Source organism: Phytohabitans rumicis (genome assembly GCF_011764445.1).
GTDB lineage: Bacteria > Actinomycetota > Actinomycetes > Mycobacteriales > Micromonosporaceae > Phytohabitans > Phytohabitans rumicis.
Genome location: NZ_BLPG01000001.1, coordinates 8255657 through 8311336, shown reverse-complemented (window position 1 = coordinate 8311336; position 55680 = coordinate 8255657). Strand labels below are relative to the sequence as shown.

The following is a 55680-nucleotide window of genomic DNA, read 5'->3' as shown; positions in this document are numbered from 1 at the left end:
GCCTCGGTGGACCCGGCCGCCACCGTCACCGGCTCGAACCCCTCGCCGGTCGCCGTGTAGGTCACCTCGGTGCGCGCGTTGATCCCGGCGCCGCTGAACGTCACGGAGGTCTTGCCGGTCGCGGACTTGCCCGCCTCCAACTCGGCGACCGGCGGGATCCGGACGTCGTCACCGGCGGCCTTGACCGTGAAGCCCGGTGCCGAGGCCGCGAACGCCGCCGCGTCGATGCTGAGCCCACCCTCAGGGCCGGTCAGGAACGCCCGCTGGACGGTGACCGCGGTGCCGGACCCGTCGTTGACCTCCTTGACCGTGACGGTCTGCCCGTCCGCGCCGGAGGCCACCTTGGTGACCGTGATGGACATCGTGCCGCTGACCGCGCCGCCGTTGGTGTACGTGAGCGCGGCGCCCTTGACGGGCGGATAGAAGTACAGCTCGGACGGGGTCGGTGACGGCGTTGGCGAGGGGGTGGGCGAGGCGGACGCCGACGGCGCCGCCGAGCCGCCCGGACTGTCGCTGTCGCAGCCCGACACGAGCAGCCCCACCATGGCCAGCGCGGTGACGGCGGCACGCCGTCGGGAATAGCCCAACACGCCGCAAGGCTACCGTGGTCGTGCGGACGGTGGCTGGCCGAGCAGGGTGCGGATCTCCGCGCGGCTGGTGACGCCCAGCTTCGCGTACGCGCGGGCGAGGTGGTTGTTGACCGTCTTCACGCCGAGCCCCAGGCGCTCGGCGATCTGCTTGCTGCTGTGCTGCGCGGCGAGCAGCACGACCTCCCGTTCCCGGGCGGTGAGCAGGTCGGCGACCTCGCCGTCCAGCAGCAGCGGCGTGCGCGCGCCGGAGCACCGGGCCCGCCACTGCGCGGCCCGCGCCGAGAGCAGCTGCGACTGGCCGCGCCGGCCGGCCCGCCGGAACGCCCGGGCCGCCACCGTCGCCGCCTCGGCCGCCAGCAGGTCGTGCCCCAGCAGCTCGAACGTCGCGGCCGCGTCGGCGAGTGCCCGCCCGTCCGAAGTGGCGAGCCCGCGGGCGGCGCCGGCCAGCGCCTCCGCGAACGGGGTGGCCAGCCGTACGGCCAGCGCGGCGAGCCGGTCCCGGTCGACCGTGCCGCCCAGCCGGCCGACCTCGTAGAGCGCGGCCGCCTCCACCGCCGGCATGTCGGCGGAGCGGGCCAGCTCGGCGGCGCCCTGGGCGTACCCGATGGCCTCGCTGGTGGCCCCTCGGACAGCACGGTCCAGGACCGCCACAGCTCGATCCACGGCTCGAAGATCCGGTTCGCGCCCGCGCCGAACGGCTCCACCTCGCCCATCCAGCGCAGCGCCTCGGCGGCCTCGCCGCGCAGCGCGGACACCCCCGCGAGGGCCGCGCCGCAGCACCGCCGGAAGCGGAAGGTGTCGTTTTCCTCGAAGCCGGCGAACGCCTCGCGCAGCATCGCGCCCGCCACGTCGAGGTGCCCCTGGGCGGCCGTGACCAGCCCACTGAAGAGCGCCCAGCCGCTGACCATCATCGGCACGCCGGCCTCGACAGCGAGCCGGTAGCCCTCGTCCGCGAACGCGCGCGCGCCGATCAGGTCGCCGGACGCCAGGTGGGCCAGGCAGGCGGCGATCTCGATCTCGTACACGCCCCACGGCATGACGTCCCGGTGCGCGGCGGCGACCGGCAGCCCGCGGTCGTGGATCGCGTCGGACTCGTCAAGGCGGCCGAGGAAGCCGGCCGCCGCCGTACCGCCCGCCGCGGCCCAGATGACCCCCTGCGGGTCGGCGCCGGGCCGGGCCAGCACCTGGCGGGCCACGTCGAGCGCCGCGCCGCACCGCCCGTCGAACACCAGGATCCAGGAGCGGGTCCCGTCGGCCAGCTCGCCGCGCGGACCGCCGGCCACGGCCATGAGCACCCGCTCCGCCGCGCCGGCCGCGCCGAGTCCCCAGTAGAGGGTCTCGGCCCGGGTCACCGCCCACAGCATCGGGTCGGTGGTCTCCGGGGGCGGCTCGTCGGACAGCAGCGCCACCGCCTCCGCGCTCTTGCCCCGGTACTCCAGGATCTCCGCGAGCAGCACGTCGGCCTCGGCGCCCGGCTCGGCGTTCCGGGCGGCCCGGGCCAGCCGCTCGGCCAGCCGCAGGTCGGACCAGCCGATGGCCTGGCGGGCGCCGACGCGTACCACGTCGGGGTGGGTGATCACGCCGCCGTCCACCTGCCACTGTGCGGCCCGCAGCGCGTCGTCGCGGCGGCGCATCGGGGTGTCCAGGAGCGCCTTGGCCAGCCGCCGGCGCACGATCCGGGCCCGGGTCAGCGGCATGCCGGCGCGCAGCACCTCGCCGTACAGCGGGTGGGCGAGCCGGGCCTCGACGCGGGCGCCGGAGCGCCCGACCGTCACCAGGCCGCTCTCCTCGGCGGCGCGGATCGAGGCGGCGTCGGCGAGCGTCTCCAGGGCGGGCAGGGCGACCGGCTCGCCCTCGGCCACCAGCTCGACCACGTGCCGGGTGCTGGCGTCCAGGCCCACCAGGTGGCGCGCCACCAGCTCGGTAACCCGCCCGCCGGGCTGGTACGCCGGGTCCAGCCGCCACACCCCGTACCGCTCGCGGAGCTTGCCGCCGGACAGTCCACCGTGGACCATCTCGCGCAGGGCGAGGGGGTTGCCCGCCGCCGCCTCGGTGAGCCGGCGCCGGCTCAGCCCGTCGATCGGGCCCTTCAGGTAGTGGCCCAGCAGGTGGTCGACCGCGGCGGCGGGGAGCCCGCCGAGCTCCAGCCGCTCGGCCCGCTCCTCCTTCCACAGCGCCGTGATCGCGTCGGCGACCGGCTCGCCCGTACGCAGGGTCAGCACCCCGAACGCGAGCCGCTCGGTGACCAGGTGCGTCACCACCGCCACGGACGAGTCGTCGAGCAGGTGGGCGTCGTCGACGCCGATCGCCACCCGGCGCCGGCCGCCCCACCTGCCCACCTGGGTGGCCACCGCGCGCAGCACGCCGAGCGGCCCGCCCACCGGCCGCCAGTCCGCCGGTACGAGCGGCGCCACCGCCCCGAACGGGATCGACGCGGCGGCCCGCGTGCCGACCACGCACTCCGCCCGGCTGCCGGCGGCGCGCAACCGGCCGAGCACCCGGCGGGCCAGCGCCGTCTTACCGACGCCCGCCGGGCCGGCGATCACGACAGCGTCCACATCGGACCCGTCGAACGCCGTCTCGATCGCCGCCAGCTCTTCGTCCCGCCCTACAAACGGCCACGCGTCCATCGATGGCACCTCCCCAGACAGAGCACTGATAGTTCGCGCCGCCGGCCGGATTGGATTGGTCGCGATCTCTACACATCGCGTATACACCTAGCGTATACGCGTAGTGTAGAGTACTCACATGTCGATCGCACAGACCTTTCTCGGGCTCCTGGAGTCGAGCCCACGCCACGGATACGACCTCAAGCGGGCGTACGACGAACGCTTCGGCCGGGCCCGTCCGCTGGCGTTCGGCCAGGTCTACGCGACCCTGTCCCGCCTGCTGAAGAACGGCCTCGTCGAGGTCGACGGCGTGGAGCCGGGCGAGGGGCCGGAGCGCAAGCGGTACGCGATCACGTCCGCCGGCGTCACCGACGTCGGCCGCTGGCTGTCCCAGCCGGAAAAGCCCGACCTGTACCTGCAGAGCACGCTCTACACCAAGGTGGTGCTGGCCCTGCTGACCGGCCGGCGGGCCGCCGACCTGCTCGACACCCAGCGCGCCGAGCACCTGCGCCTCATGCGCGAGCTGACCCGCCGCAAGACCGGCGGCGACTTCTCCGAACAGCTGATCTGCGACCACGCGCTCTTCCACCTGGAGGCCGACCTACGCTGGCTGGAGCTGACCGCGGCCCGCCTAGACGACCTGGCAACAGAGGTCCGCCCCTGACCACGCGCCGCGCCCTCCGTGCGCGGCTCTGTGCGTCGATCAAGGGCATATGGTCGTGGTTTGATCTCCAATCCACGGCCGTTTGCCCTTGATCGACGCGGAAATCCTTGATCGGCGAAGGCCGTCAGTCCGCCGCGAGCAGCGCGTCGCGCATGGCCCGCAACCGGCCCGCGAACGGCGGCCGGGCGCGATCGGCGAGGATCCGCACCGCGGCGACCGCCTCCGGCCGGCGCTCCGTCGGCAGCAGGCGGAGCGCCGCGGCGAGGACGCCCGCGACATCCCCACCCAGGTACGGCAGGTCCGGGTCGACCAGGTCCGGCCCGCGTACCCGCCGGGCGGCCGCCAGCACCGCGTCGACCGCCCACGCCCTGTCTCCGGCGCAGAGCGCGGCGACCGCCTCGGCCCAGCCGCCCGGCTCGAGCGTGCCGTCGCCGAGCAGCCCGCGCGCGATCGTGACCGTGGTCGCGGGCCGGCTCGCGCGTACCGCCGGCAGGGTCTGCTCGGCCAGCGCCGGGAACCACGACACCAGCCACGCCGCCGTCGCGGCCGTACGCGGATCAGGGTGAGCGAGCAGCGGGAGCAACGCCGGCACCTCCGCCTCCACCGCCCGGTAGGCCGCGACCGCCTCGGGATACATGGCGCCGTCGGCCTCCGGTGGACGCGGGAAGCAGTACGCGTCGTCGTCGCCGACCGCCAGGAAGCCGAGCAGCATGAGCGGCTCGACCGTGCCCGCGCGTACCGCTATCCCCGCCAGGTAGGGCACGGCCGCCGCGCTCGCGGAGAAGCGGGTGCCCTGATGACACAGCGCCGCGACGAGCTCGCCGACCGCGTCGTCATCGAGCGACCGCAGCAGATCCGGTACGTCGCCGGCGTCCCCGTAGGCGTGTTCGAGCCGCGGCCAGTCGACCCGATCGAGCTCCTCCAACCCGCGCACGCGACGACATTACGCTTGCCGGCATGGGACGGACGCACACGTACGACATCGTGGTCACCTGGACCGGCAACCGCGGCACGGGCACCAGCGGATACCGCGACTACACCCGGGACCACGATGTCGAGTCCGACGGCCTGGAGCCGATCGCGGGCAGCTCGGACCCGGCGTTCCGGGGCGACAAGACGCGCTGGAACCCGGAGCAGCTCCTGGTCGCCGCGCTGTCCCAGTGCCACATGCTGTCGTACCTGCACATGTGCGCCGTGGCGGGCGTCGTGGTGACCGGGTACGTCGACCGCGCGCACGGCGCGATGGAGCAAGCCGGCGACGGCGGCCACTTCACCGAGGTGGTGCTCCGCCCGGAGGTGACCGTGGCCTCGCCGGACATGGTGGACGCGGCCGAGCGCCTGCACACCGACGCACACCGCAACTGCTTCATCGCCAGCTCGGTCAACTTCCCGGTACGCCACGAGCCCACCACCCACCCGGCCTAACCCCCAACCGCCCAGCCCTCGCCGACCCCGCCGGGATCCTCGATCAAGGATTTCCACGCCGATCAAGGGCAAAAGGTCGCGGATCGGAGATCAAACCACGACCGTTCGCCCTTGATCGACGGCAAGAGGCGCCAAAAAGAGCGGCAAAAGAGCCGGCGCAAGAGCGGGCAAGTCAGGGCCAGTGTGGGGGGTGGGACAGGGGTGGGGGGAGGTGGGTTGCTTGGGTGCCGCGGGCGGCGGTGACCTGGGGCTGGGTCAGGAAGAGGCTGGCGGACAGGTCGGCGCCGGCCAGGTTCGCCCCGCGTAGGTCGGCGCCGATCAGGTCGGCCGCCGTCAGGTCGACGCCTCGCAGGTCGGCCCCGATCAGGTAAGCCCCGCGCAGGTTCGCGCCGCGTAGCCTCACCCGCCGCAGGTCCTTGCCGATCAGGTCGGCGCCCCGCCGTTCCGGCCCGCGCAAACCGGCCCGGGCCAGCTCGCTCGCCCGTACCAGCAAGGCGTTGACGTCTCGCCAGAGCGGGTCGGTGTCCACTGTGGCGAGTTCGTCGGGACCGCCGTGGGTGCGGCGCTCGGTCTCGTCGCGCAACCGGCCGAGGTCGGCGTGCAGCGGGCGGGCGGCGGGCAGGGCCAGCCCCTGGGTCAGGTACCAGAGCAGTTCGTGCAGCTGCCGCATCACCCGGTACGCGGCGAACATGGATTCGCCCAGCTCGGGCCGCCCACCGAAGGTGACCTGGGCGACCTTCTGGCCGGCGCCGAAGCAGTCGTACACGGTGCAGCCTGGAAATCCGCGGTCCCGCAGCCGGTCGTGGATGCCGCAGCGGAAGTCCTGCTGGAGGTTGGGGCAGGCGTGCCCGGCGGGTTTGTCGATGGCGAAGTCCGCGGACGCCGAGAAGGCCGGCACCACGCAGCACAGCCCGAAACAGCGTGCGCAGTCGGCGCGCAGGGTGTCCAGTGTCATGACCTCCGCCACGATACCGTCGGCGCCGTGACCGATTTGACTGTGCGTTTGCGTCCCGTCGTCGAGCACGACATCGAGATGTTCCGGCGGTTCAACACCGAGCCGGGCCTGATCGGGTTGGACTGGGCCGGCTACCGGGACGCGGCGGCTCCGGCCCGCCGGTTCGCGGAGGACGGCTATCTCGGCGCGGACAGCGGCCGGCTGATGGTGCATGTCGAGGAGGAGCAGGCGGCGGCCGGGTTCGTGAGCTACCTGGCGGGCAAGTACGGCGGCCTGGCCGGGTTCTGGGAGATCGGGATCGCGCTGTTGCCGGAGTGGCGCGGGCGGGGCGTCGGCTGGCGGGCCCAGGCGATGATCTGCGACTACCTCTTCGCGCACACGCCGGCCCAGCGGATCCAGGCGGGCACCCACGCGGAAAACGTCGCCGAGCAGAAGTCCCTGGTCAAGGCCGGTTTCCAGCTCGAAGGCGTGGTACGCGCGTGCGAGTTCCGGGCCGGCCGGTGGCGGGACGGCTACCTCTACAGCCGGCTGCGCGACGACCCGTCGCCTCTAGCAAACACAGGAATCGTCGCTACCTGACCCGGGACGGCCGGCCGCCCGCAGGTGGTCGAGCACCACCGCTGACATGTCGGCGAGCGCGTCGAGTTGCTCGCGCGTGAGCTTGTCGAGCAGCCATTGCCGGACATGTTCCGCCCGGATGGGCGCGGCGGCGGCGATGGCCGCCCGGCCCGCCTCGGTGATCGCGATCACCGAGCCCCGCGGCGCGCCCACGCACGCCTCCTTGGCCAGCAGGCCACGGTCGATCATGCGGGTCAGATGGTGGTGTAGCCGGCTCTTCTCGAAGTCGGTGACCGTGCTCAGCTCGAACGGCCGCATCCGCCCGCCCGGGGCGTTCACCAGGGCGGTCAGCACGGTGTAGTCGGGCTCGGACAGGCCGGTGTCGCGCTGGAGCTGGTGCCCGATGCGCCGGTAGAAGAGCACCGTCATGTCGTAGAACGCCTGCCAGGTGCGCTGTTCTCGCTCGTCGAGCCACTCCGCGGTGCCGGTCATCACACCATCCTACGAGCGGTTGACGCATCAACCCGATGCGATCTACCGTTCGAGATGACACATCAACTCAGCGCCCGGGAGACAACCATGACCAAGATCGGCATAATCATCGGCAGCACCCGGCCGGGCCGCCGCGCCGAGACCGTCGCCCGCTGGGTGTACGACATCGCGAGCCAGCGCACCGACGCCGAATTCGAGCTGGTGGACCTCCGCGACTTCAACCTGCCGCACCTCGACGAGGAGAACCCGGCCTCCCGCGGGGAGTACGCGCACGAGCACACCATCGCCTGGTCCCGCGCGGTGGACTCCTACGACGGGTACGTCTTCGTCACACCCGAGTACAACCACTCCACCTCCGGCGCCCTCAAGAACGCCATCGACTTCGTCTACAAGGAGTGGACCAACAAGGCCGCCGGCTTCGTCTCCTACGGCGGCGCGGGTGGCGCGCGGGCCGTCGAGCACCTCCGGCTGGTCATGGGCGAGTTGCAGGTCGCCGACGTCCGGGCCCAGGTGGCGCTGAGCCTGTTCACCGACTTCGAGAACTTCACCACGCTCGCCCCGTCGCCGTACCAGGTCGGCCAGCTCAGCACGATGCTCGACCAGGTCGTGGCGTGGAGCCGGGCGCTGCACGGCGTGCGCGAGCCGGTCGCGGCCTGAGCCGTTGGGCGGGGGCGAGGCCCCCGCCCACTACAACCGCCGGGCGGCCTTCGTCGCGATCTCCCGCATCCGGTCCCGATCATCCTGGTACGTCGAGAGCACCTCGACCCGGTCCCCGACCCGCACCACCGCGAGGATCTCGGGGATAACCGCCTGGTCGCCGGGGAGGACCTCGCCGGTGCTGGCGTCCACGCTCCTGGTCACGTGCCGGATCAGCACCGACTCGTCGCCGGCGAAGCGCTCACCCTCGACGCTGTAGGTGTGCACCACCCGGGCCGGTCGCGCCTCGGTGGACGCCTCCCCACCCGCGTAGCTGAACTCGGCACACGCGCCCACCATCGCGCGCACGTCGGACATCACCTGTTTCGCGACGGTCGCCGTCGGATAGCTGTTGAGCTCGGCGTGCACGGCGGGCACTGCGGCGTCATCCCCGCCGGGAGCCACGATGTTGATCCGCATCCAGGTGTACGAGCGGAAGGCCGTGATCCGCAGACCGGCGTACGCGTCGCACTCGTCCGCGTTGAACGACCAGGTCGGGTACTCCCCCGGCGCGAACGCGTTCTCGTTCTCCAGTGTGTAGCCGGCGCCGACGTCCGCGGGCTGCACCAGGTCTTCCGGGCCGAACCAGCCCGCCGGCATGGTGTACGACGCGGCGACGGACGGGGACGCGGACGGACTCGCCGACGGGCCGCTCCCGCCGACCGGGTCGTCGGCTAGGCCGCCGTCCCGGCCGGGCCCGACCAGCAGCCAGACCGACGCCACGACCAGCAGTACGGCGGCCGGCGCCGCCACGGCCTTGCGGATGGTGCGCCGCCGGGCGCGGGCGCGGATCTGGTCCGGCGCCGGCCAGTCCACCTCGGCGAGGTCCTGGGCCAGCAGCTGGGGGAGGTTTCCCGGGTCACGCATCGGCGGCCTCCTCCAGGTCGACGGTGAGCAGGCCGGCGAGCGCGCCCCGGCCGCGGGACAGGCGGGCCTTGACCGTGCCCACCGGCACCCCGGTCTCCCGGGCGACGTCCGCCACGGGCAGGCCGACCAGGTAGTACAGGGCGAGCGCGACGCGCTGCTCCTCGGGCAGGCGGCGCATCGCCGCGACGATCTCCACGGTGTCGGTGCTCGGCTCGGGCACCGCTCCGGCGGCGCCGTGCCGCACGTACGCCCGGGCCCGGCTGCGCAGGCTCCGCCAGCGGCTGACCGCGATGCGCGAGGCGACCACCCGTACCCAGGACTCCGGGTCGTCGTAGCGACCCACCGTCGACCAGCGCTGCCAGGCCCGCACGAACGCCTCCTGCACCGCGTCCTGCGCCTCGGCGAGGTCACCGGTCAGGACGTACACGAAACCGAGCAGCCGTTGCCGGCTGCCGCGATAGAACTCGTCGAACCCGTCGACGTCACTCACCGGCGCCTCCGCGAGAGGGAACGCAGTACATACGCGCCGACCCACCCGTCCGGTTGCGTCAACCGGCGGCCATTATCGCGTCGGCGACCAACTGCGCCGCCGGGCTCGGCTCGTGCCGCCCCCGGCGGTGGACCAGGTCGAGCCGCCGGGCACCCACCGCCGCCCCCGCGACCACCCGTACCCCGGGCAGGTCCGTGGGCAGCGCCAGCGCCGGCACCACCGCCGCCGCCAGGCCCGCGGACACCACCGCCAACGCCGCCGGAAACTCCAGGCACTCGTGCGGCCGGTCCAGGACCGCGTCGTGCTGCGCGGCCAGCCGGTCCAGCACGCGGTGGGTGGCCGAGCCGGGCGGCCCGTCCACCCACGGGCGGGCGAGCAGCGCGGCCACCCCCGCCACCGGCCCCCACCGCGCCGGGACGACGATCCGGTACGGGTCGTCCAGCAGCCGGGTCGCCCGCAGTCCCGGCAGTTCGGGCTCGGGATCGGCCGCGTCGGCCTCGGTGACCAGCAGGTCCAGTTCGCCGGAACGCAGCGCCGACCGGCCCGGTTTCGGCTCGACAAGCCGGATGTGGACGCGTACCCCCGGAGCGGCCTCGGCCACGGCGGCGGCCGCCGGCGCCAGGATGTGCCGCACCGCCGTGGGGAAGCCGCCCACGTTGACCGGACCGGTGACCTGGCCGGTGAGCGCGGCCAGGTCACGCTCGGCGGCGGCCAGCACCTCGGCGAGGCGGCCGGCGTGGCCGGCCAGCAGCCGCCCGGCGGCGGTGAGCCCGGCGGCCCGCCGGCCGCCCAGCCGGGACCGGTCCAGCAGCGTCACGCCGGTCTCCGCCTCCAGCCGGGCGATGTGTTGCGAGACCGCCGACGGGGTCAGGTGCAGCACCGACGCGGCCGCGAGCACGCCGCCGGCGTCGGCCACCGCGCGCAGGACGGCCAGCCGCCGCGGGTCGATCGGCATGCAGAAACACTACATGCACTATGAAGAGATATGCGCTACCACTGAACGCCGAGCGTGCGCGACGATCGACTCGTGAGCACCGAATACCGGGCGTCCTTCGACGCCGACATCACCTTCAGCAACGGCGGCGGGCTACAGGCACAGGGGTTCCGGCTGGACGTACCCGATGCGGATGTCACCGAGGCCGCGCTGGCCGACCTGCTGGTGCGCCACCTGGGCCTGTTGATGGTGGACGAGGTGCGGCTGCGCGGCGTGCGGGTGTTCGCCGAGCCGCACAAGGGCTCGCGCGGCGGGCCCGCGCCGGCGCCCGGGCCGCGGCGGCTGGTCGAGCTCAGCCACGTGATCACGGCCGGCATGACCACGTACCCCGGCCTGCCCGGCCCGGAGATCACGCCGCACCTGACCTTCGCCGACTCGCGCGCCCGCTACGCGCCGGGCACCGAATTCACGATCGGCCGCATCAGCATGGTCGGCAACACCGGCACCTACCTCGACAGCCCCTATCACCGGTACGCCGGCGGCACCGACCTCGCCGGCCTCCCGCTGGACGCGATCGCCGACCTGCCCGCGGTGGTGGTCCGGCTGGCCGGCGGCACCGAGCGCGGGATCGGCCCGAAGGCGCTGGCGCCGTACGATGTGGCCGGCGCCGCCGTCCTCCTGCACACCGGCTGGGACCGGCACTGGGGCACGCCCGAGTACGGGGTGGACGCCCCGTTCCTGACCGAGGAAGGGGCGAACGCACTGGTCGACGCGGGTGCGCGGCTGGTCGGGATCGACGCCGTCAACATCGACAGCACCGACGGTGGCGAACGGCCCGCCCACTCCATCCTGCTCGCCGCCGGCGTACCCGTCCTGGAGCACCTCACCGGCCTGGACCAGGTGCCGGTGACCGGTGCCCGCCTGCACGCCGCTCCCCCGCGGGTGCGCGACTTCGGCACCTTCCCGGTCCGGGCGTACGCGGTGCTTCCTTGACCCTCTTGGTGCTTCCGTGACCCTCTTCGTGGAGGCCGTCGGCTGGGCCGGGGCCGGCTGCCTGCTGCTGGCGTATGCCTTGCTGTCCGCGGGGCGGCTGACCACCGGGCCCGCGTACCAGCTACTCAACCTCGCCGGCTCGGTCGGGCTGGCGGTCAACGCGATCGTCCACAGTGCCTGGCCCTCGTCCAGCCTCAACCTGGTGTGGCTGGCGATCGGCCTCGCCGCGCTCGCGCGGCGGCGGGTTGACACATCGACAGCGGAGCGGAACGATATTGATGGGAGTCGGTCCCCTTCTCGCTTCACGCTGCGCTAGTTCTTCCTGCGCTTGTTCTCCCTAAGGACCGACATGAAAAGACGCGTGCTTGCCGCGCTGAGCGCCGCTGCCCTGCTGGCGCTGTCCCTCGTCCTCGTCAACCGCCCCGCCGGTGCGCTCACCGTCCCGGAGCCCACCACCTCCCCGGCGATTGGCAACTCCACCTACTTCGACGGGCTCGGCTCGCCGTACGGCGGGTGCGGGCTGCCCCAGGCCGAGTTGGAGACGCAGGACTTCGTCGCCCTCAACGTGTACGACACACCGCGCGACTACAACTTCTATCCGCGCCCGGTGACCGACACCACCAAGATCGGCATCTGGAACAACGGGCTCAACTGTGGACGGTGGGTCCAGGTCAAGATCAGCGACTTCTGCACCGGCGTCAACGACGGCGCACCCAACCAGGCGTTCTGCCGCAACGGGTCCTGGGTCGCCGACGCGTACAACGACGCGGTCCTGAACATGCTGGTCGCGGACAGCTGCGGCGACGCGAACGCGTGGTGCCGCGACGACCCGTACCACCTGGACCTGTCCAAGGCGTCGCTGAACCGCTTCGTGAAGAACGGCGCCCCGGTCGGCGACCTGCTGCCCAACCACTACAACAACCGCCACGTCAGCTGGTCGTTCGTGCCCGCGCCGAACTACACCGGCGACATCCAGATCGGCTTCCTGCAGGGCGCCCAGCGGTGGTGGCCGGCCATCTCCGTGTCCCGCCTCGCGAACGGCATCCACGGCGTCGAGTACTTCGCCAACGGCGCCTGGCAGCGGGCCCAGATGAACGGCGACATGGGCCAGTCGTACGTCATCGGCGGCACCGCCTCGGGCGGCACGCAGTTCCAGATCCGGGTGCGGGACATCACCGACACGCTGATCAACGGTGGACGCGTGTACAACTTCACGCTGCCGGACTCGTGCTCATCCCAGTGCAGCGCGGCGTACACGCGGGTCAGCTACACCACCAGCGGCTCGACGCCCACGTCCCCGCCGCCGTCCTCGCCCCCGCCTTCGTCCCCGCCGCCGTCGACGCCCCCGCCCTCCTCCTCGCCGCCGCCTGCCGGTGGTTGCGCGGCGACGTACACGATCACCAGCGCGTGGAACGGCGGCTACCAGGCCGACGTCACGGTGCGCAACAACGGCACCGCGCCGACGACAGGCTGGACGGTGACGCTGACGCTGCCCGGCACCGCCCGGATGGCCCAGGCATGGAGCGCGGTCGCGACCCAGACCGGCCAGCAGGTCACCGCCACCAACCAGACCTGGAACGGGACAATATCGGCCGGCGGCACCACGTCGTTCGGCATGATCGTGAACGGCCCGAACCAGCCGGCGACCAACGTCTCCTGCACCTCGCGATAGCCCTCGCCCGCCACGGGCCCGTCCAAGGACTTTCGCGTCGATCAAGGGCAAACGGCTGCGGTTTGATCTCCAATCCGCGGCCGTTTGCCCTTGATCGACGGGGTTTCCCTTGATCGGCGAGGCGCCGGGCGCGTCGGGCTCGGGCTCACGATGGTTCGGGCTCGTCGGGCGTCAGGTGGACGCGCGCTACGCCCCAGTAGGGCTGCCCTGTTGGGGGCCTACGCGTGAGTAGGGCACCCCTGTTCACGCCGGAGCGGGTACAGGGGCGCCCCACTCACGCCACAACACCCAAGCGAGGCCCCCTTCGGACGGGCCGCTTGTCGGCGCGACCTGCCCCCGCATCAACGCGAAAGGTCTGGGTCGCTGGAGCGACTCGAATCCTTCACGTAAGTCCCGCAGTCGGGGTCCAGCCCGACCGTCCGCCCCCAGCACCTCACCGATCAAGGACTTTCGCGTCGATCAAGGGCAAAGGGTCGCGGTTTGGAGATCAAAGCACGGCCGTATGCCCTTGATCGACGGCGAGGGCCTTGATCGACGAAGGGCGGCGGGAGCGCGCAAGCGCCGCGAGCGGGGCGGCGCCCGCCCAACGAAGCGGGGCGGGCGCCGAGGGTTACTTGGTGGGGCGGAGGGAGATGCCCTTCAGGAACGCCTCGCCGATCTTGGCTGGGTCCTCGGCGACCAGGACGCCGCCACCCGTGGTCTTGGTGATCTGGTCGAGCGCGCTCCGGTTGACCGCGTCGCCCAGCCCCAAGATGATCACCTGGATGGGCCGCTTCTCGTCCTTCAGGTCTTCCAGCTTGTTGAGCAGCGCCGGCAGTGACAGGCCACCTTCGGGGTCGTCGTTGCCGATGCCGTCGGTGAGGATCAGGACCGAGTTGACCCGGCCGGGCTGCCAGCCGTCCTGCACCGTCTCGTACGCCGCGGCGAGCGTGTCGTACAGGCCGGTGTCGCCGTTCTCCTTCGGCTGGATTTGCCCGATCTTGGCGATCAGATCCTGGCGGTTGCTGGACAGCGGCCCGATCGCCGCGAGCTCACGCCAGTCCTTGCCGCCGCCGAGGTTGGTGGAGAAGACCCACACACCCACCGCCCAGTCGTCGCCGAAGAGCGCCAGCCCGCGCCGAGCCGCCTCCTTGGTGACCTCCATGCGGCTGGCCCCGCCCGCGGTGGGCACCTCCCCGCGCATCGTGCCGGAGATGTCGAACACGGCGAGCATCCGCGCCGGTGCGGTCACCGTGGCCCAGGTCGTCAGGGCCTTGTCCACCGCGGCCGGGTCGGGGGCCGCCGCCCCGCGCCCTTCGCGCCGGACGACGCGGCCGTCGCCGGCCCACCCGTGGGTGCGGCGAAGCCCGTCCCGCCGGTGCCGTCGGGGGCACGCAGGCCCAGGGCGCCGAGGCGGTCCCGGAAGCCGGCCCCGTTCAGCGCCTGGTGCAGCGCCTCGGCCGCCGCGGTCCGGTCCGGGTCGGTGCCGGGCATCACCGCGTACGGGTAGTCCAGCGGCACCGGCGCCGGGTCGATGTAGATCGCGGCCAGCGGTACCGGCGGCTTCTTGGCGTTGTAGCGGATGACGTCTTCCTCGGACAGCGCGGCGACGCTCAGCCCGGAGGCGATCGACGCCGCGTCGGCCGCCTGCGGGAACTTGGCGGTCAGGTCGTCGCGTACCGCCGAGCGGCCGACGGCCAGCGCGCGGAGCGCGGCGGTCTGCGCCTGCTGGGCGTTGGCCCCGGCCGCGCTGGCGGCGGCGCCGAGCGACAGCAGCCCGGACATGCCGGCCGCGTCGCGGGTCGGCTCGACGATGCCGGCGCGCAGGTCGGTGCCCGTGGTGATCTGCTGCAGCATGTCGGCCCAGCCGGGCTTCTTCTCCGGCCAGCCGAAGTTCTTCGCGATCGGCTCCGGCATGGCCACCACGACCGGGCTGAGCGCGATCGACCCGCCGTCGGTGGGCGTGAACCCGGGCGCCGCCGCACCCAGCCGTTGCAGCCAGATCGAGGAGTCCGAGATCCACACGTCCGGGATCGCGGTGCTGCCGCTCGCGCCGCCCACGCCGACGAGGGCCACGCCGTGCTTCGCGGCGAGGGCGGCGGCGAGGTCGACCGGATTGGTCTCGCCGACGTCGACCTGCACGCAGACGCCACCCACGGCCGCGCCGTCCGCGACCCACTGGTCAGCGGTGGCTCGGACGTCGGCGGCGACCTCGGGAGCCGCGGCGACAGACAGCTTGACCTGTCCGGAGCACTTGTCCCCGGCTAGCTCCCGATACCCGAACCACGCTCCGCCCACGACGACGATGAGTGCCACCGCCGCAGCGAGGGCACCCGTCGCAGGGAAGCGTTCACGCATGCGATGACGGCCAGACACAGTTCCCCATCCTGCTTAGCCAAACGGCTAGATGCCACGTACGTTCGGCGGAACGTTACAGAGAGAAAAGTATTCAATAAGAATCTCTCACGTTCCGTGATCGACCCCGCGCACGCTGCGACAACTTGCCACAGACATCCACATTCGTGAGTGCGGGGTTACAGGGGAGGGTGACGAAGGTGCGACCCTCCGTGTTTTGGACCTCTACGGCTACCACGTCGGCGGGGTCCACCGCGGCGCTGCCGTCCAGGGTGGTGCCGTCCGTCTCGCCCTTCTCGGAGACGATCCAGCCGGCGGCGATCTCGCGGGTGCCGTCCCGGCTGACCACGAGGAGCCGGCAGTTCTCCCCGGCGGGGATGCCGTTGACCGCGGCGTTCACCCGGACCCAGCCGGCCGCCGGCACCACCTTGGCGGTCATCCGCACGTTGGTGCTGGCGTCGAGCGTGGTGCCCACCCGGGTGCCGGGCACGGGGCCGACGCGGTCACGGTGGGCGCCGGCGTGGGCAGGGCCTCCGTCCCCGGTGCGGTGCCGCGGCCGACCGCCACCCCGGCGCCGAGTGCCCCGGCCAGCAGGACCGCCGCGGCGGCGACCGCGGGCACCCAGCGCCGGCCAGCGCCGGCGGCGGCTTCCACCCGTACCTGGCGCAGCGTCCGCTGGAGCACCAGGTCGGCGTCCGGCGGCCCGTGCAGCAGCGCCTCGGGCGGGATGTCATCGAGCACGTCTTTCACCGCCTCCAGCGCCGCCAGGTCGGCGCGGCAGGTCGCGCAGCCGGCCAGGTGGGCGTCGATATCGCGCCGCTCGCCGGGGTCCAGGGTGCCCAGCACGTACGCGCCGAGCTGCGTGTCGTGCGACTCGGCACTCATCAGGCCACCCCTTTCAGGACGGTGGACCGCCCGACCAGCAGTTCTCGCAGGTTCTTCAGAGCGTTGTGGGACCGCGACTTGACCGTCCCCGCCGGGATGCCGAGGTGCTCCGCCGTCTCCGCCACGCTGCGCCCCTGGAAGTAGATCTCCACCAGGACGCTGCGGTGCTCCTCCGACAGGTGCTCCAGGGCTTCCAGCGCGACCATCGAGTCGACCACCCGGTCCGCGTGGTCCCGCTCCACCGGTACGGTGGCCGGCGACTCCGCGACCTCGGCCGGCCGTACCGCCTTCGCGCGCATCTTGTCCGTCATCACGTTGCGGGCCACCGTGAAGAGCCAGCCCCGGATCGAGCCGGCCGACTCGGTGAGCGTCTCGGCGTGCCGCCAGGCCCGGATGAGGGTCTCCTGCAGCACGTCCTCCGCCAGCGCCCGATCACCGGTGATCCGGGTGACGTACGCGAGGAGCGCCTTGCCGTGCTCCTCGTACAGCGACCGGACCAGCGCCTCGTCGCTGGATGTCCGACGTGGTTGCGGCCGTAGCCTCGCCATCCGCCCACCCTTTCATCCAGAGAGTCACCCGAACTACGGCCAACCGCCGTGATCGGTTCACCCGCACGCGACTCCGGTGTTGAGGCACCGGACGATCTTGGCCATCAGCGGTACGGGCATCAGGTTCACGAAGAAGGCGTGGTCGGTCCGCGGGCTGTTGCCCTGGTTGGGAAACGCGTCGATGGCGAACCGATCACCGTCCGGCCGGGCGTACTCCAGGGTTACCCGCAGCCGGGGCACCGCGAACGTGCCGGCCGGGCAGGCGCCGCCGACCACCGGGAAGACGAGGTGGGCGCGGTGGTTCGGGCTGTCCGTACGCCGGCCGTCCCAGCAGCTCGGGAAGTCGAAGACGCGCACGACCCGGTCGCCGCGGTCGCAGCGCGGGTAGCGCTCACCCCGCCGGTCCGGCGCACCCGTGCAGGTCCACGTCGGACGGGCCAGTCCACTGTCCTGGGTGGCCGCGTTGGCGTCGCCCATGGTGCCCCGCAACAGCGGGGGCATCGCCACCACCGGGCCGGCCGGGTTGCCGTACACGGTCAAGGTGATGGCGGTCGCGACCTGGATGGTGCCGTGCGTGGCCTGCCCGGCGCGGGCGCCGGTGCGCAGTACCGGCCAGTAGTACGTCGACCGGTCGCCGTTGGCGCAGGTGGTGCCGGCCGCGGCGAGGCTCTCGTCGGTGGAGTCGACGCCGGTGGAGACGTTGCCGATGTAGTCGTGGACGTGGTGCGGCGGGCCGGTGATGCCGGGGGCGACCACGACGTTCGCGGTGTTGCGGTGGCCTTCCTCGTTGCGCCCGCACGACCAGGTGTACGCGCCGACCCCCGGCTCGGCGGCGGCACGCGGCATGTCGGCGACGTCGACGTAGCGCGGATCCGGGTCGGCGGCGCTCCACTGTGGAACGAAGATCACGACGATCACGGCCACGAGCAGCAACTCGATGGCGAGCACGAAAACGAGGGAAATTCGCGTGAACCGGTCGGCGCCGCTGGTCGTATTGGGGCCATCCAAGCTTCACCACCACCCCGGCGCTCCTGACGACTATGCCAGCAGCGAACGGGCCTCCGCAATGCCGTACCCGCTGATGCTGAGGAGTCAGTCCAATGAGCACCACGCGATTTTTTGCTGCCCTGGGCGGCGTGATCGCCGCCGCCGGCCTCTCGGCGTGCGCGACCCTGGGGCCGGCGGAGCCCGCCGCCGCCCCGGCCGAGGCACCGGCGCAGGCCGCCGGCGAGGGCGCGATCGGCGCCGCGCCGCCAGCGGCCGGCAAGCCGCAGATCCTGCAAGTCGCCCAGCTCAGGGGCTTCTCCCCGGTCGTCGTTAACGGCAAGGGCCGCACGATCTACCGCTTCGACAAGGACGACAACAAGCCGCCGGCGACGACGTGCGTGGACGCCTGCCTCAAGACCTGGGAGCCGGTGCTCGCCCCGAACGGCGTGGAGATCCGGACCGGCGTCGAGGAGGACTCGGTCGGCACCGTGACCCGCCCCGACGGCGCCGAGCAGCTGACCCTCAACGGCTGGCCGCTGTACTACTTCCACAAGGACCTGTCGCTGGGCCAGACCGCCGGGCACGGCGTGGGCGACGCCTGGTTCGCGATCTCACCGAGGGGTGGCAAGGCGGCGAAAAGCGCCGCCCAGCCGCCGTCCGCCGGGAAGGCGCAGGTGCTGCGGGTCGTGCAGCTCGACGGGTTCTCCCCCGCCGTCGTCGTGAACGGCAAGGGCCGCACGATCTACCGCTTCGAGAATGACGACAACGCCCCGTCGAAGACCACCTGCGTCGGCGCCTGCCTCAACAAGTGGGAGCCCGTCCTCGCCCCGAACGGCGTGCGGGTCGAGGCCGGGATCGACAAGGACCTGGTCGGCACGGTCACCCGGCCCGACGGCACCAAGCAGCTCACCCTGAAGGGCTGGCCGCTGTACTACTTCCACAAGGACCTGAAGCTGGGCCAGACGGCCGGTCACGGGGTGGGCGACGTCTGGTTCGCGATCACCCCCGGCGGCGGCAAGGCGGAGAAGTACTCGTACTGAGTCCGCTACGGCAGGGCCCGCTCCACCGCCTCGACGAGCACCGGCTCGTCGGGCGCGGTGGCCGGCCGGAACCGGCCGACGATCTCGCCCTGCGGCGACACGAGGAACTTCTCGAAGTTCCACCGCACGTCGCCGGCGTCCCCGTCGGCGTCCTGCGCCTCGGTCAGCAGGGTGTAGAGCGGGTGCCGGCCGGCGCCGTTCACGTCCGCCTTCTCCAGCAGCGGGAACGTCACGCCGTACGTCGTCGAGCAGAACTCGGCGATCTCCTCGGCGGTGCCCGGCTCCTGCCCGGCGAACTGGTTGCACGGCACGCCGAGCACGCTGAACCCGCGATCCGCGTACTTCTCGTGCAGCTCTTCCAGCGCGGCGTACTGCGGGGTGAGCCCGCACTTCGAGGCCACGTTCACGATGAGCAACGCCTTTCCGCGGTACGCGTCGAGGGATGCCTCCTGCCCGCCGAGGGTGCGGACCGGGATGTCATAGATCGTCATGGCGCCATCATCCCCGCGAAGGCCGCCACCGGGCTCGTGTCGGTGGTCACACGACCCCTCCACCACCCCGCAAAAGTCCGATGAATACGTATGCCCCTTGGAAATTTCGTTACTCGGACGTGGCGCTCGCGTTTCGCGACTGTGACGTGGGGGCCTTAGTGTCCTCGGCACCCGCACCACGAGCCGCCGGCAGCTCTCAGCAAATGCGTCATCTTCCAGCTCAATAGCGCACGAAATACGCACGCGGAGGGGATTCATGAACGCCGTGCGATTGATCGGACGGGTCGGGGCAGTAGCGATCTGTGTTCTCGCGGCCGGCCTAGTTAACGCTAACAGCAGCAGCGCCTACGCGAGCCCCAGCATCACCAAGGAAGCCTGGGGCAGCACCCCCGAAGGCCAGGTGCACCGCTACACACTCTCGAACGGGCGGATGCGGGTGCGCATCCTCACCTACGGCGGCATCCTGCAGAGCATCGAGGTACCGGATCGCAAGGGCCGCAAGGCCAACGTCACCCTCGGCTTCGACAACCTGCCCGACTACGTGGCCAAGAGCCCGTACTTCGGCTGCATCACCGGCCGCTACGCCAACCGCATCGCCAACGGGCAGTTCACGCTGGACGGACAGGCGTACCAGCTGCCGATCAACAACGCGCCGAACAGCCTGCACGGCGGCACGGTCGGCTTCGACAAGCACATTTGGGCGACCACGCCGTTCAAGCGCAACGGCGAAGTGGGGCTGGTCATGACGTTCACCAGCCCGGACGGCGACCAGGGGTACCCGGGCACGCTGCGCAGCCGGGTCACCTACACGCTGACCAAGACCAACGGCATCCGGATGGACTACAAGGCCACCACCGACAAGCCGACCGTGGTGAACCTGACCAACCACGCCTACTTCAACCTCGCCGGTGAGGGCGCGGGCACGATCGACAACCACCTGCTGTACCTGAAGGCCAAGCGCTACACCCCCGTCGACCCGACACTCATCCCGACCGGCACGCTCGACCCGGTGGCCGGTACGCCCATGGACTTCACCAAGCCCACGGCGATCGGGGCCCGCAACCGGGACGGCGGCTTCGAGCAGTTGGTGATCGGCCGCGGGTACGACCACAACTGGGTGCTGGACCGCCGCGACAACACGTTCACCAAGCTCGAACTCGCGGCGCGCGTGGTCGAGAAGAGCAGCGGCCGGGTGCTGACCATCTACACCACCGAGCCGGGCATCCAGTTCTACGCCGGCAACTTCCTGGACGGCACGCTGATCGGCACGAGCGGCCGGATGTACCGGCAGGGCGACGGGTTCGCGCTGGAGACCCAGCACTACCCCGACTCGCCGAACCACCCGAACTTCCCCACCACCGTGTTGCGGCCTGGGCAGACCTACCAGACCACCACGATCTATCAGTTCAGCACCGGACGGTGACCATGAGAAAGATCCATCCCAAGGTCGAAGAGGCCGTGGAGCGGCTTGATCTGAGCCCCGTCACCCGCCGCCGGCTCCTCGCCGGCACGGGCCTCGCCAGCGCCTCGCTGGCCGCCTCGGCGCTGCTCACTGCCTGCGCCGAAGACGAACCAACCAGTTCGGACGCGTTCGGAAACTTCCCGAAGACTCCAAAGTGGAAGTTCGTGTTCGTCTGCCACGTGACGACGAACCCGTTCTTCACCCCCACCCAGTACGGCGCCGAGGACGCGTGCAAACTCCTCGGAGCCGAGTACCAGTGGACCGGCTCGGTCAACTCGGTCGTCGCCGAGATGGTCGACGCCACCAACACGGCGATCAGCTCGAACGCCGACGGCATCGCCCTGGCCGTGGTCGACAAGGCCGCGTTCCGAGGGCCGGTCGACAAGGCCCTCGATGCCGGCATCCCGGTCGTGTCCTACAACGCCGACGGCGCCCGCGACGACGTGGGCACCAACCGGCTCGCCTACATCGGGCAAGGGCTTTACGAATCCGGGTACGCGCTTGGGCAGCGGGCGCTGACCCAGATCGACTCGGGCGACGTCGCCGGCTTCATCGCGACGCCCGGACAGCTCAACATCCAACCGCGGATCGACGGCGCGCAGCAGGCGTTCAAGGACTCCGGCAAGCCCGTCAACTTCACCGCCGTGGCCACCAACGCCGACGTCACCCAGGGTCTGTCCATCATCGACGCGTACGTGCAGGGCCACCAGAACGTCGCCGGCCTGCTCGCCGTCGACGCCGGCTCGACCCAGAGCGTCGGGCAGACCGTCGGCAAGTACAAGCTGCGCGACAAGGGCCTCAAGGTGGCCGGCGGCTTCGACCTCGTGCCGGAAACCCTGGCCGCGGTCAAGGCGGGCGACCTCGACTACACCATCGACCAGCAGCCGTACCTGCAAGGCTTCCTGCCGGTCTTCGCCCTCTACCTCTACAAGCTCTCCGGTGGGCTGATCTCGCCCACGCAGACCAACACCGGTCTGCTCTTCGTCACCAAGGACAACGTCGACCCGTACCAGAACTCCAAGACCAGGTACGAGGGTTCGGACACCGCGCCGAAGCTGGTCGAACGCTCCGGTCCAATCGCCCACGGCTGAGCCGTTTCCCACCGCCGGGCGCCGCTCCCGCTGGCGGCGCCCGGCGCCCAGACTTTAAGGGGCTCGATGAGCGATACCGTCGTCGCCACACCGACCGGGCGGGCGCGGCTGCTCCGGTCCGCCGCAGACGCCTTCCTGCGCCGCCGCGAAGCCAGCGTGCTGCTCGTGGCGATCGGCCTGGTGGTCTACTTCCAAGCGTCCACCCCGATCTTCCTGTCCACGGACAACCTGCGAAACATCGCCCAGGCCACCGCGCCGACGGCGATCGTGGCGGTGGGCATCGTGCTGCTGCTCGTCTCCGGCGAGATCGACGTATCGGTCGGGATGGTCGCCGCGCTGGCCCCGTACCTGATGCACTACGCGATCGACTTCTACTCCATCCCCGCGATCCCGGCCATCCTGCTCGCCCTCGCGGTCGCCGCCGGGATCGGGTTCGTCAACGGCTTCATCACCATCAAGCTGCGAGTACCGTCGTTCGTCACCACCCTCGGCATGTTCTACCTGCTGTACGGCGTGCTCCTCACCACGTCGCACGCGTACCCGGTGGCGATCCCCGAGCCGACCAAGGGCAACATCCAGACGTGGCTCGGCGCCGGCGACTGGGCCAGCCTGGCCTGGTGTCTGCTCATCGTCGGGATGTTCCACATCGTGCTCACCCAGACCCGATGGGGCCTGCACACCGTCTCCGTCGGCGGCAACCTGCTCGGCGCCACCGAGGCCGGCATCCGCGCCACCCGCATCAAGACCGGCAACTTCATGATCGCCAGCGTGCTCGGGGCGTTCGCCGGAATCATGGAAGCCTTCCGGATCAACTCGATCGACCCGAACATCGGCGGGGGCACCCGCATCACGTTCACCGCGATCGCCGCCGCCGTCATCGGCGGCACTGCCCTGGCCGGCGGCTCCGGCACCGTGATCGGCGCGCTGCTCGGCATGCTGGTGCTGGCGGAGTTGCAAAATGGGTTCAACCTGCTCGGGATCAGCGCCAACTCGTTCTTCCTCATCCAGGGCATCGCGATCCTCGTCTCGATGATCGCCAACCAGTACCTGTCCCGCCTGCGCCGCGCCGGGAGGACCTAGTGAGCGAGGAAGCTGGCGCGGCGGCGCCTGGACCGAGGAGCGAAGGCGGCGCGTTCAGCGCCGCGCGACCGAGCGAGCCAGGAGGCACAGTGGAAGCCTTGCGAGTCGAGGGCATCGCCAAGAGGTTCGGCGCCCTCACCGCCCTCCGGGACGTCAACCTCCGCCTCGACAAGGGCGAGGTGCTCGGCCTCATCGGCGACAACGGCGCCGGAAAGTCCACCCTCATCAAGATCCTCTGCGGCTTCCACCGCCCCGACAGCGGCCAGATATTCGTGAACGGCGAAGAGCTCGTGCTCCGCAGCGTCGAGCACGCCCGGTCGGTCGGCATCGACACCGTCTACCAGGACCTCGCCCTGGTCAACGAGCTGTCCGTCTACCACAACATGTTCCTCAACCGGGAACGCGTACGGTGGCCCCTGCTCAACAACCGGCTCATGCGGCGGCTCGCCAAGCAGCAACTGGACGACATGGGCGTCGACATCCCGGACGTCTCGGTCGAGGTGGCCAAGCTCTCCGGCGGCCAGCGCCAGGCGATCGCGGTGGCCCGCTCCGTCTACTCCGACGCCCGCATCCTGCTACTGGACGAGCCGCTCGCCGCCATGGGCGCCAAAGAGGGCTCGCTCATCCTCGACCTGATCACCGACCTCAAAGCACGCGGCGAGGTGTCGATCATCATCATCGCCCACAACTACGCCCAGGTCCTCCAGGTCTGCGACCGCGTCAACGTCCTGCAACACGGCGCCATCACGTTCGACAAGCCCACCTCGGAAACCTCCCAACAGGAGCTGACCGACCTGATGGTCGCCGAATACCGCGCCGGCCGAGCCGCCCGAGCCGCCAACCACCACCCCACCCCTAGCCCGCTCCCTCGCGCCGCTGCCGCTACCCCTCTGCCCCGCTTCTGCGTCGCTTCTGCGTCGCTTCTGCCCCTCTTCTGCGTCGCTTCTGCCCCTCTTCTGCGTCGATCAAGGGCAAATGGTCGTGCTTTGATCTCCAATCCACGGCCGTTTGCCCTTGATCGACGCGGATTTCCTTGATCGGCGCGCGGTGCGGGGTGGGCGCGAGCCGCGCTCCACGGGAGCCGCGGACGCGACCCCGCGCGGACGGTGCCCCGCGCTCCCGCGCCCCAAAAGGGGTCCCCTGTGGGGCGATCCGACGTGAGTAGGGCTCCCCTATACCCGCCCTGTGCTGCATAGGGGAGCCCTACTCACCCAGGATCGCCCCACAGGGGCGCCCCTCAAGGCCGGGTAGTTAAGAGAACCGGCCCCCGTCAGGCGCAGACAGCGCCAGTAGCCGCGCCTCGCCCCGATCACGCGGACGGCTACCCAAGGCGGTGACCATGGGCCTAGCGGCACGAAGAGCCCCGTTCCCCGCCGCTAAGCCCATGATCACCGCAGGTCGGCGTCGATCTAGGAAGAATCGTGGGTATCGAGTCCGATTTATACCCACGATAGTTCCTAGATCGATTCGGCGGCCCCAACGCCGGCAAGGGATCGGCATCAACGTGAAGGATCCGAGTCGCCCCAACGACCCACATCCTTCACGTTCACGCGGACCCGAGATCGGCCGGCCATGACGAGCGGTCAAACCCAAGGGAGCGACCCTTGACACCTTCGGCGACCTCTTGACTACCCGGCCTTGCGGGCGCCCCCTCACGCGGCAAGGCCCGACCGGGGCCACCCCGCCGCCGAGGCACGTCGATCAAGGGATTCCCTGCCGATCAAGGGCAAACGGCCGCGGATTGGAGATCAAAGCACGACCATTTGCCCTTGATCGACGCAAAGCCCCGCGCAAAAGCGCCGAGGCGAGCAGGTCAGGGGCGGGTGCTGATTTGTTGGACGGCCCAGGCGTTGCCGTCTGGGTCGGCGAAGAAGAGGAAACCGACGTTGTCGAGCGGATCCGGAGTCGGTGTCGGGCTCTCACCGAGCTTCTGGATCTCGCTGACCTCGACGCCGCGCTCGACGAGCTGGGCGCGCGCCTTGTGCAGGTCCGAGACCACCAGCTGCAGGCCGCGCAGCGACCCGGGCGGCATGTCCGGCACGACGCCCTTGCCGATCACGACCGAGCAGCCCGAGCCCGGCGGGGTGAGCTGGACGATGCGGGCGTCGTCGCTGATCACGGTGTCGTGGTCGACGGTGAAGCCGAGTTGGTCGGCGTAGAACGCCTTGGCGCGGTCCACATCGGACACGGGCACGATGACGACTTCCAGGGTCCAGTTCATGGCGCTTCTCCTTCTACATGGGTGAGCGCGAGCACCTCGGCGAGGCGGTCGAAGCTCTCGCCGGCGCCGCGCGCCATCGGATAGGTGAGGACTTTGTCGCGGCCCTCCCGGGTCGCGTACAGGATCGTGCTGGTCAAAAGCGTCCGGCCGTCCCGTTCGGTGAACTCGTGGCTGATCAGCGACTCCCCGGGTACGACTGGTCGTCGAACATCTCGGTGTAGACGAGCCGCTCGGGCGGGTCGACCACGCGGTAGACGCCGCTTTGGCCCATCCGCGCGCCGCCGGGCCCCTGGGAGACGAACCGCCACGCGCCGCCGACGCGCAGGTCGATCTCGCAGTCGACGAGGTGCCAGCCGCGCGCGCCGTACCACCGGGTGAGCAGGTCGGGCGTCGTGAACGCGGCGTACACCAAGGGCCGGGGTGCGTCGAAGTCCCGCCGCAGCACGATCTCCCGGTCGGACGGGGTGGTCACGGTGAGCGAGCCGGTCATGAGTGGTCCTTCAGTTCGCTGAGCAGCGCGTCGAGGCGCTGGTAGGACTCCTCCCAGTAGCCGCGGTAGTCCTCCAGCCAGTCGACGGCCGCCTTGAGCGGGCGCGCCTCCAGCCGGCAGGGGCGGCGCTGCGCGTCCCGGCCGCGGGAGACGAGGCCGGCCCGTTCCAGCACCTTGAGGTGCTTGGAGATCGCCGGCTGGCTCATCTCGAACGGCGCGGCCAATTCCGTCACCGTAGCCGCTCCGGATGCCAGCCGGGCCAGGATCGCCCGCCGCGTCGGGTCGGCGAGCGCGGCGAAGGTGGCGTCGAGCAGGTCTGTCGTCATCTTCGATAACCTCTTAGTTTTATAACCTATTGGTTTTGTACGCCCAGACACCGCCCCATGTCAAGGCCGTCATCCACCACCCGGGGGCGTGCGTACTACGGAAGTGAGTGGGGACTCAGGCTGGTACGTCTATGCCGTCATCGCCGGCGACGACGTACCAGCGGTGGCCGCGCCGTCCGGCATCGACGGCGTACCCGCGCAACTGCTGGTGTCCGCGGACCTGGCGGCGGTCGCCGCCCCCGTGGACCTGGCGGCCTTCCGGGGTGCCCAGGCGGAGGCGGACATGAGCGCGGACGGCTGGCTGGCGCGGGCCGTGCGCGGGCACCACCAGGTGGTGGAGGAGGTGTTCGCGCAGGCGTCGGTGCTGCCGCTGCGCTTCGGCGCGCTGTGTGCCACCCGCGCCGACGTGCTGCTCGTCCTGGAGTCGCTGCGGCCGCGCCTGCGCGCGGGCCTGACCAGGGTCGCCGGCGCCGGCGAATGGACGGTCAGGCTCGTCGGGGCCGAGCCCCGCGGCGATCCGGCCGCCGCCGACCCATCAGCCCCATCGGGTACGGCGTGGATGCTGCGCCGGCGTGCGAGCGTGCGCGCCCGGGAGGTGGCGCGGGAACGGTGGGCCAAGGCGGCGACGGCCGTGTACGGGACGCTGGCCCGGCACGCCCGGGAGACCTGCGTGGCCGAGGCCGGCGTGCGCTACCTGGTGGCGCGGGCGGACGAGACCAGCTTCCGGGAGTCGGCCCGGGAGCTGCGTGAGTCCGAACTGGACAGTGAACTCTGGCTCGATGTGGACGGTCCGCGCCCGGCGTTCCACTTCACCGAGGAGCGGACCCGATGACCGGCGACGAGGAGAGGCACATGGCGGTCTACGTCTTCGGGGTCGTGGCGGCGGAGCACCCGTACCGTCGCCTGACCGACCTGGTCGGCGTCGGCGGGCCGGACGCGCTGGTCCGGCGGGTGCCGGCCGGCGCCACGGCCGCGGTCGTCGCCCCGGCCCCCACGCAGCTGCGCGCCAGGCGCCGCGACCTGCTCGCGCACCAGCTCGTGCTGGACTGCCTGTGGCAGCTCGGGCCGGTGCTGCCGATGCGCTTCGGGGTGGTCGCGCCGGACGAGGAGCAGTTGCGCGCCGAGCTGCGGCGCGCGGCTGGCCGGCACCTCGACGCCCTGGCGCAGGTCACCGGGCGGGCCGAGGTCAACGTGAAGGTCCGCGCCGAGGACCGGATGGCGCGGCAGCACGCGGCGGCCGACGCCCGCCGGGTCATGGACGAGTTGCGGCCCTTCGCGGTACGCGGCGCGGAGGGCCCGCCGGTCGAAGGCTGCGTGTTGAACGCCAGTTTCCTGGTCGACGAGGACCGGATGGAGAGTTTCCTGGACCGGGTGATCGAGGTCGACGGCACGCTCGACGGTCGATGTCGAGTACGCGCGTTCGGCCCGATGCCCCCGTACAACTTCACCGAGCCGATCGGCGCCTAGGCGCCGTTACGGCGCCGCCGACGACGAGCCGCTCGACCGGTTGGCTGAGGCACGGTACCGTCGACTGCGGTGAGCGCAATGGATGTGCATACGGAGATGCTCGACCTGATTGGTGCTTGGGCCCTGGACGCCTGTGAGATCGACGAGGCGGCCGCGGTCGAGGCACATCTCAACACGTGCCCGACCTGTGCCGCGGAGGCGCGCCGGCTGCGTTCGGCGGCGGGCTGGCTCGGCCTCGACGGCGTCCTGCCGGTGCCGGAAGGGCTGCGCCACCGCACGCTGACGGCCGCGCGGGCCAAGCGGCCGCCGGCGCTGATCCGCACGCTCCTCGGGGCGTACGCGGGACAGGCGTCCCTCCTGGATGGACTGCTCGACGGTGTCCGTCCCGACGACTGGCAGCGCGCGGACCCTCGACACGAGACGGTCACCGGCGTCGTCGCGCACCTCGCCGGCAACGACGCGATGCTCGCCGCCGACCTCGGCCTGCGGGTGGTCGACATCCCGGCCGCCGCCGGCCCCGGCGTGCGGGACGCCTGGTGGGAGCAGACCCAGGTGCTCATGGAGGGCCTGGCCGACGAGGCGGTGCTCGACCAGCCGGTACGGATGGCCAGCTCGCAACGCCCGCCGCTGCGCCCGCTGCGCGACGCCCTGGTCCAGCGCGCCTTCGAGACCTGGATCCACCTCGACGACATCCGCGCGGTGATCGGCAAGGGGCAGACCACCCCGCCGCCCGAGCAGGTGCGCCGCATCGTCGAGCTGGCCATCGAGTTGCTCCCCGGCGCGCTCGACGCGCACGGCGCCGCCCGCCCCGGCCACACCGTGCGCCTGGTGCTCGACGGTGCAGGGGGCGGCGAGTGGACGTTCCCGATGGGGGCGGAGCAGCCCGGCGGCGCGGAGGTGACGATCCAGGCGGACGCGGTGGAGTTCACCCGGCTGGTCGCGAACAGGCGCAGTCCCGACACCATCCGGCACAGCGCGACCGGCAACCAGGCCGTCTCCGCCGGGGTGCTGCGCGTGGCCGCGATGCTGGGATGTGACTGAGGGTGCCGCCGGACGAGACCGACGTGCGGCTGCGCGAACGGCTCGTCGCCGGTGACGACGACGCGCTCGCCGAGGCGTACGACCGCTGGGCCAACCTCATCCACGTGCTCGCCGCGCGCATCACCGACGACGCCGCGGCCGCCGAAGACATCACCCAGGACGTGTTCGTCCGCCTCTGGCAGGCTCCCGAGGCGTACGACCCGGAGCGCGGCGCGCTGCGCACCTGGCTGTGCATGCTCGCCCGCAGCCGCGCGCTGGACTGGACCCGCCGGCGCGAGGCGCGGGCCCGCTACCACGCCGTCGCCACCGCGACCGGGGCCGTCGTCCCGGACCAGCCGGACGTCGACGACGCGGTCATCTGGCGCACCGAGACCAAGGTCGTGCGCGAGGCCGTCCAGGCGCTGCCCGACCTGCAACGGGAGGCCGTGCAGCTCGCCTACTACCACGGCCACACGTACCGCCAGGTCGCCCGCGAGCTGAACATCCCCGAGGGCACCGCCAAGTCCCGCCTGCGCCTGGCCCTCAGCAACATCGCCGACCGCCTAGCCGCCGAAGGCATCCTCGAACGCTAGCCCTCCCCGGCTGCCCAGCCCGGCGGCTCCGCCGCCTGTGCGCGTTGATCAGGGAATGGCTCGCGGGTGTTGCGGCGTGTCGTGGGAGCTGATCCCTGATCAACACGGCCACCCTTGTGCGGACATATCCGTAAGTCTAGACTTACGGTTCGTGGGGACTTACGGAGATGCCGGCTTGGGCCTGCTCGGCGACCCGACCCGCCGCGCGATCTTCGAGCTGCTGGCGCGGGGGCCGCGGTCCGTGGGCGAGCTGGCCCGGGAGCTGCCGGTCAGCCGCCCGGCCGTGTCCCAGCACCTGCGCGTCCTCAAGGAGGGCGGCCTGGTCGTCGACCGGGCCGAGGGCACCCGCCGGGTGTACCGGGTCAATCCGGACGGGGTGGCCGCCCTGCGGGCGTACCTCGACCGCGTCTGGGACGACGCCCTCACCGCTTTTCAGAAGGCCGCCGAGGCGGCTCCCATCGATGAGACAGAGGAGCAGACATGAGCAGTACGGCTTCGATGCCGCCGATCCGCGGCACGGTACGCGTCGGCGTGCCCGTCGAACGGGCGTTCCGCGTCTTCACCGACTCGTTCTACAGCTGGTGGCCGCCCGCGTACCACATCGGCAAGACGGATCCGGCGCAGATCCTGCTGGAGCCGCGCGTCGGCGGCCGGTGGTACGAACGCGGCACCGACGGCAGCGAGTGCGACTGGGGCCGGGTGCTGACCTGGGAGCCCCCGCACCGGCTGGTCCTGACCTGGCAGATCAACGGCGAGTGGCAGTACGACCCGGATCCCGACCACGCGAGCGAGGTCGAGGTGCGGTTCACCGCGGACGGCCCCGAGCAGACCCTGGTCGAGCTGGAGCACCGCAACCTGGACCGGCTCGCCGCCGCCCAGTCCCTGCACGACCAGGTCGGCGGTCCCGGCGGCTGGACCTCGCTGCTGGAGGCGTACGCCAAGGTCACTTCGTAAGCTTGCGGCATGGCAACCTCCGAAGCCCGCGTCGCGACCACTCGCGGCACGCGGTACATGTCACAGCTCCTCAAGCACTTCAGCCACAAGACCGAGGCCGAGTGGACCGACGAACGCGGCTCGGTGACGTTCGCCGACCTCGGCACCTGCACGCTCGTGGTCGAGCCGGAGGCGCTGGTGCTGCGCGCCGAGAGCGCGAACGACGAGGGCCTGGGCCGGGTCGAGCAGGTGGTCGGCGGCCACCTGGTCCGCTTCGCCACCCGCGACGAGCTGACCGTCTCCTGGACCCGCACATAGCGCCCCCTTTCGCGGGGCACCCCCGCGCGCGCTCCCCGCGCCGCGCGCGCTCCCCGCGCCGCGTCGATCAAGGACTTCCCCGTCGATCAAGGGCAAATGGTCGTGGATCGGAGATCAAACCACGGCCGTTCGCCCTTGATCGACGGGGAAGTCCTTGATCGACGGCCGCCGCCAGCGGCCCGCGGACACCAGCGGCCCGCGGACACCAGCGGCCCGCGGACACCAGCGGCGCGCGGACGCCAGCGGGGCGCCGACGCCAGCGGCGCGACGGGAACGGTCTAGGGCGCGGCGATGCGGCGGCGGGCCAGGTCGCGGACCGACTCGGGGAGGTCGTCGGCGGTGAGGAGCCGGGGCAGCAGCTCGGGCTCCCGGGTCAGCGCCCGGAACGTCACGCCGACCGTCACGTCGTGGTCGGGGCGGCGTTCGACGGTGACGGCGTCGCCGGCGCGGATCTCCCCCGGCTCGATCACCCGCAGGTACGCGCCGGGCCGGGCCCGGATGGTGAACCGCTTGACCCACTGCTGCTCGGCCATCCAGTTCGCGAACGTCCCGCACGGGATGCGCGGCAGGACGACCTGGAGCACCACCTCGTCGCCGACCCGCCAGCGCTCCCCGATGAGCGCCCCGGTGACGTCGACGCCGACGGTGGTCAGGTTCTCCCCGAAGACGCCGCCGGGCAGCGACCGCCCCAGTTCGGCCGCCCAATCGTCCAGGTCCTCCCGGGCGTACGCGTAGAGGGCCTGGTCGTCGCCGCCGTGGTGGGCGGTGTCGAAGATCTGGTCGCCGACCAGGCCGCTGCCGAGCCCGGTGCCCTTCGGGCCGGGCCCGCGCACCTGCACCGGCCCGTCCGCCGGGCGCTTGTCGATGCCGGTGATGCCGATGTCCTTGGCGGGGTTGTCGCGCGGCACAGCGAGGTTGACCGAAACCAACGCGGAGACCATCCCATCACCGTACGCGGTGCAGGGGGACCAACGCCCAGTCGATGTCCGAGCCGAAGTAGAAGCTCGGGTACGACGGCTGGTTGTACGTGGTCTGCTGCCGCGCCACCTCGACCCGGTACTGCGGATCGTGCATGAGCGTGTAGAGCTTGTGGTTCGTCACCTCGGTGCTCAGGTAGAAGCGGATCGCGGTGCTGTCGGCCGTACGCAGGAGCAGCTCCTCACGCCAGTCGCCGAAGACGTCGGCGACCAGGCTCGGGTTGCCCTTGGTGAAGTTGTTGGTCAGGGTGCCGTCGGCGGTCAGCAGTACGCCGCGGCGCCAGTCCTCGATCTTCGGCAGCTCCACCGGTGTCCCGGCCGCGCCGGTCACGATCTGGGTGGTCATGTCGGCCGCCCACCGGATGCTCTGGTTGGTGCCCGGCGTGGTGGTGGCGAGCAGTGCGCCGCCGGCGGAGAAGGTGCCGATGCCGAGGGCCGCCGCGTTCGGCGGCAGCGCGGGCCAGACCTCCAGCCCGGGTACGGCGGGGTCGATGTCGCCGACCATGCCGCGCCCGGTGTCCCGGCCGGTGTAGTCGCCGAAGATGACCTCTCCGGTGGCGGCGTCGCGCAGCGCGTGGCCGTACGGCGCGAACGTGCCGCCCTCGTGCACCATGTAGACCTCCAGCCCGGGGCGCTGGGGGTCGATGTCGGTGACGTGCATCGCGTCGCCGTGGCCGAGGCGGGCGGACACGCCCGGTGTGGCGCTACCCGGCGGCATCACGGCGAACGAGCTGTTCAGCAGGGTGCCGTCGTGGTCGATGGTGGCCGCGCCGTAGATGATCTCCTGTTTCCCGTCCGCGTCGACGTCGGCCACGCTCAGCGAGTGCGCCCCCTGCGTGGTGATCGTCGCAAACGCCGGATCCAACCCGTCCCGCCCGTGCGGCCCGTCGTTGAACGGGTTCGTCATCGGCACCCAGCCGCTGTCGACGAACCAGTCCTCGACGAGCCGCTTGCCGTTCCAGCGGTACGCGACGAGCGTCGTACGGGTGTAGTAGCCGCGGGCGAAGACGGCCGACGGGTGCTTGCCGTCCAGGTACGCCACGCCGGACAGGAACCGGTCCACGCGGTTGCCCGGCTCGATCCGGGCCATCGCGTAGTCGCCCCACATGAGGCCGTCGTCGTGCCGCCCCGGCTTGTACGGGATGGTCTGCAACTCCCGGCCGGTGGCGCCCTCGAAGACGGTCAGGTACTCCGGACCGTCCACAATGAACCCCTGGAAGTTGCGCAGGACGTTGCGGGCGCTGCGGCTCGGGGCGTACACGTCGATGAAGTGGGTGGCGAGCGCCTCGGCGTCGGCCCGGGACAGCGGGTACGCGTACGTGGGCGCCATGCCGAAGGCCGCTTCCAGGGTTGCCGGCCACCGCCCGGCCAGCACCTCGGGGTGCTCGTGCCAGCCCAGGAACATCTGGACCACGTGCTCGTAGTAGCCGGCCGCGCTGAGCCGGTAGTCGTCGGCGTGCGAGTAGCCGGCCAGCACGTCCTTCTTCGGCATCGTGACGTAGCGCTCGGACGCGACGGTGCCGTCCGCGGCGTACCGGATGACCTTGGTGCCGGGTGCGGTCTTGAGCATCATCTCGGCCCGGCCGTCGCCGTCGAAGTCGTACACCAGGAACTGCGTGTAGTGCGCGCCGGCGCGGACGTTGACGCCGAGGTCGATGCGGTAGAGGAGCCGGCCGTCCGCCTCGTACGCGTCGATGTAGACCGGGCCGGTGTAGCCGACCTGGGAGACGTCCTTGGAGTTCGACGGGTCCCACTTGACCACGTACTCGTACTGCCCGTCGCCGTCCACGTCGCCGACGCTCATGTCGTTGGCCGCATAGGTGTACGCCTCGCCGGTCGGGGTGACGCCGTCGGCCGGCTTGCGCAGCGGCAGGTCGTAGTGGGTGCCGGACCAGGGCGAAACGGCCGCGCTGCGGTTGACCTCGGCGCCACGGACGACGGCCGCGACCTGGTACGTGGCGCCGGGCGCCGCCTCGCGGTCGAGGTAGTTGGTGCTGTCGGTGACCGTGGCGATCCGCTTGCCGTCGCGGTAGACCCGGAAGTCGGCGCCGGTCAGGCCGGTGGCGGAGTGTCCGGTGGCCTCGTGGCCGAGCAGCCGCCAGCTCAGAAACACTCCCTCGCTGGTGGTCGCGGCGACGAGGCCCCGGTCGAGGCGCTCGAGGCGCGGGCCACCGTCCCCGTGGGCGGCGGCGGGTGCCGGTCCGAACAGGAGGAGCGTGCTCGCGGTGAGCGCGGCCAGCCAGCGTTTCATGGTCGTCTCCAATGAGTGAAACGTTCCAATCCATGGGAGACTATGAATGTTTCGAGGCACTGTCAAGGCCGAGCGTCAGAACGCAGAAAAGACAGATGATTCGATCTCCGGCTTTCCCCTCCCGCGCATGGCCAGGTCGCGATCATGACTAGATGAGGACGAACCGTGTCCTTGTCGCCGCCGCCCTGGTCGCCGCCGCACTCAGTGGCTGCTCAGGCCCCGACAACAAGGTGACCCTTAACGCTCTCGCCGGCTCATGCACGGGCCCCGACAGCCTCGCCACGCAGGGCCTGCTTTCGCAGGCCGAAGCCGGGTACAAGGCAGTGCTGGCCACGAAGCCCCCGACCGATCGGCCCAACGAGCCGGTCGAGTGCGTCGCGGCCGGGCAGCGCCAGGTCGCGCAACAGCGGGCCGAGGCCGCCTGGGCGGTCGACCGCGGCGACAACGCGCTGGCCGCCGGCGACTACCAACACGCCCACGAGTGGTACGCGCTCGCCCTGAGCAAGGACGCCGGGAACACCGACGCGGTCGCGGGGTTGCGCCACGCCGTCGCGCTCAGTCCCGGACCCGGCAAGGCACCGTACCAGCGGGTCGTGCCATGGTCCGCGCGCGCCGAGATCTGGGACGCCCGCCGGAACGCCTGGCTTCCATCGCTCGTCCCGCCGGCGCTGGTGTTCGCCGTCGTCTTCCTCGTACTCGTGGTGCTGGCCCGGACCATCACGCGGTGGGTGCCGACAGGTCCCCGGCCCAAGCCACCCGAGGTCGGGCTGCAGGACGTCGTGTTCGTCGTGGCGGCGGCCGCCCTGTGCGCCGCCGCCTCGGTGCTCCATTTGGGCTTCGCGCTGGTCATGCTGGCGCTGGCCGCCCCCTTAGCCGCGTTCGGTGGCTACTGGCTAGCAGACTGGTTCGCGCTGCGGATGCGCATGCGGGTGGAGGTGTTCGACGCCGAGGGCGCCGCGGACGGGCCCGGCACCGCGTACTTCGTCGGCAGGCTCTCCGCCCTCGGCAGCGACCCGCCGCGCGGGTTGGAGATCCCGCTGGGCACCGACATGACCGACCTGCCGATCAAGGACCTCACGACGCTGCCCGGCGGCAAGTGGGTGTCCATGGCGGTCAAGGCGCTCGAACTGCTCGCGCCATCCACCCCCTGGCACGCCAAGGTGTCCATTGTCGACAAAGACACGGCCGCGGTCGAGCTGCGCCGCAACGGGCATCTCGTGGAGGCCATCACCATCGACCGAGCCACGCTGACCACCGCGCCGGCCAAGGACCGGGACCTGCTCACCGCGGCGGCGGCCTTCGTCCTGCTGCACCTCGCCAAGGCGTACACCTCTCTGGAGGTGGGGCTGAACGGCGCGAGCCGCTGGCGGTCACTGGCTCAGCAGGTGCTCGCGAGCGAGGCTGCCGTCAAGGGCCGCGGGCCGCGGGCGGTCGAGCTCTACGCGCGCGCTGTGCGGGAAGATCCCGGCAACCAGGCCGCCCGCCTCGGCTACCTCATCGCGCGATTCGATCTCCTTGCCGGCGACAAGCCCTCCATCTACTCGGAGCTGGGCATCCAACTCGGAACGATGGAGAGCGCAGCCAAACCGTATCCGGCACTACACCTGCGCGTGCTGTACGCACGCACGGCGGCATACCTCAACTGCGCGTCGCTCGCCAATGGCATGCGGCGCGAGGCCGCCTGGGACCGCGCCACGGGACCGGCAGTACGGCTGGTCGACAGCCTCGCGTATCCCCCGAGCTGTCCCGGCGGACGGCCGAATTCTTCGCCGAGATGAGACCGGTTGCCGCGCTCCTGGTGTGGTATCTGGTCCGTCGGCGCAGGATCGAAGAGAGCGAGCTGACAGCCGTTGACGGTTGGATCGACGAGTCGGGCATGACGCCGAAGACCTACTACGACCGCGCCTGCAACGCAGCGGAGTCCGGCTTCACCCTCCTTGCCCTTCAGGACCTGCGGTTGGCGTTGGGACTCGACAGGCTGCGTAAGGCGGCGCCGGGCGACCCGTCGTTCGTCTCGCTGCGGGGCCACCCGGAGTTCATCAGGCTCACCGACGGCCGCCGGATGCTGGAGAACTCGTCGGTCTTCCGGCCATTCGCGAGCCGGCTGGCCGCCATCGGCATCCATCTTCCAGCGCAACTGGCCAACGGAACGCCGCCCGACGACGAGTTGGCCAAAACGTTGGAGGAGTCCGTGGCCAAGGTGGCTTCGCTGCGCGGCCTGGCCCGGCTCGCCACGGCGTGTCCCGAGGCCGACCGGGCGCTGGAGTGGACCGACCTGCTCGCGGCCGAAAACGTCTCCACCCTGGCCCAACTGAACATCCACCTGACCAACGACGGCCGCCACCTCGCACAGCGGCTCCAGTCGCGGGCGATGCCACGCAACGTCGTCGCCCCCACCGAGGACCAGCTACGCGCGTGGGCGAGCACCCCCGTGGGGGTGTAGGCCCAAGATCCCGACATTGCGTGCCGGGGCAGCGGCGCGGTCCCGAGTGCGGGAGTCTGCCGCCATGCACAAGGCACCACGGCGACCGGCCGCGCTCGTTGGGAAGATCTTTCTCGGACGCAATGCGCTGCGGCGCAACCTGCTCACCGACGGAGCTGCGCAGCGGCGCGTGGCGGTCGCTGTTTCGCGGGATCTACGCCGACGCGTCGCTGGCGATCACCCACCGGGACCGCTGCCTGGCCGTGTGCCGGTACCTGCTGCCGGCCGACGGCGCCGTCGCCGGGCGGTCCGCGGCCGCCCTCTACGGCGCGGGCGACGCCGCCAACGCGATCGAGGTCGTCGTACCCCGGCGGTCCCGGTTCGGCCCGGTGCGCGGCCTCGCCATCCACTCGGCCGATCTGGCCGAGGCGGACGTGCGTGACCTGAACGGCGTACGGGTCACGACGCCGGTGCGGACCTGCTGGGATCTGGCCCAGTGGCTCGACGTGGTGGAGACGGTCGTGCTGCTCGATATCCTGGTCCGGCGCCGCCTGGTCACCGTCGCGGACCTGGAGACCTACGCCCGCGGCAAGCGGGGCACGCGAGGCTGGCGCCGCCTGATCACGGCGGCCACCCTCGTGGATCCCGGGGCCGAGTCGCCGCCGGAGAGCCGCCTGCGGGTCCGGCTGGTCCAGGCCGGCCTGCCCCGACCGGTCACCCAGTACGTGATCGAGCGGGACGGCGCGTTCGTGGCCCGGGTCGACCTCGCGTGGCCGGCGTACAAGATCGCGGTCGAGGACGACGGCACGTGGCACGCGGCAAGTGACCAGCTGCACCGCGATCGCCGGCGGCTCAACCGGGTGCTGGGCGCGGACTGGGTCGTCCTGCACGTGACCGCCCAGCGCCTGCGCGACGACTTCGCGGGGTTCGTCGAGGAGGTGCGCGCGGCGCTGCGAAGTCGAGCCCGACGACGGTAACCAGCGCGTCACGCAGGCGAAACTGGGGCGTCCCACGCTCGGTGGATGCAGTCGACTCCGCGTTTTCTCCAGGGCGTATTCCCGTTCGAGGGGAAGGGGCTCGAGTCGCCCTTCCCGCTCGACGCCGCGCTCACGTACACGGTGCCGCCCGGTGCCGTCACCCAGCCGGTGTACTTCCGCGGCGGCAACGGCATCGACGACCTGGTCTACATCGTGCTGATGCGGGACGGCAGGCCGATGCGGTACTTCCCGATCGGGGCCAAGGGCGATGTGCACGTGCCGCTGCGGGTGGTCGAGGACCTCGACGGCGGCACGGTCGTCGAGTTGTACCTCGCCGCGCCGACCGGGTCCGCCGGCTGGATCGTGGTCGACCTCGGGCTGGTGGAGGTCTGATATGGACAGACTCGTCGTCGTCGGCAACGGGATGGCCGGCGCCCGCACGGTCGAGGAGATCCTGGCCCGCAGCGACCGGTTCGCCATCACCATGTTCGGGGCCGAGCCGTACGGCAACTACAACCGGATCCTGCTGTCCAATGTGCTCTCCGGGGCCGAGGACGAGGCGGACATCTTCCTCAACAGCCTGCCCTGGTACGCGGAAAACGGCATCGACCTGCGCGCCGGCGTACAGGTGACGCGGATCGACCGGTTCGCCCGGACGGTGCGGGCGGACGACGGCTCGGTCACGCCGTACGACAAGCTGGTCATCGCCACCGGCAGCCGGCCGTACGTGCCGCCGATCGACGGGATGCACCACCCGCGGCGCGGTTTCCACCAGGGCGTCTTCGCGTTCCGCACGCTCGACGACACCCGCGCGATGATCCGGTACGCGCACGACCACGACCGGGCGGTGGTGATCGGCGGCGGGCTGCTCGGCCTGGAGGCGGCCCGCGGCCTGCAGCAGTACGGCGTCGAGGTGACCCTCGTGCACTCCCCCACTCACCTGATGAACGCGCAACTCGACGAGCAGGGCGGGGCGATCCTACGCCGGTGCGTGCAGAAGCTCGGCATCGCGGTCGAGGTCAACGCGAGGACGGCGGCCATCCTGGGCAGGGACGCCGTCACCGGGGTACGCCTCGCCGACGGCCGGACCCTGCCGTGCGACATGGTGGTGGTCGCGGCCGGCATCCGACCCAACGTGGACCTGGCCGAGGTGAGCGGGCTGCCGGTGGAGCGGGGCCTCGTCGTCGACGACCAGATGCGGGTGCTGGACGAGCCGGACATCTACGCCGTGGGTGAGTGCGTGCAGCACCGCGGTCAGACGTACGGCCTGGTGGCGCCGCTGTGGGAGCAGGCCCGGGTGCTCGCCGACCACGTGAGCGGCGCGAACCCGAAGGCGGCGTACCACGGCTCGCGGACGGCCACGAAGCTCAAGGTGGCCGGGGTCGACGTGGCCGCCATGGGGGTCACCGCGCCGGAGCGCGACGACGACGAGTTCGTCGTGTTCGCCGAGCCGCGGCGCGGCGTCTACAAGAGTGTGGTCATCCGGGACGGCCGGCTGGTCGGCGCGACGCTGCTCGGCGACGTCAGCAAGGTGGCGTTCCTCCTGCAGGCGTTCGACCGCGGTTGGCCGCTGCCGGAGGAGCGGGTCCGGCTGCTCTTCGACCTCGGCGCGCCACCGGCGCAGGAGTCCGCCGCCGAACTCGACGACGCGGCCCAGGTGTGCAACTGCAACGGCGTGTCCAAGGGCGACCTGGTCGCCACCGTCCATGGTGGACTGAAGACGGTCAGCGGGGTGATGGACGCGACCCGCGCCGGCAAGGGCTGCGGCTCCTGCAAGTCGCTGATCGCGCAGATCGTCGAGTGGGCCGCGGACGGCGCCGTCGAGGAGGACGAGTCGGCGAGCTGGTACGTGCCGGGCGTACCCCTGAAGAAGCCGGAGCTGATGGCGGCGATCCGGGCCGGCGGGCTGCGCAGCGTCTCGGCGGTGTTCGACGCGCTGGCCGGCGGCGCGGAGGACGCGAAGAGCAAGATGGGCCTGGTGTCGCTGCTGCGCATGATGTGGGGCGACGAGTACGTCGACGAGCGCGGCGCCCGGTTCATCAACGACCGCGTGCACGCCAACATCCAGAAGGACGGCACGTTCTCCGTCGTACCGCAGATGAAGGGCGGCTGCACCACGCCGGACCAGTTGCGCCGGATCGCCGACGTGGCCGACAAGTACCAGGTGCCGCTGGTCAAGCTCACCGGCGGGCAGCGCATCGACCTGCTCGGCATCCGCAAGGAGGACCTGCCGAAGGTCTGGGCCGACCTCGACATGCCGTCCGGGTACGCCTACGGCAAGAGCTTCCGGACCGTGAAGACCTGCGTCGGCAGCGACTTCTGCCGGTACGGCGTCGGCGACTCGACCGCGCTGGGCATCGCCATCGAGTCGCGCTTCCAAGGGCTGGAGGCGCCGGCGAAGCTGAAGCTCGCGGTCACGGGGTGCCCCCGCAACTGCGCCGAGGCGTACGTGAAGGACCTCGGGGTGGTGGCGATCGACGGCGGCAAGTGGGAGGTCTACGTCGGTGGGGCCGCCGGGGCGCACGTGCGCAAGGGTGACCTGCTGGCCACGGTGGACAGTCCGGCCGACGTGATGGCGCTGACCGGCCGCTTCCTGCAGTACTACCGGGAGAACGCGAACTGGCTGGAGCGCACGTACGCGTTCGTGCCGCGGATCGGGCTCGACCGGCTGCGCGCGGCCCTGGAGGAGGACGCCGACGGGCTCGACGCACGGATGGCGGCGGCCGTCGCGGCGTACCGGGATCCGTGGAAGGAGGGCGCCGAGCCGGCGACGCCCGGGCAGTTCCGCACCGCGCTGCCGCTGCGCGTGCTGCCGCTCGTGCCGGTCCGGGAGGGATCGTGACCACCTACCGGCTCGGCCCGGTCGACGAGCTGCCCGTCGGCGAGGGCCGGGCGTACGCGGTCGGCGACGAGATGGTCGCCGTCTTCCGGCTGCGTACCGGCGAGCTGCGGGCGGTGTCCGCGGTCTGCCCGCACGCCGGCGGCCCGCTCGCCGACGGCCTCATCGACGCCAAGGTGGTGATCTGCCCCTTACACCAACACGTCTTCGCCCTAGAGACCGGCCACTGCCAAACCACCCCCCACCTAGCGCTGCGCACCTACCCGGTCCGCGAAGAATCCGGCCAAATGATCATGAACGTGTCCCCCGTTTCCGGCTCGGACTCGACGACAACTTCATGATCACCCGACGGACGGAGCGCAGGGATGGCCGCGCGGCTCCTTGACGGCGGTCACGGTTGGTAGTGTCATGATCCGGGAATCCCGTTTTTCCGGGTCCGCCGCGAGGGGAGAGGGTGGCCGAAGCGTCCAGACCGTCGATGGCACGCGACCCGGTGCTGGTCGCGCTCGCTGGCACGGCCCTGCTCGCCACCGCCTGGGTCCTGCTGGGGCCCGCCCCGGACACCGTCTCCTGGCTGGTACAGACCGCGCTTGACGTGGTCTTTTTCTGGTTGTCGTGGCAGATCGCCGGGGCGCCCGGGATCGACCGGTCGGTCCGCCGCTTCTGGCGCGGCACCGCCATCGGCGGCATCTTCTTCACCCTCGGTGATCTGGTTCAGACGGTGCTGACGTTCGGTGGCGACGAAGACACAGCCGCCAGCGGGACGGCGCAGACGGTCCTGGTCGCCACCGGCGTGGCCTGCATCGTCTGGGTGATGCTCACCCACCCGATCCACGCCACCGGCCGGGAACGGCTCCGGCTGTGGCTCGACGCCGCCACGGTCATGTGCGCGGCGGCGGTGTTCGCCTGGTACCTGTCGATGAGCGGTGACGGGCCGCAGACCACCACGCAGATCATCGTGGCGCTGGTCGGCTCCGGGCTGATGCTGGTGTCCGTGTTCGCGATGTGCAAGCTGCTGCTGAGCGGCAGCGCGCCGTTCACGATCCAGGCCGGCGTGGCCGGGGTGGTGAGCGCGGGCTCGATGGGCATCGGCATGTCGTTGAACTCGATCGTGGCCGATTCGTCGCACCCAGAGCTGATCATGGTGGCCCGGCTGCTGCCGTGCTTCCTGCTGGCCGCCACCCCGCGCATCCAGCAGCTCCAGATGCGCACCAACCCGAGCGGCCTCACGCTGCGCAAACGCCAGTACAGCCGGCTGCCGTACATCGCGGTGGGCGCCAGCCAACTGCTCCTCATCGCCTCGCTCGCCGGCACCGGCCCGGGCGTACGCGCCTGGGGCGTCGTGCTCGGCGTCATCGGGATCACCGCGCTCGTGGTGATCCGGCAGAGCGTGGCCTTCACCGACAATGCCCAGCAGGAGAAGCGCTTCCGCTCCATCGTCCAGTACGCCTCGGACATCGCGCTGGTGGTCGACCAGTCCGGGCGGGTTACGTACGCCAGCCCGGCGGTGGAGCGCGTCCTCGGCATCACGGCGTCGGCGACCGAGGGTATCGACCTGCGCGACCTGCTCCACCCCGACGACCGGTCCGTCGCCGACCGGCTGGGCGGGCAGCTGTCGGCCCACCCCCGGGCCAGCGCGACCGCCCAGCTCCGCGCCCGGCGCACCGACGGCTCCTGGCGCTGGCTCCAGCTCGTCGCCACCAACCTGCTCGACGACGCCAGCGTCGCCGGGGTCATCGTGAACGCCCGGGACGTGACCGAGGAGCGGCACCTACAGGAGCGGCTGCGCTACGACGCGACGCACGACACCCTGACCAGGCTGGCCAACCGGGCGCTCTTCGACGAGCAGGTGCACCTGGTCGCCGCCCAGGCGCCGCACGCGGACACCACGATGGCGATCCTCGCCATCGACCTCGATGACTTCAAGCCGGTGAACGACCTGCTCGGCCACCACGTCGGCGACGGGCTCCTGGTGGCGGTCGCCGAGCGGCTGCGCCGGTGCGTGCTGCCCACCGACACGGTCGCGCGGCTGGGCGGCGACGAGTTCGCGGTGCTGCTCCCGGCGACGTCGCACGGGGTGGCCTGCTCGGTCGCCGGACAGATCCTGAACGCGTTCACCGAGCCCGTGTACGTCGACGGGCACGAGCTGGCCATCCGGGCGAGCATCGGGATCGCGGTCGGCACCGGCGCGCACGTGGACACCCTGCTGCGCGACGCCGACGCGGCGATGTACACCGTCAAGCACGCCGGCAAGGGCCGCTACCTCTCGGCAAGCTCCTACTGACGCGCCACTCGCGGCAGCAGTTCGCCGGCGCGCAGGGCGGCGCCGAGCGCACGGGTGTCGCCGGTGCGGTCGTACACCTCGGCGGCCGTGTCCGCGAACTTGATGACGTGCTCGTCGCCGTGCGCGGCGGCCCGGTCCACGATGTCGGCGGCGTCCGCGGCGGGCTCCGGCGCAGCCTCCCCTGGAGCCCAGCCCGAGGTGATCGCGGCGCTCGCCGCCCACACCGCGGCCAGGCTCGGCGACCATAGCTGCGTCGGCAGCGCCGGCAGGCAATGGAGTACGGCGTTCGGCGCGGTCGCGGTGTGCACCAGCAGTACGGGGCTGGCGTGCCCGTGCGTGCCGTAGGCCAGCGTCGCCGCGGTCACCAGGTCGGCGAGGATGGCGCGGGTGTCCTCCGGGCCGGCGGGCGCGCGCAGCGCCGCGAGCGACCCGGACCAGCCCGCGGTGGCGGTGAGCTGGCCGAAGCGGGCGGCGACCGGGCCCCGTTGGGCGGCGACGCGTGGCACCCCGGCGAGCGCCTCGGCGGCGTCCAGCGACCCGGCGGGCACGGCGGCGCCGGGGACGGCCGTGGACCGGGCCGCCCAGAACGCCAGCCCGTGCGCCAGCTCGGTGACCGCTTCCGGGCTCTCGTCGCCGGCCAGCAGCGCGCGCACGGCGTGGCTGACCCGGATCACGCCGTGGGTGGCGCCGGCCGCGATGCCCGGCAGCAGGCGCGGCCACCAGGTGACGAGCAGGTCCCGCCACGGCTGGTCGCCGGCCGCACTGGTCAGGTACGCGGTCCAGTCGCCGATCCGCCGGATGTCGCCGAGCGCCTCCGGCCAGTTCTGGCCGGTGACCCGGTCGCCGGGGGCAGGCAGGTCGTCCAGCCGGCGGATGTACGCGTCGAGCCAGCCGTGCACCTCGTCCGCGTGGCCGCGCCGGACGAGGACCTCCACCGCCATCGGCCCGTGGTTGGTGAGCGTGTCCTCGCCCCACTCCGGCCCGGCGTGCCGCAGCCGCTCGTACGCCTCGTTCAGGATGTCGCGGTCCACGGGCCTCCCCCTCGGCCAGCCGGCGGTCAGGGCTGGTACGACCCCGGCTCCCAGGGTCGAGCGGCCACGCCGATCCGGTTCCACGCGTTGATGGTGACGATAACGGAGATGAGCTGAGCCAGCTCGCCCTCCGCGAAGTGCTTGGCCGCGTCGGCGTACACGTCGTCGGGGACGCCAGCGCGGGTCGGCACGGTGACGGCCTCGGTCAGGGCGAGGGCGGCCCGCTCCCGCTCGGTGAAGTAAGGCGTCTCCCGCCAGGCCGGCAGCGCGTAGATCCGCTGCTCGGTCTCGCCGGCGGCCCGCGCGTCCTTGGCGTGCATGTCGATGCAGTACGCGCAGCCGTTGAGCTGCGAGGCGTGGATGCGGACCAGCTCGCGCAGCGACCGTTCCAGGTCGCCGTCGGCGGCAGCGGCGTCGAGCCGGTTCATCGCCCTGCTGAACGCGGGGGCCAGCGCGTCGAAATCCATCCGGGATACATGCGTCATGCGGTTCACGCTAGGCGGTGGATTGGCCCAGCAACTAGGCCAATCCACCGCCACCTGCAATGGGCCAATGACTACCGCGTGAACGCCTGGAACTCGGCCACCCGGACGTACGTCGCGAACGGGCTCGCCGTCGTGCAGTCCGTCGCCGCGGCCGGGTCGGCGTCCTGCTCACCGGCGTACAGCGGGCCGCCGGTGCACTGGCTGGCCAGCACCTCCAGGCGCAGGTGCGTGGCGTGCACCGGGTTGAAGCGGAACGTCCGCAGGTTGAGCGACGGCGCCGTCGGGCGGAACGCACCCGCCGGGAACGCGTTCGACTCGCTGCGGTAGACCCGCCGGTAGCCGGCGTCCGTGGTGCAGTCGGCCCTCGTCGCGTCGCAGGCCCATACCGCGAACGACCGCAGCGCGCTGAACCTGTTCTGCACGATGGGATCGGCGTCGCTGGTGATCTGCGGGCGGAGCAGGGCGCTGACGTTCACGACGCTGACCAGCTGCCGGCCCTCGCCCGCGAGGTCGACGGTCAGCGTGCGGCCGGCGACGCCGTCGGTCGAGACCCAGTTCGTCGCCTCGGTGTCGTCGATGAGCTTGTCGGCGTTCACCCCCGGACCGGAGACCGCGGCGCCGCCGGTGGCGGACGCCAGGTTGCGCGGCAGGTTCAAGCGCAATTCCTGGGTACGCCCCGGCAGGAACAACATCTCGAACTTCCGGTGTCCATAGCCGGGGCCGGCCGCGACCATCTGGAACCGCGTACCCGGGATGATCTGGAAGGTGTCCGGCAGGTCGGTCTCCGGGTCGGTGTCGGCGACCGGCATGGCCCGCGCCTCGTACGCGCCGACGTAGAGCCGGATCGGCGCGCCCTCGGCGTCACCCACCGGGCGGAGCGTGACGGTGGCGTTCTCCGCGTACGGCGAGGCGAAGCTCGGCGTCGGGTCCGCGTCGCCCGGGCCGCTCACCGCGTCCTGCCCCATGCCCGCCTCGGCGAAGGCGTTCCACATCAGTTCCTGGTTTTCCCCGCCGAAGCGGACCAGGTCGGCGGCCAGCATGTTGTCGCGCATGTCCACCATGCTGACCTGGCTGCTCGCCTGGAGCAGGAACGAGTCGAAGAGCAACTGCACCCAGCGCCGGTTGCCCGGGCAGGCGGTGACCTCGACCAGGCCGTCGGCGCAGCGGGCCTGCAACGAGGGCGTGCCGTTCCCGTACTTCTTGACGAACGCGGCGCGCAGCCGGATGTTGGTCGCGCTCCAGATCTCACCGTCCGCGTGCACCTGCTGCCCGACGAGGTCGTAGCCGACGTCGGAGTAGTTCAGCGGGCTCTTGGACGAGTCGTAGTTGCGGATGCCGGTGGTGGTGTTGCCGGTGACGTACGCACCGGTGACGAACGGGCTGTCGCCGGGTGCCCGGAAGCCGTACTCGTACAGGTACTCGGCGGCCAGCATGTCGCTCCACGACTCGCCCATCGCCTGGCCCTGCGCCGACCCGATGCCGCTGTCCGGCCCGGCGATCATCCGGTTGGTGATCGCGTGGCTGTACTCGTGCCCGATCACGGTCATGTCGTAGTCGCCGTCCACGCACGGCGGGTACACGCCGCCGGCGACCGGCTGCCACAGGAACATGTTCGTGGTCGGCGGCAGGCCGTCGCGCCCGGTGCCCTGGTTGGCGTTGTTGCGGCTGCCGCCCAGCGCGTTGGCCTGCGCCCGGCCCTGCTCGGGGTCGCCGCCCAGGCCCTCGCCGGAGAGGTTGACCAGCTGCATGTTCCACGCCGACTCGGTGAAGCCCAGGTTGTACGACCAGTCGTGCATCCGGTTGTGCATCGCGAAGAGGTTGGCGATCGCGGCGTCGGCGTCGTTGCGCTGCGCCGATGTGAAGACCGCCGGGTTGCAGCGGGCCGCCCGCCACTGGTCCGTGAACGGGTAGACGTAGTCCCGGGTCAGGCTCGGCGTCGCGGGCACGGCCGGGTTGCCGGCGCCGAGGTTGAGCACGTTGTCGGCGGAGTTGCCGCGCGAGGTGAACGTCGGCGTGCCGGTCGCGACGTCGACGTCCCACGCCTGGCCGGTAGCCGGGTCGCGGACCGACTTCACGCAGCGCCCCACCTGCTCCAGGCACCACAACACCCGGGTGTCGCGCCCCTGCTGGGTGGGCGTCGCCGGGAAGACCGCCCACTTTGGATTGTCCGAGTCGAAGTCGACGAGGTCCTCGCGGACCAGCACCTTGCCCGTACGACCGTCCACATAGGTGGTCACCGCGATCGGCTCGGCCGCCTCGGTGTTGGTCAGCGTCACCGCGTACGCGGCGCGCGCCCCGTCCAGCGGCGTGGGCACGGCCACCCGCTTGACGCTGGCCGATGCCGTGCCGGAGCCGATGTCCTCGCGCGCGATGCGTACGGCGTCGGCCTCGGTCAGCGTCGCCGCCTCCGGCGCACCGGTGTCGCGCGACAGCGACGAGGTGACCCGGATGGCGTCGCCGCCGCTGACCAGCACCGTCACCAGTCCGTCGGGCCCGGCCGGCAGGTCGCCGAAGCGCTGCCGCAGGGTGACCACCGCACCCTTGCCGACCGGCTGCACCAGGATCGCTTCCAGGCCCGCTACGGCTGCCTCGTCCAGCCCGAACAGGCTTTGATTGCGCACCAGGTAGGCCCGGGCCGCGGCCTCCGGCTCGGTCGGCAGCCCGGTGGCCAACGGATCGCTCGCGGGGCCTAGCGCGCTGGGCGTACCCAATGCGTTGAAGCGGACGGCGTTGCCGGCGAGGCCGCGCTGCAACGCGCTCGGCGCGGCCCGTCCTTCGCGGTTGTCGACGTCGCGCGAAACGTGGGTCTCACCCGCGAGGCCGAGGTCGCGCGGCGCCGGGGCTGCCGCGCTGGCCGTGCCCGCGAGGGCCGGCAGGCCCCCTGCGACGACGGCGATGACGAGCGCTCGGGCTAGCGTACGCACGACGGTCCCCCTCCGTTGATGCAAGTCTTTGCATCTTTAAATACTCTTCGTCGTCGCTCCGCGCCACCCTTTCCCCCGTGCTATGGCCGAACCGATATGCCACCGGCCTCGCCCCCCTCTTTCCGTCGATCAAGGGCGAACGGTCGTGCTTTGATCTCCAATCCACGACCGTTTGCCCTTGATCGCGGCGAAAGTCCTTGATCGGGTCTTGAGGTCTGGTGTGGGATAGCTCGCGATCTCGCATCCGGGCTGTTGTGACGGCGTCACATGGGGTTAGCTGGGGTGGGCGGGGGGTACTTCGCCAGACCTCAGCGTGGAGGTAAGCGGTCATGGACATGGGTGAGGCGCCCGTTGCGGTAGGTGTCAAGGATCTGGCCGAGGACGCGGGCGCGGTGCGCCTGGCGGCTCGCACGGCGGCGCTGACCGGAAGACCGCTGCGCATCGTCCACGCATTCGTGTGGCCGCTGGAACTGCCCCCGGGCAGCACCGGCGAGGAGCGCGAGCACGCCGAACGGACCGTGGAAGAGGCGGCGGCGTGGGCCGAGGCCGAGCACCCTGACCTCGACATCTCCGCCGAGGTGGTCGACGGCGACCCGACCCAGATCTTGCTGCGGACGGCGTCCAAGTCCGCGCTCCTGGTCCTGCGCGCGCACGACCCCGCCCGGTCCGGCGACCAGACGGACGCGGTGTCGTTCCAGGTCGCGGCGCGCGCGGCCGGTCCCGTCCTGTGCGTACGCGGCGACGACCGTACCGGCCCGGTGGTCGTCGGCGTCGACGGCTCGGCGGACGCCGCGGTCGGCTTGGAGACCGCGGTCGAAGAGGCGCGCCGCCGGCAGACCGGCCTCGTCGTCCTGCACGCCCAGGGCGCACCGTGCACCGAGCGGCTCGGCGACCTGGGCAGTCTGCCCGTGGAGCACCGCGAGGTGGACGGCCCCGCCGACCAGGCCCTGATCGAGGCGTCGGCCGACGCGCAGTTGGTGGTCGTGGGGGCTCAAGGCTTGCGGCAGACCCTGCTCGGCCCGGTGACCCAGGCGGTACTCCGGCACGCCGAGTGCCCGGTGCTCGTGTCCCGCACCCGCCACGTCCCCGGCCCCACCAAGATCCGCCTCCCAGCCGGCCCGCGCTACTCCTCCCCCGTCTGACCCGCCCCTTCGCGCGGCGCCGACTGCCCGCGCGGAGCGCGCTGGCCGCGCCCCGGGGGCGCGACCCCCTTTGCCGTCGATCAAGGGCGAACGGTCGTGCTTTGATCTCCAATCCACGGCCATATGCCCTTGATCGACGCAGAAGTCCTTGATCGACGGAGCGGCGCGCGGGCCACCGCCTACGGCGGTGACCATGGGCCTAGCGCCAGGGAGAGCCCTTTCCCACGCCGCTAAGACCATGATCACCGCAGGTCGGCGTCGATCTAGGGATCGAGTTTTGGGCTGCCACGACGGACGTCGCGGCAGCTCACCATCTTTGAGTTTCCTGACCCCCCACCGCGAGACGTCTCTAGCGGGCCCCCAGCACGTCGGCGAGGTCGAAGTTGACTGGCTCCTCGAGCTGCTCGTAGGTGCACGACTTCGGCTCGCGGTCGGGGCGCCAGCGGACGAACTGGGCGGTGTGGCGGAACCGGATGCCCTCCATGTGGTCGTACCGGACCTCCACCACCCGCTCGGGGCGCAGCGGCGTGAACGACAGGTCCTTGCCTGCGGCCCAGCGGCTGCCCTCGGCGTTGCGCGGGGTGCGGGTGCCCTCTTCCTGCTTGGCCCACGCCCACGGGTGGTCGTCGAACGTGGTCACCAGCGGCTGCATCTCCTCGAAGAGCTCGGCGCGCCGGGCCAGCGGGAACGCCCCGATCACGCCGACGCTGGCCAGCTCGCCCGCGGTGTTGTAGAGGCCGAGCAGGAGCGACCCGATCCGGTCCGGGCCGCTCTTGTGCACCCGGTATCCGGCGACCACGCAGTCGGCGGTGCGCTCGTGCTTGACCTTGAACATGACCCTTTTGTCCGGTTCGTACGCACCGTCGAGCGGCTTGGCGACCACGCCGTCCAGCCCGGCGCCCTCGAACTGGTGGAACCAACGCTGGGCGATCTCCCGGTCGATGGTCGCGGGTGTCACGTGTACGGGCGCGGAGGCGCCGGCGAGGGCCTCCTCCAGCGCGGCCCGGCGCTCGGCGAACGGCCGGCCGGTCCAGTCGACGTCGCCGAGCGCGAGCAGGTCGAACGCGACAAACCGGGCGGGCGTCTGCTCGGACAGCATCTTCACCCGGCTCGCCGCGGGGTGGATCCGCTGCTGGAGCAGCTCGAAGTCGAGCCGGTCACCCGAGGGCGCGATCAAGATGATCTCGCCGTCCACGACACACCGGGGCGGCAGGTTGGCCAGGGCCGCCTCGACGACCTCCGGGAAGTACCGGGTCATCGGCTTTTCGTTGCGGCTGCCGATCTCCACCTCGCCGCCGTCACGGAAGATGATCGACCGGAAGCCGTCCCACTTCGGCTCGAAGCTCATCGCTCCGGCCGGCAGGTCCTTGACCGACTTGGCCAGCATCGGTTGGACCGGCGGCATGATCGGAAGCTCCATGAACCCCATTCTGCTGGACGTACCCTGACTTGGGTGGAAGAGGTCCGGACGCCGCGTTTTGGGGCCATGCTGGTGGCGATCGTCGTCCTATATGTCTTGATCATCGCGGCCGGCGAGCGCAGCGTGGTGGGTCCGGTCCGCGCGCTGCTCCTCGGCGGCTTGCTGGTGGCGGCGACCGGACTCGCCGGCCCCCGGCACCGCTGGGTGCGGGCCTCGATCGCCGGCGCGGTCGCCGCCTTCGCGGTCAGCGTGGTCGCCATCCTGCTGGGCAACGAGCGGGTGAGCATCGCGCTGACCAACGCGGCGCTGACCGCGCTGGTGGCCGCGACGATCGCGGCGATCCTCCAGGCGCTCTGGCAGCGCCGGCGGGTCGACGTGTACACCGTGAACGGTGCGCTCGCGACGTACCTGCTGCTGGCGCTGCTCTACTCCAGCCTGCACCAGTTCCTGGCCGCCACGCTGGGCAACCCGTATCTGGACGGGGTGACCGACCCGGCCGACGCCTCCGCGTTCCTCTACTTCAGCGTCATCACCCTGACGACGACCGGGTTCGGCGACATCGTGCCGGTCTCCGGGGTGGCCCGCGCGGTCGTGGTCACCGAGGCCGTCGTCGGACAGCTCTATCTGGTGTCGGTGGTCGCGGCCGTCGTCGGCCGCTGGGCCCCCAAGCGTTAGGGCGTGTCTGATGGATCTCTGTGGGGCTGCGGCGGGCCCAGACGACGACCAGCGGCACCGGTCGAAAGGCCGCATACAACACCGGTATGCGACCTTCCGCCCGGCACCACCGGACGCCGCCTGGACCTCGCCTCGCACCCACAAGATCCATCAGACACGCCCCTAGTACGCGGACGCGCGCACCGCGAAGACCGAACGGCTGCCTGCGTACTCAGTCAGCGACCACAGCTGGTCCTTGTCCCGCCAGTACGACACGTCCTCCGGCCCGATCGGCAGGTTGTCGGTGTGCATGACCACGGACCCGCCGGGCGTGAACGTGGCCAGGTCGCCCTTGTTGGCGTCACCATCGCTTGTGGACAGATAGTACGTGCCGTTGATGGCGGTGGCGCCCTGCATGCTGGTGACCGACACGTCGTACGCCTGGGTGGCGTGCGCGTAGCCGTCGGTGGACTCGGTCAGCATCCGGGTCGTGTAGTCGATGGGGAATCGCACCAGCCGGGTACCGGTGCCGGGGTAGGCGTACTCGCCGACGATGACGCTGTCCGGCGTGCTGGTGCGGTCGAGCGAGGCGAACGAGAACGTGAGGTTGGCGTACCCGCCGGCGGTGGAGCGGGCGTACGTGAAGACCTGCGGCAGCACGTACTTGTAGCCGTACGCCTGGTAGGTGCCGTCCGACTGCCAGCCGATGAGCGCATCGTTCGTGGTGCCGGCCTGCCAGATGTGCCGCATGTCGAAGACCCGGAACCCGAGGCTGGTGGACGCGACGTACAGGTAGTGGCCGTACCAGAACATGCCGCCGGCGTGGACGTTGACGGCCCGGAACGAGGCCCGCCCGTCGGTGCGGGTGTACGGCTCGACCAGCAGCACGTGCCGGTACGTGGGCGCGGACGGCGTGGAGTAGTCCACAAAGGAGACCCGCACGCCGCGGTCGACCCCGTCGGTGCCGTCGTCGTACCAGCTCACCAGGATCGCGGTGGCACCCTCGTACGTGCCGGCGTCGTACGCGTCCGCGGTCGTCGTGATGCCCTGCGGGATCCAGTACGTCACGCCGTTGTCGCCGCTGTTCCAGCAGAACGAGGCGAGCCGGTTGGACGCGCCGGGCGAGCACGAGGTGGCGACGCGGTTGCCGTCGGCCACGACGCCCGGCACGCTCACGTTCGGCAGCGCGGCGTCCAGGTCGTCGATCAGTCCTGAGTAGGCGGTGGCTTGCAGGCGGAAGTTGGCGGCGGTCAGGGCGGTGGCCGCGACGGCCGGCGATGGCACCAGCAGGACGGCGAGGAGTAGGCCGAGGACCAGGGCGGCACGACGCAGCATTGAGGACCTCCAGGTAGAAGGTTTCCTTCATTGATGCTCCGGTATATGACGCCAATTTTCAAGGGTTAGACTGCCGCGATGAGTTACGGTCCCAAGGAGTTCGACGTCGACATCCCCAGCGCCGCCCGGGCGTACGACTACTTTCTGGGCGGGGCGCACAACTTCGCGGTCGACCGGGCGTTCGCCGACCAGGTGCTGACCATCGCACCCTCGGTGCCGCAGGTGACCCGCCTCAACCGATCGTTCCTGCAACGGGCCGTGCGCTTCCAGCTCGACCAGGGCATCCGCCAGTTCCTCGACCTCGGCTCGGGCATCCCCACCGTGGGCAACGTGCACGAGATCGCCCAGCAGCGGGTGCCGGACGCGCGAGTGGTCTATGTGGACTACGAGCCGGTCGCGTACAAGTACGCCAAGACCCTGCTGGAGGGCAATCCACACGCGACGATCATCCAGGCGGACGTGCGCGACGTGGCGGCCGTGCTGGAGCACCCGGAGACCCGCGCGCTGCTCGACTTCAGCCAGCCGATCGGGCTGCTGATCGTGGGGCTGCTGCTCTTCATCGGCCCGCAGGACCGGCCCGAGGAGCTGGTCGCCGCGTACCGGAGCCAGCTCGCACCGGGCAGCTACCTGACCATCTCGCACATCGCCGACGAGCACGCCGACCCCGAGCTGCGCGCCCAGGTCGCCCGCCTGGTCGCCGCGTACGCCCAGGCCAACGAGCACGTCTACGTCCGTACCCGGGACGAGATCGGCGCCTGGTTCCAGGGCCTGGAGCTGGTCGAGCCGGGCGTGGCGTTCCTGCCGGACTGGCGGCCGGACTCGGCGGACGAGGCGGGCGACGTCGCGCGCCCATTGGGCTACGGCGCCGTCGCCCGCGTCCCCGTCCCGTGATCAAGGCGTCCTTCAAGTTGTCCCAACGACTTGAAGGACGCCTTGATCACTCCAAAGAAGCTAGGGGGTTGGGTCCAGGATCACCTGGGCGGTGCCGGTCTGCGGCGGGGTGCCGTTGTCCGTGTACGAGGCGACGAACACGGCGAAGAGGTTCTCCGCTCCCCCGTGGTCGTCGATGGTCGTGTCGATGGTGCCGGTGCACCCGGTCGCGGTGGAGATCGGGTGCCCGTGCTGGTCATGGCCCAGGATGAAGGTCACGGTGACGTTCGCGCAGTCGGTCGGGGTGTCGTCGAGGACGCTGACCTCGTACTCGATCTGCTGGCCGAACTGGAACGGCTGGGTGGCCACCGGCTTGACCAGCGTGACGACCGGGGCCCGCGGGCCGACCATGAACGGCAGCTCGGCCGAGGCCGACCGTCCGGTGCTGTCGGTGACCTTCAGCGTCGGCCGGTACTCGCCGTTCGCGGTGTAGGTGTACGTCGGGTTCGGCGCGGTGGAGTCGACGGTGCCGTTCGCGTCGAAGTCCCAGGCGTACCTCAGCGCGTCCCCGTCGGCGTCGACGGTGCCCGCGCTGGAGAACGTGACCGTCAGCGGGGCGAGGCCGGCCAGCGGGTTGGCGCTGATCTTCGGCTCCGGGGTGCGGTTGCCCCGGACGAAGTCGATCCGGGCCAGCTGCGCGTCCGGGTTCTCGGAGAAGAACCCGTCGCCGTACTCCAGGACGTAGAGCGCGCCGTCCGGGCCGAACTCCAGGTCCATCGGGTTGTCGAACACGACCGACGGCAGCACCGGCCGGATGTCCCGTACCTGGCCGTGCCGGTCGAGCCGGAACTCCTTGACGTAGTCGCGGGTCCACTCGTAGAAGAGCGGGGCGCCGTCGTAATAGGCCGGCCACTTGATCCGGGACCGGCTGCGCGCGTCGTAGTCGTACGCCGGCCCGCCCATCGGGCCGATGCCGCCGACGCCGAGCTGCGGGAACTGCGCCGACGCCCCATAGGAGTACGCCACGTCCGCCTGCGCCACCGGCGGTAGCGCGCGCAGGCCGGTGTTGCGCGGCGAGTCGTTCACCGGGCGCCGGCAGTCGAACGGTGCCCCGGACTGCCCGGTGGCGAAGTCGTAGTCGACGTACGGCTTGTCGGGCGCCGCGCAGTACGGCCAGCCGTAGTTCGCCGGCCGGTCGACGAGCAGCCAGCGGCCCTGCCCCGCCGGGCCGCGGGCCGGATCGGCCTGGCCCGCGTCGGGTGAGTAGTCGCCGAGGTACACGTCGCCGCTGGCCCGGTCCACCGCGAAGCGGAACGGGTTGCGCAGGCCCATCGCGTAGACCTCCGGTCGGGTCTTGGGCGTACCCGGCTTGAAGAGGTTGCCCGCCGGGATGGTGTAGCCGCCGCCCGGCTTGACCCGGATGCGCAGCAGCTTGCCCCGCAGGTCGTTGGTGTTGGCCGAGGTGCGCTGCGCGTCGAACGCGGGGTGCCGGGTCGCGCGCTCGTCGAGCGGCGCGTAGCCGCCCGAGGAGAACGGGTTCGAGTCGTCCCCTGTGGACAGATAGAGGTTGCCCTTGCCGTCGAAGTCGACCTGGCCGCCGACGTGGCAGCAGATGCCCCGGTCCACGGGTACGTCGATGATGCGCTGCTCGGTGCCCAGCCGCAGCGTGTTGCCGTCGAGCTTGAACCGGGACAGCCGCAGTACGCCCCGGTACGGCGCCCAGTCGGCCGCCGTTCCGTCGGTGGGCGCGTCGCCCTCGTTCACGTCCGGCGTGGCCGGGTCGTCGGTCGGCGTGTTGAGCGGCGGCGAGTAGTACAGGTAGACCCACTTGTTCCGGGCGAAGTCCGGGTCGATCGCGATGCCCTGCAGGCCCTCCTCGTCGTGCTGGTACACCGGGACGTCGGCGGCGAGCACGTTCAGGCCGGTGCGCGGGTCGTGGATGCGGACCTCGCCGGTGCGCGCGGTGTGCAGGACCCGGTTGTCCGGCAGGATGGCGAGGCTCATCGGCTCGCCCGGGAAGTCGTTCAGGGTGACCTTCTGGAAGCTGCTGTCCGGCGGCGGCGTGGTGGCGCCCGTGGCGCCGCCGGCCGTGGCGGGGTCGCGGTCAGGGCGCCGGCGACCAGCGCCAGCGCGACCGGGATGGCTAGTCTTCTCATGCCCGCGCCCTTAGTACCGGACGGCCGCGAGGTAGTCGAAGGCGACCTTGGCGGTCTTCAGCGCGTCGGCCGGTGTACGGGGTGCCGTGCCGGCGTCGTCGCGCTCCACGATGAACTCGGCCAGGCCCGCCTCCTTCTCGTGCGCGAAGATCCGCGGGAAGTCGATGAGGCCCTGCCCGGCGTCCTCGAAGCTGCCGTTCGCGTTGAGGTCCTTGACGTGGAACTGCCGGACCCGGCCCTTGTTGGCCTTGATGATGTCGACCGGGTCGTGCGCGCCGCGGGTGGCCCAGAAGAGGTCCACCTCCAGGTGCACGAGGTCCGGGTCGGTCTCCTCGACCAGGACGTCGAAGCCGGTGCGCGAGCCGCCGTCCAGCCGGAAGAACTCGAAGTGGTGGTTGTGGTACCCGAACTGGAGGCCGGACTTCTTCGCCAGCGCCCCGGCGCGGTTGAGGTCGCGGGCGAACGCCCGGTAGGTGGCCGAGGAGCGGACCGGCTGCCCGTTGGAGAAGTCGAGCCCGAAGAACGGGTGCACGATGTACCGGCTGCCGAGCGTGCGGGCGTCGGCGAGCGTGGCCTGCCACGCGGCCGCGTCGAACGGCTGCGGGATGCCGAAGTGCCCGGAGGTGGCGCGCAGGCCGGCCTTGTCGAGCGCGGCCCGGAACTGCGTGGCGGTGCGCCCGACGAATCCCGCGGCCTCGACCTTCCGGTACCCGATCTGGCGCAGCGCCGCGAGCGTGCCGTCGAGGTCGATCGCGAGCTGGTCCCGCAGGGTGTAGAGCTGGACGCTGATCCGGTCGTTCGAGATGCGACGGGAGCCGCCGCCGTGCCCCGATCCGCCGGCCTGGGCGGGGGTCGCGAGCAGGCCGGCCGCGCCGACGGCAGCGGCGCCGACGGTGGCGGCGCGCAGCACGCCGCGGCGGCTCACAGATGGGTGCGATGAAGCGGAGTGGGTGAAGCACATGGTGGGGACGCCTCCTCGGTCGGGCGTACGGGCGAGCGCCCGGTCACGGTGACCAGGCGTTTCGCCGGCTGGTGCCAACGGCCGACGGGGAGAGAGCGCCGCGTCCGCAGGCCCACCCGCGCCGGATCCGGGTGCGCGAGGCCCTTGCCATCGGGCCTCGGATGCCGGTGCGGGAGTAACTTCGGTTGCGAAGCTCTGAACTTTAGGTCAATCAGAGGAAAGATTGGCCGGTGCGGACGTTACTCTGTCCCGGGCCTGATGAAAAGTACTTAGGCCGCGTCTGAGTATTTGGGCACTGTCGCCGGAGCGCCGGATCGAAGAAGATCTCCGGCATGCGTTTACCCACCGCCGTCGCGGGTCTGTCCGGCTGCGCCCTCCTCGCCGTGGCCGCCTCGCCGGGCTACCAGATGTACACCCCGTTCCTGGGGCCGACACTGGCCAGCAACGGGGACCCCGGCTGGTGGAAGCCGCTGCTCGTGTCGACGGTGGCCGCCCTGGCCGGGCTGTGCCTGCTGCGCTTCTGGCCGTACCTGCTGCTCGCCGCCGGGCTGCTGAGCCTGCCCCGGCTGGCCGCCGAGCTGTCCTCCTGGCCCGGCGGCGTGTCGGTCAGCTACCTGCAGCGCGCCGCCGTACCGCTGGCGCTGATCGGTGTGCTGGCCGCCGCCCAGTCACTGGTACGCGGCGGTGACGTCGGGTGGGGCGCGGCCGTCGGGGGTACCGC

Annotated in this window: 55 protein-coding genes and 2 pseudogenes (2 of these 57 only partly in view); 30 read left to right on the top strand and 27 right to left on the bottom strand. The window is 71.4% G+C overall.

Translation table 11 applies throughout. The features are described from left to right. The 3 genes in view from Prum_RS37635 to Prum_RS48905 are tightly spaced (at most 9 nt apart) and all read right to left on the bottom strand, a layout consistent with a single transcriptional unit that may run on beyond the window. Nucleotides 1-590: the 5' portion of a TapB family protein gene (locus tag Prum_RS37635; RefSeq protein ID WP_173081412.1), read on the bottom strand. The gene continues 169 nt to the left of window position 1, outside the view; 590 of the gene's 759 nt are visible here — the first part of the coding sequence; it begins with the start codon at nucleotides 588-590; its stop codon lies beyond the left edge, outside the window. A 9-nt stretch (nucleotides 591-599) separates the two neighbouring features. After that, nucleotides 600-767, bottom strand: a complete 168-nt coding sequence (locus tag Prum_RS48910) for a response regulator transcription factor (protein WP_178132679.1) — start codon at nucleotides 765-767, stop codon at nucleotides 600-602. Further along, nucleotides 707-3220 carry an AAA family ATPase gene (locus tag Prum_RS48905; RefSeq protein WP_178132678.1) on the bottom strand — a complete coding sequence of 838 codons (2514 nt, stop codon included), beginning with the start codon at nucleotides 3218-3220 and terminating at the stop codon, nucleotides 707-709. Before Prum_RS48905 ends, Prum_RS48910 begins: the two co-directional genes overlap by 61 nt. A 118-nt stretch (nucleotides 3221-3338) precedes the next feature. On the opposite strand from Prum_RS48905, the gene Prum_RS37625 reads away from it, so the two are divergent. Continuing rightward, on the top strand, nucleotides 3339-3863 hold the full coding sequence (locus tag Prum_RS37625; protein ID WP_173081408.1) for a PadR family transcriptional regulator: 525 nt from the start codon (nucleotides 3339-3341) through the stop codon (nucleotides 3861-3863). A gap of 124 nt (nucleotides 3864-3987) precedes the next feature. Here the strand turns inward: Prum_RS37625 and Prum_RS37620 are convergent, their stop codons facing one another. Next, on the bottom strand, nucleotides 3988-4797 hold the full coding sequence (locus tag Prum_RS37620; protein ID WP_173081406.1) for a hypothetical protein: 810 nt from the start codon (nucleotides 4795-4797) through the stop codon (nucleotides 3988-3990). Nucleotides 4798-4820: 23 nt separating this feature from the next. On the opposite strand from Prum_RS37620, the gene Prum_RS37615 reads away from it, so the two are divergent. After that, entirely contained in the window at nucleotides 4821-5288 is a 468-nt protein-coding gene (locus tag Prum_RS37615) for an OsmC family protein (protein WP_173081404.1), read from the top strand. A gap of 172 nt (nucleotides 5289-5460) precedes the next feature. Here the strand turns inward: Prum_RS37615 and Prum_RS37610 are convergent, their stop codons facing one another. Beyond that, nucleotides 5461-6255: a pentapeptide repeat-containing protein gene (locus tag Prum_RS37610; protein ID WP_371871319.1), complete on the bottom strand. Its 795-nt coding sequence runs from the start codon at nucleotides 6253-6255 to the stop codon at nucleotides 5461-5463. 15 nt (nucleotides 6256-6270) lie between these two features. Between Prum_RS37610 and Prum_RS37605 the strand changes: the two genes are divergently transcribed. After that, nucleotides 6271-6822: a GNAT family N-acetyltransferase gene (locus Prum_RS37605; protein WP_173081400.1), complete on the top strand. Its 552-nt coding sequence runs from the start codon at nucleotides 6271-6273 to the stop codon at nucleotides 6820-6822. On the opposite strand, the gene Prum_RS37600 is transcribed toward Prum_RS37605, so the two are convergent. Further along, complete coding sequence (locus Prum_RS37600) at nucleotides 6793-7293, bottom strand: MarR family winged helix-turn-helix transcriptional regulator (RefSeq protein ID WP_218577557.1); 501 nt, start codon at nucleotides 7291-7293, stop codon at nucleotides 6793-6795. The two genes, Prum_RS37605 and Prum_RS37600, sit on opposite strands and share 30 nt — an antisense overlap. 87 nt (nucleotides 7294-7380) lie before the next feature. Between Prum_RS37600 and Prum_RS37595 the strand changes: the two genes are divergently transcribed. Beyond that, nucleotides 7381-7950, top strand: a complete 570-nt coding sequence (locus tag Prum_RS37595) for an NADPH-dependent FMN reductase (protein WP_173081398.1) — start codon at nucleotides 7381-7383, stop codon at nucleotides 7948-7950. Between the two features lie 30 nt (nucleotides 7951-7980). Here Prum_RS37595 and Prum_RS37590 read toward each other — a convergent pair whose 3' ends face one another. Genes Prum_RS37590 through Prum_RS37580 form a run of 3 tightly spaced genes read right to left on the bottom strand, consistent with a single transcriptional unit; the run spans nucleotide 7981 to nucleotide 10301 of the window. Further along, nucleotides 7981-8856 (bottom strand): hypothetical protein, encoded by an 876-nt coding sequence (locus Prum_RS37590; protein ID WP_173081396.1) that lies wholly within the window; start codon nucleotides 8854-8856, stop codon nucleotides 7981-7983. Next, the gene (locus Prum_RS37585; protein WP_173081394.1) at nucleotides 8849-9346 is read right to left on the bottom strand and encodes a SigE family RNA polymerase sigma factor; all 498 of its coding nucleotides are present in this window, start codon (nucleotides 9344-9346) and stop codon (nucleotides 8849-8851) included. Before Prum_RS37585 ends, Prum_RS37590 begins: the two co-directional genes overlap by 8 nt. A 58-nt stretch (nucleotides 9347-9404) precedes the next feature. Next, nucleotides 9405-10301, bottom strand: a complete 897-nt coding sequence (locus Prum_RS37580) for a LysR family transcriptional regulator (protein ID WP_173081392.1) — start codon at nucleotides 10299-10301, stop codon at nucleotides 9405-9407. Between the two features lie 72 nt (nucleotides 10302-10373). Between Prum_RS37580 and Prum_RS37575 the strand changes: the two genes are divergently transcribed. From Prum_RS37575 to Prum_RS37565, 3 genes are read left to right on the top strand one after another with little or no spacing between them, the layout of a single operon-like run. Next, the gene (locus Prum_RS37575) at nucleotides 10374-11273 is read left to right on the top strand and encodes a cyclase family protein (RefSeq protein WP_173081390.1); all 900 of its coding nucleotides are present in this window, start codon (nucleotides 10374-10376) and stop codon (nucleotides 11271-11273) included. Between the two features lie 16 nt (nucleotides 11274-11289). Next, nucleotides 11290-11589, top strand: a complete 300-nt coding sequence (locus Prum_RS37570; RefSeq protein ID WP_178132677.1) for a CBU_0592 family membrane protein — start codon at nucleotides 11290-11292, stop codon at nucleotides 11587-11589. Between the two features lie 33 nt (nucleotides 11590-11622). Continuing rightward, entirely contained in the window at nucleotides 11623-12945 is a 1323-nt protein-coding gene (locus Prum_RS37565) for a cellulose binding domain-containing protein (protein WP_173081388.1), read from the top strand. A gap of 610 nt (nucleotides 12946-13555) precedes the next feature. Here the strand turns inward: Prum_RS37565 and Prum_RS37560 are convergent. From Prum_RS37560 to Prum_RS37545, 5 genes and pseudogenes are all read right to left on the bottom strand, one after another. Beyond that, nucleotides 13556-15282: pseudogene (locus Prum_RS37560) on the bottom strand (VWA domain-containing protein). Nucleotides 15283-15373: 91 nt separating this feature from the next. Continuing rightward, nucleotides 15374-15718, bottom strand: coding sequence for a hypothetical protein (locus Prum_RS50105; protein ID WP_218577556.1), 345 nt, complete (start codon nucleotides 15716-15718; stop codon nucleotides 15374-15376). Next, complete coding sequence (locus tag Prum_RS50100) at nucleotides 15715-16164, bottom strand: anti-sigma factor family protein (protein ID WP_218577555.1); 450 nt, start codon at nucleotides 16162-16164, stop codon at nucleotides 15715-15717. Before Prum_RS50100 ends, Prum_RS50105 begins: the two co-directional genes overlap by 4 nt. Further along, entirely contained in the window at nucleotides 16164-16712 is a 549-nt protein-coding gene (locus Prum_RS37550; RefSeq protein ID WP_173081386.1) for a sigma-70 family RNA polymerase sigma factor, read from the bottom strand. The genes Prum_RS50100 and Prum_RS37550 overlap by 1 nt, the downstream gene beginning before the upstream one ends. A gap of 57 nt (nucleotides 16713-16769) precedes the next feature. Next, nucleotides 16770-17660, bottom strand: coding sequence for a DUF1996 domain-containing protein (locus Prum_RS37545; RefSeq protein WP_246278354.1), 891 nt, complete (start codon nucleotides 17658-17660; stop codon nucleotides 16770-16772). A gap of 152 nt (nucleotides 17661-17812) precedes the next feature. On the opposite strand from Prum_RS37545, the gene Prum_RS37540 reads away from it, so the two are divergent. Next, entirely contained in the window at nucleotides 17813-18739 is a 927-nt protein-coding gene (locus tag Prum_RS37540; protein ID WP_173081384.1) for a hypothetical protein, read from the top strand. A gap of 5 nt (nucleotides 18740-18744) precedes the next feature. On the opposite strand, the gene Prum_RS37535 is transcribed toward Prum_RS37540, so the two are convergent. Further along, entirely contained in the window at nucleotides 18745-19230 is a 486-nt protein-coding gene (locus tag Prum_RS37535) for a glutathione peroxidase (RefSeq protein ID WP_173081382.1), read from the bottom strand. A 256-nt stretch (nucleotides 19231-19486) separates the two neighbouring features. On the opposite strand from Prum_RS37535, the gene Prum_RS37530 reads away from it, so the two are divergent. The 4 genes from Prum_RS37530 (at nucleotide 19487) to Prum_RS37515 (ending at nucleotide 23900) form a co-directional block, all read left to right on the top strand. Beyond that, entirely contained in the window at nucleotides 19487-20653 is a 1167-nt protein-coding gene (locus Prum_RS37530; protein WP_173081380.1) for an aldose epimerase family protein, read from the top strand. A 2-nt stretch (nucleotides 20654-20655) separates the two neighbouring features. Next, nucleotides 20656-21783 (top strand): sugar ABC transporter substrate-binding protein, encoded by a 1128-nt coding sequence (locus Prum_RS37525; protein WP_173081379.1) that lies wholly within the window; start codon nucleotides 20656-20658, stop codon nucleotides 21781-21783. 66 nt (nucleotides 21784-21849) lie between these two features. After that, complete coding sequence (locus Prum_RS37520; protein WP_173081377.1) at nucleotides 21850-22863, top strand: ABC transporter permease; 1014 nt, start codon at nucleotides 21850-21852, stop codon at nucleotides 22861-22863. Between the two features lie 89 nt (nucleotides 22864-22952). After that, on the top strand, nucleotides 22953-23900 hold the full coding sequence (locus Prum_RS37515) for an ATP-binding cassette domain-containing protein (RefSeq protein WP_173081375.1): 948 nt from the start codon (nucleotides 22953-22955) through the stop codon (nucleotides 23898-23900). A 776-nt stretch (nucleotides 23901-24676) separates the two neighbouring features. Here Prum_RS37515 and Prum_RS37510 read toward each other — a convergent pair. From Prum_RS37510 to Prum_RS37500, 3 genes and pseudogenes are all read right to left on the bottom strand, one after another. Next, nucleotides 24677-25084: a VOC family protein gene (locus tag Prum_RS37510; protein ID WP_173081373.1), complete on the bottom strand. Its 408-nt coding sequence runs from the start codon at nucleotides 25082-25084 to the stop codon at nucleotides 24677-24679. After that, nucleotides 25081-25574, bottom strand: a pseudogene (locus Prum_RS37505) (SRPBCC family protein). The gene Prum_RS37510 and the pseudogene Prum_RS37505 overlap by 4 nt, the downstream one beginning before the upstream one ends. Further along, nucleotides 25571-25900 (bottom strand): ArsR/SmtB family transcription factor, encoded by a 330-nt coding sequence (locus tag Prum_RS37500; RefSeq protein ID WP_173081371.1) that lies wholly within the window; start codon nucleotides 25898-25900, stop codon nucleotides 25571-25573. The pseudogene Prum_RS37505 and the gene Prum_RS37500 overlap by 4 nt, the downstream one beginning before the upstream one ends. 103 nt (nucleotides 25901-26003) lie before the next feature. On the opposite strand from Prum_RS37500, the gene Prum_RS37495 reads away from it, so the two are divergent. The 7 genes from Prum_RS37495 to Prum_RS37465 all read left to right on the top strand — a co-directional run bounded on the left by Prum_RS37495 (nucleotide 26004) and on the right by Prum_RS37465 (nucleotide 30231). Beyond that, nucleotides 26004-26732: a GvpL/GvpF family gas vesicle protein gene (locus Prum_RS37495; RefSeq protein ID WP_173081369.1), complete on the top strand. Its 729-nt coding sequence runs from the start codon at nucleotides 26004-26006 to the stop codon at nucleotides 26730-26732. Then, entirely contained in the window at nucleotides 26729-27367 is a 639-nt protein-coding gene (locus Prum_RS37490) for a GvpL/GvpF family gas vesicle protein (RefSeq protein WP_173081367.1), read from the top strand. The genes Prum_RS37495 and Prum_RS37490 overlap by 4 nt, the downstream gene beginning before the upstream one ends. 78 nt (nucleotides 27368-27445) lie before the next feature. Beyond that, nucleotides 27446-28408, top strand: a complete 963-nt coding sequence (locus tag Prum_RS37485; protein ID WP_173084607.1) for a maleylpyruvate isomerase family mycothiol-dependent enzyme — start codon at nucleotides 27446-27448, stop codon at nucleotides 28406-28408. Nucleotides 28409-28410: 2 nt separating this feature from the next. Beyond that, nucleotides 28411-28980 (top strand): sigma-70 family RNA polymerase sigma factor, encoded by a 570-nt coding sequence (locus Prum_RS37480; RefSeq protein WP_218577554.1) that lies wholly within the window; start codon nucleotides 28411-28413, stop codon nucleotides 28978-28980. Between the two features lie 151 nt (nucleotides 28981-29131). Next, nucleotides 29132-29464 (top strand): ArsR/SmtB family transcription factor, encoded by a 333-nt coding sequence (locus Prum_RS37475; RefSeq protein ID WP_246278353.1) that lies wholly within the window; start codon nucleotides 29132-29134, stop codon nucleotides 29462-29464. Further along, entirely contained in the window at nucleotides 29461-29934 is a 474-nt protein-coding gene (locus Prum_RS37470) for an SRPBCC family protein (RefSeq protein ID WP_173081363.1), read from the top strand. Before Prum_RS37475 ends, Prum_RS37470 begins: the two co-directional genes overlap by 4 nt. 9 nt (nucleotides 29935-29943) lie before the next feature. Then, nucleotides 29944-30231 (top strand): DUF2218 domain-containing protein, encoded by a 288-nt coding sequence (locus tag Prum_RS37465; RefSeq protein ID WP_173081361.1) that lies wholly within the window; start codon nucleotides 29944-29946, stop codon nucleotides 30229-30231. Nucleotides 30232-30509: 278 nt separating this feature from the next. Here Prum_RS37465 and Prum_RS37460 read toward each other — a convergent pair whose 3' ends face one another. Continuing rightward, nucleotides 30510-31172: an MOSC domain-containing protein gene (locus tag Prum_RS37460; RefSeq protein WP_173081359.1), complete on the bottom strand. Its 663-nt coding sequence runs from the start codon at nucleotides 31170-31172 to the stop codon at nucleotides 30510-30512. Nucleotides 31173-31176: 4 nt separating this feature from the next. Continuing rightward, entirely contained in the window at nucleotides 31177-33459 is a 2283-nt protein-coding gene (locus Prum_RS54090) for a rhamnogalacturonan lyase (protein ID WP_173081357.1), read from the bottom strand. A gap of 152 nt (nucleotides 33460-33611) precedes the next feature. Here Prum_RS54090 and Prum_RS37450 point away from each other — a divergent pair, with 152 nt between their 5' ends. The 7 genes from Prum_RS37450 to Prum_RS37420 all read left to right on the top strand — a co-directional run bounded on the left by Prum_RS37450 (nucleotide 33612) and on the right by Prum_RS37420 (nucleotide 41981). After that, nucleotides 33612-35237 (top strand): hypothetical protein, encoded by a 1626-nt coding sequence (locus Prum_RS37450; protein WP_173081356.1) that lies wholly within the window; start codon nucleotides 33612-33614, stop codon nucleotides 35235-35237. Beyond that, entirely contained in the window at nucleotides 35234-35902 is a 669-nt protein-coding gene (locus tag Prum_RS37445) for a TPR end-of-group domain-containing protein (RefSeq protein ID WP_173081354.1), read from the top strand. Before Prum_RS37450 ends, Prum_RS37445 begins: the two co-directional genes overlap by 4 nt. A gap of 122 nt (nucleotides 35903-36024) precedes the next feature. After that, on the top strand, nucleotides 36025-36858 hold the full coding sequence (locus Prum_RS37440; RefSeq protein WP_173081352.1) for a type IV toxin-antitoxin system AbiEi family antitoxin: 834 nt from the start codon (nucleotides 36025-36027) through the stop codon (nucleotides 36856-36858). A gap of 45 nt (nucleotides 36859-36903) precedes the next feature. After that, nucleotides 36904-37251, top strand: a complete 348-nt coding sequence (locus Prum_RS37435; protein ID WP_173081350.1) for a molybdopterin oxidoreductase — start codon at nucleotides 36904-36906, stop codon at nucleotides 37249-37251. 1 nt (nucleotide 37252) lies between these two features. Next, nucleotides 37253-39700 (top strand): nitrite reductase large subunit NirB, encoded by a 2448-nt coding sequence (nirB, locus tag Prum_RS37430; RefSeq protein ID WP_173081348.1) that lies wholly within the window; start codon nucleotides 37253-37255, stop codon nucleotides 39698-39700. Beyond that, a complete protein-coding gene (nirD, locus tag Prum_RS37425) occupies nucleotides 39697-40038 on the top strand; it encodes a nitrite reductase small subunit NirD (RefSeq protein WP_246278352.1) in 342 nt (113 codons plus the stop codon). The genes nirB and nirD overlap by 4 nt, the downstream gene beginning before the upstream one ends. A 137-nt stretch (nucleotides 40039-40175) precedes the next feature. Continuing rightward, entirely contained in the window at nucleotides 40176-41981 is a 1806-nt protein-coding gene (locus tag Prum_RS37420) for a sensor domain-containing diguanylate cyclase (RefSeq protein WP_173081346.1), read from the top strand. On the opposite strand, the gene Prum_RS37415 is transcribed toward Prum_RS37420, so the two are convergent. The 3 genes from Prum_RS37415 to Prum_RS37405 all read right to left on the bottom strand — a co-directional run bounded on the left by Prum_RS37415 (nucleotide 41975) and on the right by Prum_RS37405 (nucleotide 46421). After that, nucleotides 41975-43012, bottom strand: coding sequence for a hypothetical protein (locus Prum_RS37415; RefSeq protein ID WP_246278351.1), 1038 nt, complete (start codon nucleotides 43010-43012; stop codon nucleotides 41975-41977). The two genes, Prum_RS37420 and Prum_RS37415, sit on opposite strands and share 7 nt — an antisense overlap. 26 nt (nucleotides 43013-43038) lie before the next feature. Beyond that, the gene (locus Prum_RS37410; RefSeq protein WP_173081344.1) at nucleotides 43039-43497 is read right to left on the bottom strand and encodes a carboxymuconolactone decarboxylase family protein; all 459 of its coding nucleotides are present in this window, start codon (nucleotides 43495-43497) and stop codon (nucleotides 43039-43041) included. A 71-nt stretch (nucleotides 43498-43568) separates the two neighbouring features. After that, the gene (locus Prum_RS37405) at nucleotides 43569-46421 is read right to left on the bottom strand and encodes a M36 family metallopeptidase (RefSeq protein ID WP_173081342.1); all 2853 of its coding nucleotides are present in this window, start codon (nucleotides 46419-46421) and stop codon (nucleotides 43569-43571) included. A 329-nt stretch (nucleotides 46422-46750) separates the two neighbouring features. On the opposite strand from Prum_RS37405, the gene Prum_RS37400 reads away from it, so the two are divergent. Then, nucleotides 46751-47563: a universal stress protein gene (locus tag Prum_RS37400; RefSeq protein ID WP_173081340.1), complete on the top strand. Its 813-nt coding sequence runs from the start codon at nucleotides 46751-46753 to the stop codon at nucleotides 47561-47563. Between the two features lie 349 nt (nucleotides 47564-47912). Here the strand turns inward: Prum_RS37400 and Prum_RS37395 are convergent, their stop codons facing one another. Then, nucleotides 47913-48983, bottom strand: coding sequence for an ATP-dependent DNA ligase (locus Prum_RS37395; protein WP_173081338.1), 1071 nt, complete (start codon nucleotides 48981-48983; stop codon nucleotides 47913-47915). A gap of 33 nt (nucleotides 48984-49016) precedes the next feature. On the opposite strand from Prum_RS37395, the gene Prum_RS37390 reads away from it, so the two are divergent. Further along, entirely contained in the window at nucleotides 49017-49658 is a 642-nt protein-coding gene (locus tag Prum_RS37390) for a potassium channel family protein (protein ID WP_173081336.1), read from the top strand. A gap of 162 nt (nucleotides 49659-49820) precedes the next feature. On the opposite strand, the gene Prum_RS37385 is transcribed toward Prum_RS37390, so the two are convergent. After that, entirely contained in the window at nucleotides 49821-50972 is a 1152-nt protein-coding gene (locus tag Prum_RS37385; protein WP_173081334.1) for a hypothetical protein, read from the bottom strand. Nucleotides 50973-51050: 78 nt separating this feature from the next. On the opposite strand from Prum_RS37385, the gene Prum_RS37380 reads away from it, so the two are divergent. Next, nucleotides 51051-51863: an SAM-dependent methyltransferase gene (locus tag Prum_RS37380; protein ID WP_173081332.1), complete on the top strand. Its 813-nt coding sequence runs from the start codon at nucleotides 51051-51053 to the stop codon at nucleotides 51861-51863. A 60-nt stretch (nucleotides 51864-51923) separates the two neighbouring features. Here the strand turns inward: Prum_RS37380 and Prum_RS37375 are convergent, their stop codons facing one another. Both Prum_RS37375 and Prum_RS37370 read right to left on the bottom strand, forming a co-directional pair. Then, nucleotides 51924-53846, bottom strand: a complete 1923-nt coding sequence (locus Prum_RS37375; protein ID WP_173081330.1) for a PQQ-dependent sugar dehydrogenase — start codon at nucleotides 53844-53846, stop codon at nucleotides 51924-51926. Nucleotides 53847-54008: 162 nt separating this feature from the next. Next, nucleotides 54009-54923: a sugar phosphate isomerase/epimerase family protein gene (locus Prum_RS37370; protein WP_246278350.1), complete on the bottom strand. Its 915-nt coding sequence runs from the start codon at nucleotides 54921-54923 to the stop codon at nucleotides 54009-54011. Between the two features lie 368 nt (nucleotides 54924-55291). Here Prum_RS37370 and Prum_RS50095 point away from each other — a divergent pair, with 368 nt between their 5' ends. After that, on the top strand, nucleotides 55292-55680 hold the 5' end (the start) of the coding sequence (locus Prum_RS50095; protein WP_218577552.1) for a sensor histidine kinase. Its footprint extends 1561 nt past the window's final position; 389 of the gene's 1950 nt are visible here — the first part of the coding sequence; its start codon is at nucleotides 55292-55294; its stop codon lies beyond the right edge, outside the window.

What these genes read in the sequence shown, in the direction of transcription:
- Prum_RS48905 (WP_178132678.1), bottom strand. Translation starts at nt 3,220, where the DNA reads ATGGACGCGTGGCCGTTTGTAGGGCGGGACGAAGAGCTGGCGGCGATC.
- Prum_RS37625 (WP_173081408.1), top strand. Translation starts at nt 3,339, where the DNA reads ATGTCGATCGCACAGACCTTTCTCGGGCTCCTGGAGTCGAGCCCACGC.
- Prum_RS37615 (WP_173081404.1), top strand. Translation starts at nt 4,821, where the DNA reads ATGGGACGGACGCACACGTACGACATCGTGGTCACCTGGACCGGCAAC.
- Prum_RS37600 (WP_218577557.1), bottom strand. Translation starts at nt 7,293, where the DNA reads ATGACCGGCACCGCGGAGTGGCTCGACGAGCGAGAACAGCGCACCTGG.
- Prum_RS37595 (WP_173081398.1), top strand. Translation starts at nt 7,381, where the DNA reads ATGACCAAGATCGGCATAATCATCGGCAGCACCCGGCCGGGCCGCCGC.
- Prum_RS37590 (WP_173081396.1), bottom strand. Translation starts at nt 8,856, where the DNA reads ATGCGTGACCCGGGAAACCTCCCCCAGCTGCTGGCCCAGGACCTCGCC.
- Prum_RS37580 (WP_173081392.1), bottom strand. Translation starts at nt 10,301, where the DNA reads ATGCCGATCGACCCGCGGCGGCTGGCCGTCCTGCGCGCGGTGGCCGAC.
- Prum_RS37565 (WP_173081388.1), top strand. Translation starts at nt 11,623, where the DNA reads ATGAAAAGACGCGTGCTTGCCGCGCTGAGCGCCGCTGCCCTGCTGGCG.
- Prum_RS50105 (WP_218577556.1), bottom strand. Translation starts at nt 15,718, where the DNA reads ATGACCGCCAAGGTGGTGCCGGCGGCCGGCTGGGTCCGGGTGAACGCC.
- Prum_RS50100 (WP_218577555.1), bottom strand. Translation starts at nt 16,164, where the DNA reads ATGAGTGCCGAGTCGCACGACACGCAGCTCGGCGCGTACGTGCTGGGC.
- Prum_RS37550 (WP_173081386.1), bottom strand. Translation starts at nt 16,712, where the DNA reads ATGGCGAGGCTACGGCCGCAACCACGTCGGACATCCAGCGACGAGGCG.
- Prum_RS37540 (WP_173081384.1), top strand. Translation starts at nt 17,813, where the DNA reads ATGAGCACCACGCGATTTTTTGCTGCCCTGGGCGGCGTGATCGCCGCC.
- Prum_RS37535 (WP_173081382.1), bottom strand. Translation starts at nt 19,230, where the DNA reads ATGACGATCTATGACATCCCGGTCCGCACCCTCGGCGGGCAGGAGGCA.
- Prum_RS37530 (WP_173081380.1), top strand. Translation starts at nt 19,487, where the DNA reads ATGAACGCCGTGCGATTGATCGGACGGGTCGGGGCAGTAGCGATCTGT.
- Prum_RS37525 (WP_173081379.1), top strand. Translation starts at nt 20,656, where the DNA reads ATGAGAAAGATCCATCCCAAGGTCGAAGAGGCCGTGGAGCGGCTTGAT.
- Prum_RS37520 (WP_173081377.1), top strand. Translation starts at nt 21,850, where the DNA reads ATGAGCGATACCGTCGTCGCCACACCGACCGGGCGGGCGCGGCTGCTC.
- Prum_RS37510 (WP_173081373.1), bottom strand. Translation starts at nt 25,084, where the DNA reads ATGAACTGGACCCTGGAAGTCGTCATCGTGCCCGTGTCCGATGTGGAC.
- Prum_RS37500 (WP_173081371.1), bottom strand. Translation starts at nt 25,900, where the DNA reads ATGACGACAGACCTGCTCGACGCCACCTTCGCCGCGCTCGCCGACCCG.
- Prum_RS37490 (WP_173081367.1), top strand. Translation starts at nt 26,729, where the DNA reads ATGACCGGCGACGAGGAGAGGCACATGGCGGTCTACGTCTTCGGGGTC.
- Prum_RS37485 (WP_173084607.1), top strand. Translation starts at nt 27,446, where the DNA reads ATGGATGTGCATACGGAGATGCTCGACCTGATTGGTGCTTGGGCCCTG.
- Prum_RS37470 (WP_173081363.1), top strand. Translation starts at nt 29,461, where the DNA reads ATGAGCAGTACGGCTTCGATGCCGCCGATCCGCGGCACGGTACGCGTC.
- Prum_RS37465 (WP_173081361.1), top strand. Translation starts at nt 29,944, where the DNA reads ATGGCAACCTCCGAAGCCCGCGTCGCGACCACTCGCGGCACGCGGTAC.
- Prum_RS37460 (WP_173081359.1), bottom strand. Translation starts at nt 31,172, where the DNA reads ATGGTCTCCGCGTTGGTTTCGGTCAACCTCGCTGTGCCGCGCGACAAC.
- Prum_RS54090 (WP_173081357.1), bottom strand. Translation starts at nt 33,459, where the DNA reads ATGAAACGCTGGCTGGCCGCGCTCACCGCGAGCACGCTCCTCCTGTTC.
- Prum_RS37450 (WP_173081356.1), top strand. Translation starts at nt 33,612, where the DNA reads ATGAGGACGAACCGTGTCCTTGTCGCCGCCGCCCTGGTCGCCGCCGCA.
- Prum_RS37445 (WP_173081354.1), top strand. Translation starts at nt 35,234, where the DNA reads ATGAGACCGGTTGCCGCGCTCCTGGTGTGGTATCTGGTCCGTCGGCGC.
- Prum_RS37440 (WP_173081352.1), top strand. Translation starts at nt 36,025, where the DNA reads ATGCGCTGCGGCGCAACCTGCTCACCGACGGAGCTGCGCAGCGGCGCG.
- Prum_RS37435 (WP_173081350.1), top strand. Translation starts at nt 36,904, where the DNA reads ATGCAGTCGACTCCGCGTTTTCTCCAGGGCGTATTCCCGTTCGAGGGG.
- nirB (WP_173081348.1), top strand. Translation starts at nt 37,253, where the DNA reads ATGGACAGACTCGTCGTCGTCGGCAACGGGATGGCCGGCGCCCGCACG.
- Prum_RS37420 (WP_173081346.1), top strand. Translation starts at nt 40,176, where the DNA reads ATGGCACGCGACCCGGTGCTGGTCGCGCTCGCTGGCACGGCCCTGCTC.
- Prum_RS37410 (WP_173081344.1), bottom strand. Translation starts at nt 43,497, where the DNA reads ATGACGCATGTATCCCGGATGGATTTCGACGCGCTGGCCCCCGCGTTC.
- Prum_RS37400 (WP_173081340.1), top strand. Translation starts at nt 46,751, where the DNA reads ATGGACATGGGTGAGGCGCCCGTTGCGGTAGGTGTCAAGGATCTGGCC.
- Prum_RS37395 (WP_173081338.1), bottom strand. Translation starts at nt 48,983, where the DNA reads ATGGAGCTTCCGATCATGCCGCCGGTCCAACCGATGCTGGCCAAGTCG.
- Prum_RS37385 (WP_173081334.1), bottom strand. Translation starts at nt 50,972, where the DNA reads ATGCTGCGTCGTGCCGCCCTGGTCCTCGGCCTACTCCTCGCCGTCCTG.
- Prum_RS37380 (WP_173081332.1), top strand. Translation starts at nt 51,051, where the DNA reads ATGAGTTACGGTCCCAAGGAGTTCGACGTCGACATCCCCAGCGCCGCC.
- Prum_RS37375 (WP_173081330.1), bottom strand. Translation starts at nt 53,846, where the DNA reads ATGAGCCTCGCCATCCTGCCGGACAACCGGGTCCTGCACACCGCGCGC.